The sequence below is a fragment of the Streptomyces sp. NPDC051207 genome (genome assembly GCF_040682395.1).
Taxonomy (GTDB): Bacteria; Actinomycetota; Actinomycetes; order Streptomycetales; family Streptomycetaceae; genus Streptomyces.
Genome location: NZ_JBFBAX010000004.1, coordinates 1 through 56,535, shown reverse-complemented (window position 1 = coordinate 56,535; position 56,535 = coordinate 1). Strand labels below are relative to the sequence as shown.

Annotated in this window: 54 protein-coding genes (1 of these 54 only partly in view); 36 read left to right on the top strand and 18 right to left on the bottom strand. The window is 71.3% G+C overall.

The annotated features are described in order from the left end of the window. The 25 genes from nrtL to AB0M97_RS05345 all read left to right on the top strand — a co-directional run. On the top strand, positions 1–649 hold the 3' portion of the coding sequence (nrtL, locus tag AB0M97_RS05465) for an ArgS-related anticodon-binding protein NrtL (protein ID WP_365959414.1). It extends 500 nt beyond the left edge of the window; only the last 649 of its 1,149 coding nucleotides appear in the window; its start codon lies off the left edge, out of view; its stop codon occupies positions 647–649. A gap of 22 nt (positions 650–671) precedes the next feature. Continuing rightward, complete coding sequence (gene lysA, locus AB0M97_RS05460) at positions 672–2,063, top strand: diaminopimelate decarboxylase (protein WP_365959413.1); 1,392 nt, start codon at positions 672–674, stop codon at positions 2,061–2,063. A gap of 181 nt (positions 2,064–2,244) precedes the next feature. After that, entirely contained in the window at positions 2,245–3,534 is a 1,290-nt protein-coding gene (locus AB0M97_RS05455; protein WP_365959655.1) for a homoserine dehydrogenase, read from the top strand. A 6-nt stretch (positions 3,535–3,540) separates the two neighbouring features. Beyond that, complete coding sequence (thrC, locus tag AB0M97_RS05450) at positions 3,541–4,599, top strand: threonine synthase (RefSeq protein ID WP_365959412.1); 1,059 nt, start codon at positions 3,541–3,543, stop codon at positions 4,597–4,599. A gap of 379 nt (positions 4,600–4,978) precedes the next feature. Then, complete coding sequence (gene thrB, locus AB0M97_RS05445; protein ID WP_365959411.1) at positions 4,979–5,896, top strand: homoserine kinase; 918 nt, start codon at positions 4,979–4,981, stop codon at positions 5,894–5,896. Between the two features lie 402 nt (positions 5,897–6,298). Then, complete coding sequence (rho, locus tag AB0M97_RS05440) at positions 6,299–8,341, top strand: transcription termination factor Rho (RefSeq protein WP_365959410.1); 2,043 nt, start codon at positions 6,299–6,301, stop codon at positions 8,339–8,341. A 147-nt stretch (positions 8,342–8,488) separates the two neighbouring features. Next, on the top strand, positions 8,489–10,285 hold the full coding sequence (locus AB0M97_RS05435) for a trypsin-like serine protease (protein WP_365959654.1): 1,797 nt from the start codon (positions 8,489–8,491) through the stop codon (positions 10,283–10,285). 211 nt (positions 10,286–10,496) lie between these two features. Next, positions 10,497–11,621, top strand: a complete 1,125-nt coding sequence (locus AB0M97_RS05430) for an LCP family protein (protein WP_365959409.1) — start codon at positions 10,497–10,499, stop codon at positions 11,619–11,621. A gap of 198 nt (positions 11,622–11,819) precedes the next feature. Further along, entirely contained in the window at positions 11,820–12,044 is a 225-nt protein-coding gene (gene rpmE / locus AB0M97_RS05425; RefSeq protein WP_189981746.1) for a 50S ribosomal protein L31, read from the top strand. 107 nt (positions 12,045–12,151) lie between these two features. Next, positions 12,152–13,228 (top strand): peptide chain release factor 1, encoded by a 1,077-nt coding sequence (prfA, locus tag AB0M97_RS05420; RefSeq protein WP_365959408.1) that lies wholly within the window; start codon positions 12,152–12,154, stop codon positions 13,226–13,228. A gap of 71 nt (positions 13,229–13,299) precedes the next feature. Beyond that, positions 13,300–14,139: a peptide chain release factor N(5)-glutamine methyltransferase gene (gene prmC, locus AB0M97_RS05415; RefSeq protein WP_365959407.1), complete on the top strand. Its 840-nt coding sequence runs from the start codon at positions 13,300–13,302 to the stop codon at positions 14,137–14,139. A 52-nt stretch (positions 14,140–14,191) separates the two neighbouring features. Next, positions 14,192–14,839 (top strand): L-threonylcarbamoyladenylate synthase, encoded by a 648-nt coding sequence (locus AB0M97_RS05410; RefSeq protein ID WP_365959406.1) that lies wholly within the window; start codon positions 14,192–14,194, stop codon positions 14,837–14,839. Then, positions 14,836–15,504 (top strand): protein-tyrosine-phosphatase, encoded by a 669-nt coding sequence (locus AB0M97_RS05405; protein ID WP_365959405.1) that lies wholly within the window; start codon positions 14,836–14,838, stop codon positions 15,502–15,504. Before AB0M97_RS05410 ends, AB0M97_RS05405 begins: the two co-directional genes overlap by 4 nt. A gap of 82 nt (positions 15,505–15,586) precedes the next feature. Further along, positions 15,587–16,825 carry a serine hydroxymethyltransferase gene (gene glyA, locus AB0M97_RS05400; RefSeq protein WP_365959404.1) on the top strand — a complete coding sequence of 413 codons (1,239 nt, stop codon included), beginning with the start codon at positions 15,587–15,589 and terminating at the stop codon, positions 16,823–16,825. Positions 16,826–16,954: 129 nt separating this feature from the next. Further along, positions 16,955–18,238, top strand: a complete 1,284-nt coding sequence (locus tag AB0M97_RS05395) for an MraY family glycosyltransferase (RefSeq protein WP_365959403.1) — start codon at positions 16,955–16,957, stop codon at positions 18,236–18,238. Positions 18,239–18,535: 297 nt separating this feature from the next. After that, a complete protein-coding gene (locus tag AB0M97_RS05390; RefSeq protein ID WP_365959402.1) occupies positions 18,536–18,973 on the top strand; it encodes a hypothetical protein in 438 nt (145 codons plus the stop codon). A 273-nt stretch (positions 18,974–19,246) separates the two neighbouring features. Then, positions 19,247–20,017 (top strand): F0F1 ATP synthase subunit A, encoded by a 771-nt coding sequence (atpB, locus tag AB0M97_RS05385; RefSeq protein ID WP_365959653.1) that lies wholly within the window; start codon positions 19,247–19,249, stop codon positions 20,015–20,017. Positions 20,018–20,093: 76 nt separating this feature from the next. Beyond that, positions 20,094–20,330, top strand: a complete 237-nt coding sequence (atpE, locus tag AB0M97_RS05380; protein ID WP_093768138.1) for an ATP synthase F0 subunit C — start codon at positions 20,094–20,096, stop codon at positions 20,328–20,330. A 38-nt stretch (positions 20,331–20,368) separates the two neighbouring features. Beyond that, on the top strand, positions 20,369–20,917 hold the full coding sequence (locus tag AB0M97_RS05375; RefSeq protein WP_365959401.1) for a F0F1 ATP synthase subunit B: 549 nt from the start codon (positions 20,369–20,371) through the stop codon (positions 20,915–20,917). Continuing rightward, positions 20,914–21,735: a F0F1 ATP synthase subunit delta gene (locus AB0M97_RS05370; protein WP_365959400.1), complete on the top strand. Its 822-nt coding sequence runs from the start codon at positions 20,914–20,916 to the stop codon at positions 21,733–21,735. Before AB0M97_RS05375 ends, AB0M97_RS05370 begins: the two co-directional genes overlap by 4 nt. A 124-nt stretch (positions 21,736–21,859) precedes the next feature. Next, positions 21,860–23,449 (top strand): F0F1 ATP synthase subunit alpha, encoded by a 1,590-nt coding sequence (atpA, locus tag AB0M97_RS05365; RefSeq protein ID WP_365959399.1) that lies wholly within the window; start codon positions 21,860–21,862, stop codon positions 23,447–23,449. A gap of 21 nt (positions 23,450–23,470) precedes the next feature. Next, complete coding sequence (locus tag AB0M97_RS05360) at positions 23,471–24,391, top strand: F0F1 ATP synthase subunit gamma (protein ID WP_365959398.1); 921 nt, start codon at positions 23,471–23,473, stop codon at positions 24,389–24,391. Continuing rightward, complete coding sequence (gene atpD / locus AB0M97_RS05355; protein WP_365959397.1) at positions 24,391–25,827, top strand: F0F1 ATP synthase subunit beta; 1,437 nt, start codon at positions 24,391–24,393, stop codon at positions 25,825–25,827. Before AB0M97_RS05360 ends, atpD begins: the two co-directional genes overlap by 1 nt. Before the next feature lie 111 nt (positions 25,828–25,938). After that, entirely contained in the window at positions 25,939–26,313 is a 375-nt protein-coding gene (locus AB0M97_RS05350; RefSeq protein ID WP_365959396.1) for a F0F1 ATP synthase subunit epsilon, read from the top strand. Between the two features lie 128 nt (positions 26,314–26,441). Next, a complete protein-coding gene (locus tag AB0M97_RS05345; protein WP_365959395.1) occupies positions 26,442–26,888 on the top strand; it encodes a DUF2550 domain-containing protein in 447 nt (148 codons plus the stop codon). Positions 26,889–26,906: 18 nt separating this feature from the next. Here AB0M97_RS05345 and AB0M97_RS05340 read toward each other — a convergent pair whose 3' ends face one another. The 3 genes from AB0M97_RS05340 to AB0M97_RS05330 all read right to left on the bottom strand — a co-directional run bounded on the left by AB0M97_RS05340 (position 26,907) and on the right by AB0M97_RS05330 (position 30,667). Continuing rightward, entirely contained in the window at positions 26,907–28,736 is a 1,830-nt protein-coding gene (locus AB0M97_RS05340; RefSeq protein ID WP_365959394.1) for a glycoside hydrolase family 18 chitinase, read from the bottom strand. 120 nt (positions 28,737–28,856) lie between these two features. Beyond that, complete coding sequence (locus tag AB0M97_RS05335; protein WP_365959393.1) at positions 28,857–29,498, bottom strand: response regulator transcription factor; 642 nt, start codon at positions 29,496–29,498, stop codon at positions 28,857–28,859. After that, the gene (locus AB0M97_RS05330) at positions 29,495–30,667 is read right to left on the bottom strand and encodes a histidine kinase (RefSeq protein ID WP_365959392.1); all 1,173 of its coding nucleotides are present in this window, start codon (positions 30,665–30,667) and stop codon (positions 29,495–29,497) included. The genes AB0M97_RS05335 and AB0M97_RS05330 overlap by 4 nt, the downstream gene beginning before the upstream one ends. 152 nt (positions 30,668–30,819) lie before the next feature. Between AB0M97_RS05330 and AB0M97_RS05325 the strand changes: the two genes are divergently transcribed. Further along, positions 30,820–31,365: a hypothetical protein gene (locus AB0M97_RS05325; RefSeq protein ID WP_365959391.1), complete on the top strand. Its 546-nt coding sequence runs from the start codon at positions 30,820–30,822 to the stop codon at positions 31,363–31,365. Here the strand turns inward: AB0M97_RS05325 and AB0M97_RS05320 are convergent. Beyond that, complete coding sequence (locus AB0M97_RS05320) at positions 31,362–31,934, bottom strand: cob(I)yrinic acid a,c-diamide adenosyltransferase (protein ID WP_365959390.1); 573 nt, start codon at positions 31,932–31,934, stop codon at positions 31,362–31,364. The two genes, AB0M97_RS05325 and AB0M97_RS05320, sit on opposite strands and share 4 nt — an antisense overlap. A gap of 76 nt (positions 31,935–32,010) precedes the next feature. Next, positions 32,011–32,673, bottom strand: a complete 663-nt coding sequence (locus AB0M97_RS05315) for a 1,4-alpha-glucan branching protein (protein WP_365959389.1) — start codon at positions 32,671–32,673, stop codon at positions 32,011–32,013. Here AB0M97_RS05315 and AB0M97_RS05310 point away from each other — a divergent pair. From AB0M97_RS05310 to AB0M97_RS05295, 4 genes are all read left to right on the top strand, one after another. Further along, positions 32,672–32,893 carry a DUF397 domain-containing protein gene (locus tag AB0M97_RS05310; protein WP_365959387.1) on the top strand — a complete coding sequence of 74 codons (222 nt, stop codon included), beginning with the start codon at positions 32,672–32,674 and terminating at the stop codon, positions 32,891–32,893. The genes AB0M97_RS05315 and AB0M97_RS05310 overlap by 2 nt on opposite strands. Positions 32,894–32,988: 95 nt before the next feature. Next, entirely contained in the window at positions 32,989–33,837 is an 849-nt protein-coding gene (locus tag AB0M97_RS05305) for a 3-hydroxyacyl-CoA dehydrogenase family protein (RefSeq protein ID WP_365959386.1), read from the top strand. Between the two features lie 179 nt (positions 33,838–34,016). After that, positions 34,017–34,340, top strand: coding sequence for an STAS domain-containing protein (locus AB0M97_RS05300; RefSeq protein WP_365959385.1), 324 nt, complete (start codon positions 34,017–34,019; stop codon positions 34,338–34,340). Between the two features lie 261 nt (positions 34,341–34,601). Continuing rightward, positions 34,602–37,172, top strand: coding sequence for an ATP-binding protein (locus AB0M97_RS05295; RefSeq protein ID WP_365959384.1), 2,571 nt, complete (start codon positions 34,602–34,604; stop codon positions 37,170–37,172). 158 nt (positions 37,173–37,330) lie between these two features. Here the strand turns inward: AB0M97_RS05295 and nucS are convergent, their stop codons facing one another. Next, positions 37,331–38,002, bottom strand: a complete 672-nt coding sequence (gene nucS, locus AB0M97_RS05290; RefSeq protein ID WP_365959383.1) for an endonuclease NucS — start codon at positions 38,000–38,002, stop codon at positions 37,331–37,333. A 290-nt stretch (positions 38,003–38,292) separates the two neighbouring features. Here nucS and AB0M97_RS05285 point away from each other — a divergent pair, with 290 nt between their 5' ends. Continuing rightward, the gene (locus AB0M97_RS05285; RefSeq protein ID WP_279548465.1) at positions 38,293–38,685 is read left to right on the top strand and encodes an SCO5389 family protein; all 393 of its coding nucleotides are present in this window, start codon (positions 38,293–38,295) and stop codon (positions 38,683–38,685) included. A gap of 73 nt (positions 38,686–38,758) precedes the next feature. On the opposite strand, the gene AB0M97_RS05280 is transcribed toward AB0M97_RS05285, so the two are convergent. Next, a complete protein-coding gene (locus tag AB0M97_RS05280) occupies positions 38,759–39,787 on the bottom strand; it encodes an LLM class flavin-dependent oxidoreductase (RefSeq protein WP_365959381.1) in 1,029 nt (342 codons plus the stop codon). Positions 39,788–40,046: 259 nt separating this feature from the next. Here AB0M97_RS05280 and AB0M97_RS05275 point away from each other — a divergent pair, with 259 nt between their 5' ends. Then, positions 40,047–40,385, top strand: a complete 339-nt coding sequence (locus tag AB0M97_RS05275; RefSeq protein WP_365959380.1) for an ATP/GTP-binding protein — start codon at positions 40,047–40,049, stop codon at positions 40,383–40,385. Between the two features lie 15 nt (positions 40,386–40,400). Here AB0M97_RS05275 and AB0M97_RS05270 read toward each other — a convergent pair whose 3' ends face one another. The 7 genes from AB0M97_RS05270 to mce form a co-directional block, all read right to left on the bottom strand. Further along, the gene (locus AB0M97_RS05270) at positions 40,401–41,270 is read right to left on the bottom strand and encodes an ABC transporter permease (protein ID WP_365959379.1); all 870 of its coding nucleotides are present in this window, start codon (positions 41,268–41,270) and stop codon (positions 40,401–40,403) included. Further along, a complete protein-coding gene (locus tag AB0M97_RS05265) occupies positions 41,267–42,511 on the bottom strand; it encodes an ABC transporter ATP-binding protein (protein ID WP_365959378.1) in 1,245 nt (414 codons plus the stop codon). Before AB0M97_RS05265 ends, AB0M97_RS05270 begins: the two co-directional genes overlap by 4 nt. Positions 42,512–42,687: 176 nt before the next feature. Next, positions 42,688–43,458 (bottom strand): ABC transporter permease, encoded by a 771-nt coding sequence (locus AB0M97_RS05260; RefSeq protein ID WP_365959377.1) that lies wholly within the window; start codon positions 43,456–43,458, stop codon positions 42,688–42,690. 1 nt (position 43,459) lies between these two features. Then, positions 43,460–44,434, bottom strand: coding sequence for an ATP-binding cassette domain-containing protein (locus AB0M97_RS05255; protein ID WP_365959376.1), 975 nt, complete (start codon positions 44,432–44,434; stop codon positions 43,460–43,462). Between the two features lie 95 nt (positions 44,435–44,529). Beyond that, positions 44,530–45,465: a cellulose-binding protein gene (locus AB0M97_RS05250; protein ID WP_365959375.1), complete on the bottom strand. Its 936-nt coding sequence runs from the start codon at positions 45,463–45,465 to the stop codon at positions 44,530–44,532. A 183-nt stretch (positions 45,466–45,648) separates the two neighbouring features. After that, positions 45,649–49,497: a polarized growth protein Scy gene (scy, locus tag AB0M97_RS05245; protein WP_365959374.1), complete on the bottom strand. Its 3,849-nt coding sequence runs from the start codon at positions 49,495–49,497 to the stop codon at positions 45,649–45,651. Between the two features lie 234 nt (positions 49,498–49,731). After that, complete coding sequence (mce, locus tag AB0M97_RS05240; RefSeq protein ID WP_365959373.1) at positions 49,732–50,172, bottom strand: methylmalonyl-CoA epimerase; 441 nt, start codon at positions 50,170–50,172, stop codon at positions 49,732–49,734. Between the two features lie 148 nt (positions 50,173–50,320). Between mce and AB0M97_RS05235 the strand changes: the two genes are divergently transcribed. Both AB0M97_RS05235 and meaB read left to right on the top strand, forming a co-directional pair. Then, positions 50,321–51,529, top strand: a complete 1,209-nt coding sequence (locus AB0M97_RS05235) for an acetyl-CoA C-acetyltransferase (protein WP_365959372.1) — start codon at positions 50,321–50,323, stop codon at positions 51,527–51,529. Positions 51,530–51,603: 74 nt separating this feature from the next. Continuing rightward, positions 51,604–52,560, top strand: a complete 957-nt coding sequence (gene meaB / locus AB0M97_RS05230; RefSeq protein WP_365959652.1) for a methylmalonyl Co-A mutase-associated GTPase MeaB — start codon at positions 51,604–51,606, stop codon at positions 52,558–52,560. Positions 52,561–52,733: 173 nt separating this feature from the next. On the opposite strand, the gene AB0M97_RS05225 is transcribed toward meaB, so the two are convergent. From AB0M97_RS05225 to AB0M97_RS05210, 4 genes are all read right to left on the bottom strand, one after another. Beyond that, entirely contained in the window at positions 52,734–53,210 is a 477-nt protein-coding gene (locus tag AB0M97_RS05225) for a MarR family transcriptional regulator (RefSeq protein ID WP_365959371.1), read from the bottom strand. Between the two features lie 95 nt (positions 53,211–53,305). Next, positions 53,306–54,097, bottom strand: a complete 792-nt coding sequence (locus tag AB0M97_RS05220) for an AIM24 family protein (RefSeq protein ID WP_365959370.1) — start codon at positions 54,095–54,097, stop codon at positions 53,306–53,308. A 2-nt stretch (positions 54,098–54,099) separates the two neighbouring features. Continuing rightward, positions 54,100–54,750 carry an AIM24 family protein gene (locus tag AB0M97_RS05215; protein WP_365959369.1) on the bottom strand — a complete coding sequence of 217 codons (651 nt, stop codon included), beginning with the start codon at positions 54,748–54,750 and terminating at the stop codon, positions 54,100–54,102. Between the two features lies 1 nt (position 54,751). Next, on the bottom strand, positions 54,752–55,384 hold the full coding sequence (locus tag AB0M97_RS05210) for an AIM24 family protein (protein WP_365959651.1): 633 nt from the start codon (positions 55,382–55,384) through the stop codon (positions 54,752–54,754). 208 nt (positions 55,385–55,592) lie between these two features. On the opposite strand from AB0M97_RS05210, the gene AB0M97_RS05205 reads away from it, so the two are divergent. Together AB0M97_RS05205 and AB0M97_RS05200 are read left to right on the top strand one after the other, a co-directional pair. Further along, positions 55,593–55,943 carry a DUF3817 domain-containing protein gene (locus tag AB0M97_RS05205; protein ID WP_365959650.1) on the top strand — a complete coding sequence of 117 codons (351 nt, stop codon included), beginning with the start codon at positions 55,593–55,595 and terminating at the stop codon, positions 55,941–55,943. After that, the gene (locus AB0M97_RS05200; RefSeq protein ID WP_365959368.1) at positions 55,940–56,236 is read left to right on the top strand and encodes an MTH1187 family thiamine-binding protein; all 297 of its coding nucleotides are present in this window, start codon (positions 55,940–55,942) and stop codon (positions 56,234–56,236) included. The genes AB0M97_RS05205 and AB0M97_RS05200 overlap by 4 nt, the downstream gene beginning before the upstream one ends. Positions 56,237–56,535: the final 299 nt, after the last annotated feature.

The following is a 56,535-nucleotide window of genomic DNA, read 5'->3' as shown; positions in this document are numbered from 1 at the left end:
GCCCGAGTCCCACTGGGTTCGGATCCTCGGTCTCGACGGCCACCAGCGTCATCAAACCGTCCAGGCCCCCCGCAGCACCCTCCGCGCCCACCCCCCGATGCGTATCCAGCCCGCCCCCGCCCCTGCGGACCCCACCCCCCTCGGCCGCGACGCCGCCCGCTGGGCGCTGCTGCACCCCGCGTCCCACGACCGGCCCCGCATCGGCGAGGAGCATCTCGTCCAGCGGGAGAGCAACCCCCTCTTCCGCGTGCGGTACGCCCACGCCCGCACCCGCGCCCTCCTCCGCAACGCCGCCGACCTCGGCTTCACCCCCGAGCCCGGCCCCCTGGCCGGCCCCAGCACCGGCGCTCGAACGGCCGGCCCGGGCAACAGCCCCCGAGAGGCCACCCCCGCCCCCCTCCTCACCACCCTCGCCATCCACCCCCGCATCCTCGCCACCGCCGCCACCGCGCACGCCCCCGATCGTCTTGCCCGGCACCTCGTCGACGTCGCCGATGCCGTGCTGTCCTTCCTGCCCGCCGTACTGCCCGTCGGTGAGGAGAAACCCTCGGCCGCCCACCGTGCCCGGCTCGCGCTTGCCGAAGCGGCCGGGGCGGTGCTGGCCGGCGGCCTGTCCCTGCTCGGCATCGACGCACCCGACCACCTCTGAGACGTAGAGAGTCACCGGATAAATGAGCCGTTCCGCACACCCCGCCGGGCCCCGTCACGCCGACGTCCTCCCCGAGGGGCACTACACCGCCCCGCCCACCGATCTCAACGCCCTCGACCCCAAGGTGTGGGCGCAGACCGTCACGCGCGACGAGGACGGCGTCCTCACCGTCGGCGGCATCGACGTCAAGCGCGTCGCCGAGGAGTTCGGCACCCCCGCCTACGTGCTGGACGAGGCCGATTTCCGGGCCCGTGCCCGCGCCTGGCGCTCCGCCTTCGGGCCCGACGCCGATGTCTTCTACGCCGGCAAGGCGTTCCTCTCGCGTGCCGTCGTGCGGTGGCTGAACGAGGAAGGGCTCAATCTCGACGTCTGCTCCGGGGGCGAGCTGACCACCGCCCTGTCCGCGGGTATGCCCGCCGAGCGGATCGCCTTCCACGGCAACAACAAGAGCGCGGGGGAGATCCGGCGCGCGGTCGAGGCCGGGGTCGGGCGGATCGTGCTCGACTCCTTCCAGGAGATCGTGCGCGTCGCCCACATCGCCCAGGAGCTCGGCACGCGGCAGCGGGTGCAGATTCGCGTGACGGTCGGCGTGGAGGCGCACACCCACGAGTTCATCGCCACCGCGCACGAGGACCAGAAGTTCGGTATCCCGCTCGCCGGGGGGCAGGCCGCCGAGGCCGTGCGGCGGGCGTTGCAGCTCGACGGCCTGGAGCTGATCGGCATCCACTCGCACATCGGGTCGCAGATCTTCGACATGTCCGGGTTCGAGGTCGCCGCCCACCGGGTGGTGGGACTGCTCAGGGACATCCGGGACGAGCACGGGGTCGAGCTGCCCGAGATCGACCTCGGCGGCGGGCTCGGCATCGCCTACACCAGCGACGACGACCCGCGCGAGCCGCACGAGATCGCCAAGGCGCTGAACGAGATCGTCGTCCGCGAGTGCGAGTCCGCCCGGCTGCGCACGCCCCGGATCTCCGTCGAGCCCGGCCGGGCCATCGCCGGGCCCACCGCCTTCACGCTGTACGAGGTCGGCACGGTCAAGCAGCTCGACGGGCTGCGCACGTACGTCTCCGTCGACGGCGGCATGTCGGACAACATCCGTACGGCGCTGTACGACGCCGAGTACACCGTCGTGCTCGCCTCCCGGGTCTCCGACGCGGGGCCGGTGCTGACGAGGGTGGTCGGCAAGCACTGCGAGAGCGGTGACATCGTGGTGCGGGACGCGTTCCTGCCGGCCGACCTGGCACCCGGTGACCTGATCGCGGTGGCGGCGACCGGTGCGTACTGCCGGTCGATGGCCAGCAACTACAACCACGTGCCGCGCCCGCCGGTCGTCGCCGTCCGCGAGGGCGAGGCGCGGGTGATCGTCCGCCGTGAGACGGAGGAGGACCTCCTGCGCCTCGACGTCGGATGACGGGGCCGTGGCCGCCTGACCAAGGCAGACGTGCGGCCGTCGGAAGATCTTCGGTCTCCCCGGCCGCCGAAATGAAATAGACGTCTCACGATCCGGACGAGGCGCAGGAAGTCCCGTCCGGTGAGTGAGACTGGTTCCACCGTATTCGCGTATTCGGTATGTGAGGAAACGAGGTCGGATGATGCGTACGCGTCCGCTGAAGGTGGCGCTGCTGGGCTGTGGAGTGGTCGGCTCAGAGGTGGCGCGCATCATGACGACGCACGCCGACGACCTCGCCGCCAGGATCGGGGCGCCCGTCGAGCTCGCGGGAGTCGCCGTGCGGCGGCCCTCCAAGGCGCGCGAGGGCATCGACCCCTCCCTCATCACCACCGACGCCACCGCCCTGGTCAAACGCGGTGACATCGACGTGGTGGTCGAGGTCATCGGTGGCATCGAGCCCGCCCGCGCGCTCATCACCACCGCCTTCGAGCACGGCGCCTCCGTGGTGTCCGCCAACAAGGCGCTGCTCGCCCAGGACGGCGCCGCCCTGCACGCCGTCGCCGACGAGCACGGCAAGGACCTCTACTACGAGGCCGCCGTCGCCGGCGCGATCCCGCTGATCCGGCCGCTGCGCGAGTCCCTCGCCGGCGACAAGATCAACCGCGTCATGGGCATCGTCAACGGCACGACCAACTTCATCCTCGACAAGATGGACTCCACGGGCGCCGGCTACCAGGAGGCCCTGGACGAGGCCACCGCGCTCGGCTACGCGGAGGCCGACCCGACCGCCGACGTCGAGGGCTTCGACGCCGCCGCCAAGACCGCCATCCTCGCCGGTATCGCCTTCCACACGCGCGTGCGCCTCGACGACGTCTACCGCGAGGGCATGACCGAGGTCACCGCGGCCGACTTCGCCTCCGCCAGGGAGATGGGCTGCACCATCAAGCTGCTCGCCATCTGCGAGCGGGCCGCCGACGGCGCCTCCGTCACCGCACGCGTGCACCCGGCGATGATCCCGCTCAGCCACCCGCTCGCCTCCGTGCGCGGCGCCTACAACGCCGTGTTCGTGGAGTCCGACGCCGCCGGCCAGCTCATGTTCTACGGCCCCGGCGCCGGGGGCTCGCCCACCGCCTCCGCCGTGCTCGGCGACCTGGTCGCCGTGTGCCGCAACCGGCTCAGCGGCTCGACCGGCCCCGGCGAGTCCGCGTACGCCGCGCTGCCCGTGTCGCCCATGGGCGATGTCGTCACGCGCTACCACATCAGTCTGGACGTGGCCGACAAACCGGGTGTCCTCGCCCAGGTGGCCACCGTCTTCGCCGAGCACGGCGTGTCCATCGACACGGTTCGGCAGCAGGGCAAGGACGGGGAGGCCTCCCTCGTCGTCGTCACCCACCGTGCGTCCGACGCCGCCCTCGGCGGAACCGTCGAGGCGTTGCGCAAGCTCGACACCGTGCGCGGTGTCGCCAGCATCATGCGGGTTGAAGGAGAGTAACCAGCAATGACCCACCAGTGGCGCGGCATCATCGAGGAGTACCGGGACAGGCTGCCGGTTTCCGACACCACGCCGGTCGTGACGCTCCGCGAGGGCGGCACGCCCCTCGTGCCCGCGCAGGTGCTCTCCGAGCGCACGGGCTGCGAGGTCCACCTCAAGGTGGAGGGCGCCAACCCGACCGGGTCCTTCAAGGACCGCGGCATGACCATGGCCATCTCCAGGGCGAAGGAGGAGGGGGCCAAGGCCGTCATCTGCGCCTCCACCGGCAACACGTCGGCCTCCGCCGCCGCCTACGCCGTGCGCGCCGGGATGGTCTGCGCCGTCCTCGTGCCGCAGGGCAAGATCGCGCTCGGCAAGATGGGCCAGGCCCTGGTGCACGGCGCGAAGATCCTCCAGGTCGACGGCAACTTCGACGACTGCCTCACCCTCGCGCGCGGGCTCAGCGACAACTACCCCGTGGCGCTGGTGAATTCGGTCAATCCGGTGCGTATCGAGGGCCAGAAGACGGCCGCGTTCGAAATCGTCGACATGCTCGGCGACGCACCCGACCTCCACGTCCTGCCGGTGGGCAACGCGGGCAACATCACCGCCTACTGGAAGGGCTACACGGAGTACGCCGCCGACGGCGTCGCCACGCGCACCCCGCGCATGTGGGGCTTCCAGGCCTCCGGCTCGGCGCCCATCGTGCGCGGAGAGGTGGTCAAGGACCCGTCCACGATCGCCACCGCCATCCGCATCGGCAATCCGGCCTCCTGGCAGTACGCCCTGGCCGCGCGCGACGAGTCCGGCGGCGTCATCGACGAGGTGACCGACCGTGAGATCCTGCGCGCCTACCGGCTGTTGGCCGCGCAGGAGGGCGTCTTCGTGGAGCCCGCGTCCGCCGCGTCCGTCGCCGGCCTGCTGAAGGCCGCCGAGCAGGGCAAGGTCGACCCGGGGCAGAGGATCGTGTGCACCGTCACGGGCAACGGCCTGAAGGACCCGGACTGGGCCGTCGCCGGCGCGCCGCAGCCGGTCACCGTCCCCGTCGACGCCGCCGCCGCGGCCGAGCGCCTCGGTCTGGTCTGAGAGTCAGGACCTCAGGCCTGAGTGTCCGGTCCGAGGGCCGGGTCGGAAGGCCTGATCCGGGAGCCGGTACGCGTCCGACGCACACGCACGCGTGGGACGCGTAAGACGGCGCTTACCTGGGGAAGTCTCCCTACGGGGGGTGCACAGGGGGCTTGCGACACGCATCGTGCGCCTCCTGTGCGCCCTATGTCCTGACGGAACCTTCCTTCGATAGGCTGTACCGAACCCGCCCGCCGCATATGCCGCGGTGCCGCGCCGTCCCCGCGGCCGACGCGGCCGGTTCCCCGGCCGACAGCGCGGCCCCCGGGTTCTCGTACACCATCGGATGCCGATTGCACGTCGTCCGACAGTCACGCAGCTCAAGGAGAGTCAACGAGCGATGGCCGGTCCAGCGTTCCGCGCCGCCGCCGTCCGGGTGCGCGTCCCCGCCACCAGCGCCAACCTCGGCCCGGGCTTCGACGCCCTCGGCCTCGCGCTGGGGCTCTACGACGACGTGGTCGTCCGGGTGGCCGACTCCGGGCTGCACATCGACATCGCGGGCGAGGGCAGCGAGACCCTGCCGCGCGACGAGAACCACCTGCTCGTCCGCTCCCTGCGCACCGCGTTCGACGTCCTCGGCGGTCAGCCGCGCGGGCTGGAGATCGTCTGCGCCAACCGCATTCCGCACGGCCGGGGCCTCGGCTCCTCCTCGGCCGCCATCTGCGCCGGGATCGTCGCCGCCCGCGCGGTGACCATAGGCGGCGAGGCCCGCCTCGACGACGCGGGCCTGCTGGAGCTGGCGACCGAGATCGAGGGCCACCCGGACAACGTGGCGGCCTGTCTGCTCGGCGGTTTCACCCTGTCCTGGATGGAGTCCGGCGCGGCCCGTGCGATCAGGATGGAACCCGCCGATTCCGTCGTTCCAGTGGTTTTCGTCCCCGGGAAGCCGGTGCTCACCGAGACCGCCCGCGGCCTGCTGCCGCGTTCCGTGCCGCATGTCGACGCCGCCGTCAACGCGGGCCGCGCCGCCCTGCTCGTCGAGGCCCTCACCCGGCGCCCCGAGCTGCTGCTGCCCGCCACCGAGGACCGCCTCCACCAGGAGTACCGCGCCCCCGCCATGCCCGAGAGCGCGGCGCTGGTCGAGCGGCTGCGGTCGGTCGGCATCCCCGCGGTCATCTCCGGCGCCGGGCCCACGGTCATGGCGCTGGCCGACGCCGGCACCGCCGACAAGGTCGAAGCGCTGGCGGGCGAGGACTGGGCGGCCAACCGGCTCGGCCTCGATCTGCGGGGAGCGAGCGTGCTGCCGCTTGCCACCTGACACACGGTTGCCGGATTTCGAGAGGGGGAATGTTTGTTGGATCCGGTAGTGTTAATCTCAAGTCTGCACCCGACCCCACCGTGGCGAGGTGCCTTGTGTCCCCGTCCGGGACAGACATTCTTCCGGGAGCCCCCCAAGTCGCACTGTGTTCGGTACCTCGTATGCGGGAAGTACGCGGTACGTGAGCACTGAGCGGCCCGCCGGGCACGCTCCGGAGCAGGTGCGACCACGCCACGTGACACTCGCTGCCACGGCTCGAGGAAGCGCCATCACCAGCAATCTCTTCCGCCGCTTTGGCGGACCACCGCCCCGGCACGGTCATGGAGAACAGGACCGTAGCCGGACAGCACAACCGGTCGCCGAGCCAGACAGGCCGACGTCCGCTCCAGGGAAGGACCCTTCGTGAGCGACACCACCGATCTGATGGGCGCACGTGTCGAGGAGACCGCTGCCGCGCCCGCCACGGACGCCTCCGCGCCTGCCACCGGTGCCGGCTCCCGGCGGCGCCGCGGTACCGGCCTCGAGGGCATGGTGCTGGCCGAGTTGCAGCAGGTCGCATCCGGCCTCGGTATCAGGGGCACCGCGCGGATGCGCAAGAGCCAGCTGATCGAGGTCATCAAGGAGGCGCAGGCGGGAGGCGCGGCCGCCCCGGCCAAGGCCGACGACGCCGCCGAGGCCAAGCCGAAGCGCCGGACCACCTCCCGGGTGCGTACCGGTGACGAGGCCGCCGCCGACAAGGCCGAGAAGAAGGCGCAGAAGCAGGCCGCCGAGGCCCCCGCCGAGCCGGCCCAGCAGCAGATCGACATCCCCGGCCAGCCCGCCAGCAACGACGCCCCGGCCGAGCGCCGCCGGCGCCGCGCCACGGCCGACGCCGGCGCCCCCGCGGGCAGCGCCGAGACGGTCGCCGCCGAGGCGAAGAGCGAGCCGAAGGCCGAGACGCCGGCCCAGCAGTCCCCGCAGTCCCAGCAGGGCGACGGCAAGGGCGACAACCGCGCCGACAACCGGGGCGGCGACGCCGGTGAGGGCGGCGAGGGCCGCCGCAGGGACCGCCGCGAGCGCGGCCGTGACCGCGACCGGGACCGCGGTGAGCGTGACCGCGGCGAGCGTGACCGCCGTGGCAAGGGCGACGACCAGCAGAACCAGCAGCAGGGCCAGCGCCAGCAGGGCAGCGGCGGTGGCGGCCGGCAGCAGCAGGACGACGACGACTTCGAGGGCGGTCGGCGTGGCCGTCGCGGCCGGTACCGAGACCGCCGTGGCCGTCGTGGCCGCGACGAGATCACGTCCGAGCCGCAGATCGCCGAGGACGACGTCCTGATCCCCGTCGCGGGCATCCTGGACATCCTCGACAACTACGCCTTCATCCGGACGTCCGGCTACCTGCCCGGCCCGAACGACGTGTACGTCTCCCTCGCCCAGGTCCGCAAGAACGGCCTGCGCAAGGGCGACCACGTCACCGGCGCCGTGCGCCAGCCCAAGGAGGGCGAGCGCCGCGAGAAGTTCAACGCGCTGGTCCGACTCGACTCCGTCAACGGCATGGCGCCCGAACACGGCAGAGGACGCCCGGAGTTCAACAAGCTGACGCCGCTCTACCCGCAGGACCGCCTCCGCCTGGAGACGGACCCGGGCGTGCTCACCACCCGCATCATCGACCTCGTGTCGCCGATCGGTAAGGGCCAGCGCGGTCTGATCGTGGCTCCGCCGAAGACCGGCAAGACCATGATCATGCAGGCGGTCGCCAACGCGATCACGCACAACAACCCCGAGTGCCACCTGATGGTCGTCCTCGTCGACGAGCGTCCGGAAGAGGTCACCGACATGCAGCGGTCGGTGAAGGGCGAGGTCATCTCCTCGACCTTCGACCGTCCGGCCGAGGACCACACCACGGTCGCCGAGCTGGCCATCGAGCGGGCGAAGCGCCTGGTGGAGCTGGGCCACGACGTCGTCGTGCTGCTCGACTCCATCACGCGTCTGGGCCGTGCCTACAACCTCGCCGCGCCGGCCTCCGGCCGCATCCTGTCCGGTGGTGTCGACTCGACCGCCCTGTACCCGCCGAAGCGCTTCTTCGGTGCGGCCCGCAACATCGAGGACGGCGGTTCGCTGACCATCCTCGCCACCGCGCTGGTGGACACCGGGTCCCGCATGGACGAGGTGATCTTCGAGGAGTTCAAGGGCACCGGCAACATGGAGCTCAAGCTCGACCGGAAGCTCGCCGACAAGCGCATCTTCCCGGCGGTGGACGTCGACGCGTCCGGCACCCGCAAGGAAGAGATCCTGCTCGGCAACGAGGAGCTGGCCGTGGTCTGGAAGCTGCGCCGGGTGCTGCACGCGCTCGACCAGCAGCAGGCGATCGAGCTGCTCCTCGACAAGATGAAGCAGACCAAGTCGAACGTCGAGTTCCTGATGCAGATCCAGAAGACGACGCCGACGCCGGGCAACGGCGACTGACGCTCCCGGGTGCACGCAGTGGCCGTCCTGTTCGCAGGGCGGCCACTGCGCTGTTCTCGGACAGGTGTACGATCACGCTGCTTCGGGCTGTTTTTCGTCGCGTGCCCGAACTTCTGATCCCGAGGGGGGACTTGCGTGGGTACATCCATGTCCGGAGGCGGGCGTCACAGACGCCGGTTGCGTATCGCCCTGCCCGTCGCGGCGGCCGGTGTCGCCGCCGCCGTCGCCGCGGCGCTGCTGACGTCGTCCGCGGGCGCCGCCACCGCGCTGCCGCAGCCGACGGTGAAGCCCGCCACCAGCGCGCCCTCGCTCACCGAGCTGGAGCGGCGCGTCGCGGGTGCCGTCGCCGGTGACGACACCGCGGGCAAGACCGGCAAGGAGTCGTTCAGCGCGAGCGACGACGGCCCCACCGCCGACGCCAAGATCATCGGCGGTACGACGACCAGCATCTCGTCGGCGCCCTGGATGGCGCAGCTCTGGTACTACGACGACCGGGGCACCACGTCCGAGGCGGACGACATCGGCTTCTTCTGCGGCGGCACCGTCGTCGCCCCGACGAAGATCCTCACCGCCGCGCACTGCGTCAAGGGCTACAACTGGCACGCCAACGGCGCCGTCGTCACCGGCACAGCCCAACTGCCGACCACCGACAGCGCGGGCAACACCGACCTGCACGGCGGCACCGTCACCGGCGTGTGGCGGCAGTGGAACCACCCGTCGTACAGCGCTGCCACCATCGACAACGACATCGCGGTCCTGACGCTGCCGAACCCGGTCAGGGCGACGCCGATCCGTATGACGACGTCCGGCGACACCGCCTCGTACGCGGCCGGCACCAGCGCCAAGGTCTACGGCTGGGGCCGGACCAGCTCCACCAGCGACAACGTCTCCGAGACGCTGAAGACGGCCACGCTGCCGATCCAGTCGGACGGCACCTGCGCCGGCTACTACGGCGCCGACTTCGTCAAGGGCCACATGGTCTGCGCGGGCAACCCCGCCACCGGCTCCGACGCCGGCACCACCACGGCCTGCAACGGCGACTCCGGCGGTCCGCTGATCGTGAACAACCGGATCGTCGGCGTCGTGTCGTGGGGCGTGCAGGACTGCGTCGCCAAGGGCGCCTACAGCGTCTTCGCCAAGGCGAGCGCGTACGTCGGCGCGACCTACCCGCGCATCGACGACACCAACATCAACGGTGACCACCGGGCCGACCTGTGGGTGCGCGAGTCCGCCACCCGCACCGGCTTCTCGAAGAACTCCACGGGCAGCTCCTTCGGCGCCCGCGAGTCCTGGGGCGACTGGTCCGGCGTCAACACCGTCCTGCAGACCGACCTCGACCGCGACGGCTACGAGGACCTCGTCTACCGCGCCTCCTCCACCGGCGACGTGTACTGGGCCCACTACGTGCACTCCAGCGGCACCTGGTCGACCAAGCAGATCGCCGACAACTGGAAGACCCGCACCCGCATCATCGTCCCCGGTGACGTCAGCGGCGACTACCTGCCCGACCTGCTCTCCGTCGACTCGGGCGGCTACCTGTGGCTGTACCCGGGCAAGGGCAACGGCACCTTCTCGCCCCGCGTGAAGGTCAGCTCGGGCTGGAACCAGTACAACTCGGTGCGCGGCCAGGGCGACTTCACCGGCGACGGCAAGACCGACCTGATCGCCCGCAGCAAGAGCAACAGCTCCGTGTACCTCTACAAGGGCACCGGCAAGAGCGGCTCGGGCGCCTTCTCCAGCCGGATCAAGGTCCGCACCTGGAGCGGCTACAACGCCTTCGACGCGGTCGGGGACGTCACCGGCGACGGCAAGGCCGACTTCCTGGCCCGCACCTCCGGCGGCACGCTCTACCTCTACAAGGGCACCGGCAAGGCGACCAGCGAGATCTTCGCCGCGAGGATCTCGCTCGGCACCGGTTTCCAGCGGTACGACCTCTGGGGCTGAACCGCCAGGTGAGCCCCGCTCTCCGAGGCTGATCCGCAACACTCCGTGCCCGCCGGGACACCCGGCGGGCACAGCGCGTGGTGCGACCCGGTGTGCCGGTTCCCGCTCCTGCCCGACCAGGGCGACGATGGTGGGACCACCACCGACGGGCCGCCCCGGGCCTGGAACCGGACGCAGGGGGTAACCGAACGGACGAGAGCCGAGGAGCACATTGTCTGCCGAGAGCACGCCGGACCATCCCGGTACAGCGGGAGAGACCGGCACCACGGACCGGCGCCGCCGCGAGACGCGCGGCAGGCGCCGCAGAGGCCTGCTGATCACGGCCTGGGTCGCGGCGGGCATCGTCGTCCTGGGCGGCACCGGCGCCGGCTACCTGTACCTCAAGCTCAACGGCAACATCAACAGCGTCGACATCGACCAGGCCCTCGGCACCGACCGGCCCCAGAAGGCCGACGACGGCTCCCGGAACATCCTCGTCCTCGGCTCCGACACCCGCTCCGGCGGCAACAAGAAGCTCGGCGGCGGCACGGACGACGGCAGCGCCCGCTCCGACACCGCGATGGTCGTGCACCTCTACCAGGGCCACACGAGGGCCGGCGTGGTCTCCATCCCCCGGGACACCCTCATCGACCGCCCCGAGTGCACCGACGGCGACGGCAGGACGCACGAGGCCGCGGACGGCGTGATGTTCAACTCCGCCTACGCCACCGGCGGCGCGGCCTGCGCGGTCAAGACCGTCGAGTCCCTCACCGACCTGCGCATGGACCACTACCTGGAGGTCGACTTCGCCGGCTTCAAGAAGCTGGTCGACGAGCTCGGCGGCGTGGAGGTCACCACCGGCGAGGACATCGACGACCCCGACAGCCACCTGAAGCTGAAGGCGGGCACCCACCGGCTGACCGGCGAGCAGGCCCTCGGCCTGGTCCGCACCCGGCACGGCGTCGGCGACGGCTCCGACCTCGGCCGCATCCAGCTCCAGCAGGCCTTCGTCAAGGCCCTGATCACCCAGGTCAACGAGGTCGGCGTCTTCACCAGCCCCAAGAAGCTGTACGACCTGGCCGACACCGCGACCCGGACGGTCACCACCGACTCCGACCTGGCCTCGGTGAACTCCCTGATGTCCTTCGTCAACGGCCTGGAGGGCATCACCGCCGAAAACCTGGACATGGTCACACTGCCGGTCCGCTACGACCCGGCCGACCCGAACCGGGTCCTCATCCAGGAGAAGAAGGCCCGGCAGGTCTGGCAGGCGCTGAAGGACGACAGACCGATCCCCGAGAAGGCCACCCAGGGCACCGCCGCGGGCGATGCCAAGGGCGTCGTCGACGCCCCCTGAGGGGCGCGGGGCGGGTATCGGTGCGCGGGTTTGCCGCGTGGGCGCGAGCGACCACGGCGCACCCGCGCGGAATAGACCCCACCGACCCCGCGTTTTGGGGGATGGCCCCAGTCCTGGCAGACTGGTACGTCGGCTCCGGTTCACGCTCCCGCATCCCGCGGCGGCGACCCGGCGCCCTCCCGGAACCTAGGAGACACCTTGAAGCGCGACATCCACCCCGAGTACGTCGAGACGCAGGTCAGCTGCACCTGTGGCGCGTCGTTCACCACCCGCAGCACGATCCAGTCCGGCGCCATCCGGGCCGAGGTCTGCTCCGAGTGCCACCCGTTCTACACGGGCAAGCAGAAGATCCTCGACACCGGTGGCCGTGTGGCCCGCTTCGAGGCCCGCTTCGGCAAGGCTGCCGCCGGCTCCAAGAAGTAGCGAGCCCCAACCCGCCGGTCCACGGCCCCGCCCCTCCCAGGGGCGCGCCGGGACCGGCGTTTTTGGTCGCCCGCCCTTCCCCCTCACCGCAGTATCAGGAGCCCAAGATGTTCGAGGCCGTCGAGGAACTCGTCGCCGAGCACGCCGACCTGGAGACGAAGCTCGCCGACCCCTCGGTCCACTCCGACCAGGCCAACGCGCGCAGGCTGAACAAGCGCTACGCCGAGCTCACCCCGATCGTCGCCACGTACCGCTCCTGGAAGCAGACCGGCGACGACATCGAGACCGCGCGCGAACTGGGCGCCGACGACCCGGAGTTCGCGGCCGAGGTCAAGGAGCTGGAGCAGCGGCGCGACGAGCTCACCGAGAAGCTGCGCCTGCTGCTCGTGCCGCGTGACCCCAGCGACGACAAGGACGTCATCCTCGAGATCAAGGCGGGCGCGGGCGGCGACGAGTCCGCCCTGTTCGCCGGCGACCTGCTGCGGATGTACCTGCGCTACGCCGAGCGCGTCGGCTGGAAGACCGAGATCATCGACGCCACCGAGTCCGAGCTGGGCGGCTACAAGGACGTCCAGGTCGCCGTGAAGACCAAGGGCGGCCAGGGCGCCACCGAGCCCGGCCAGGGCGTGTGGGCCCGTCTGAAGTACGAGGGCGGCGTGCACCGCGTGCAGCGCGTGCCGGCCACCGAGTCGCAGGGCCGCATCCACACCTCCGCCGCCGGTGTGCTCGTCACGCCCGAGGCCGAGGAGATCGACGTCGAGATCAACCCGAACGACCTGCGCATCGACGTCTACCGGTCCTCCGGACCCGGCGGCCAGTCCGTCAACACGACCGACTCCGCCGTGCGCATCACGCACATTCCGACCGGAGTCGTCGCCTCCTGCCAGAACGAGAAGAGCCAGCTGCAGAACAAGGAGCAGGCGATGCGTATCCTGCGCTCCAGGCTGCTCGCCGCGGCGCAGGAGGAGGCGGAGAAGGAGGCCGCCGACGCCCGCCGCAGCCAGGTCCGCACCGTCGACCGCTCCGAGAAGATCCGCACGTACAACTTCCCGGAGAACCGCATCTCGGACCACCGTGTCGGCTTCAAGGCGTACAACCTGGACCAGGTCCTGGACGGCGACCTCGACGCGGTGATCCAGGCGTGCGTCGACGCGGACTCGGCCGCCAGGCTCGCAGCCGCGTAACCCACGTACGAGCACTTCGGAGGACTTGCGTGCAGCAACATTTTGGGGGGCGACCCCCAAGCCCCCGCAGCGTGCTGCTCGCGGAGGTCGCCCAGGCCACCCAGCGGCTCGCCGACGCCGGCGTGCCCTCGCCGCGCACCGACGCGGAGGAACTCGCCGCGTTCGTGCACGGCGTCAAGCGCGGCGAGCTGCACACCGTCAAGGACTCCGACTTCGACGCCCGCTACTGGGAGGTCGTCGCCCGCCGCGAGGCCCGCGAACCCCTCCAGCACATCACCGGCCGCGCCTACTTCCGGTACCTGGAACTCCAGGTCGGGCCCGGGGTGTTCGTGCCGCGTCCGGAGACCGAGTCGGTGGCCGGCTGGGCGATAGACGCGGTACGCGCCATGGACGTCGTGGAGCCCTGCATCGTCGACCTGTGCACGGGCTCCGGCGCCATCGCGCTCGCCCTCGCCCAGGAGGTGCCGCGCTCCCGGGTGTACGCCGTCGAGCTGTCCGAGGACGCCCTGCGGTGGACCCGCAAGAACGTCCAGGGCTCCAGGGTCGAGCTGCGCCAGGGCGACGCCCTGACCGCGTTCCCCGACCTCGACGGCCAGGTCGACCTGGTCATCTCCAACCCGCCGTACATCCCGCTCACCGAGTGGGAGTACGTGGCGCCCGAGGCCCGCGACCACGACCCGGAGATGGCCCTGTTCTCCGGCGAGGACGGCCTCGACCTGATCCGCGGCATCGAACGCACCGCGCACCGGCTGCTGCGCCCCGGCGGCGTCGTCGTCGTGGAGCACGCCGACACCCAGGGCGGCCAGGTGCCGTGGATCTTCGCCGAGGACCGCGGCTGGACCGACGCCGCGGACCACCCCGATCTCAACAACCGCCCGCGGTTCGCGACCGCCCGCAAGGCGCTGCCGTGAGCACGCACCGCACTTCACCCCCGCAGTACGTGTACGAGGAGGCCCGCTAGACATGGCACGGCGATACGACACCAACGACGCGACCGACCGCGTGACCGGTCTGCGCGAGGCAGCGTCCGCCGTCCGCCGTGGCGAGCTCGTGGTGCTGCCCACGGACACGGTGTACGGCATCGGCGCCGACGCGTTCTCCGCGGAGGCCGTCGCCGACCTGCTCGACGCCAAGGGCCGCGGGCGGAACATGCCCACGCCCGTCCTCATCGGCTCCCCGAACACGCTGCACGGCCTCGTGACGGACTTCTCCGAGCTGGCCTGGGAACTCGTCGACGCCTTCTGGCCGGGGGCGCTCACGATCGTCGCCAGGCACCAGCCGTCCCTCCAGTGGGACCTCGGCGACACCCGCGGCACGGTCGCCGTCCGCATGCCGCTGCACCCGGTCGCCATCGAGCTGCTCACCGAGGTCGGCCCGATGGCCGTCTCCTCGGCGAACCTCACGGGCCACCCCGCCCCCGAGAACTGCGACGCCGCGCAGGAGATGCTCGGCGACTCCGTCTCCGTCTACCTCGACGGCGGCCCCACCCCCGGCAACGTCCCGTCCTCCATCGTGGACGTCACGCGCGAGGTACCGCTGCTGCTGCGCCAGGGCGCCGTACCGGCCGACGAGCTGCGCAAGGTGGTACCCGACCTCGAGGTGGCGAATTGACAGCCCCTGAGGCGGGGCGCGGCATAGGCAACGGGGACCGCAGCGGGGACTTCGACCATCCCCGCGACACCTTCCGCATCCTCCACGTCAGCACCGGCAACGTGTGCCGCTCACCGATCACCGAGCGGCTGACCCGGCATTTCCTGGCGGACCGGCTCGGCGACCCGGGGGGCGGCGGGCTGATCGTGGAGAGCGCGGGCACCTGGGGCCACGAGGGCGCGCCCATGGAGGCCAACGCGGAGGCCGTGCTGGCCGACTTCGGCGCGGACGCCTCCGGCTTCGTCGGCCGTGAACTCCTGGACGAGCACGTGATCCGCGCCGACCTGGTGCTGACCGCGACCCGCGACCACCGCGCCCAGGTCATCTCCATGGGCCACTCGGCGGGCCTGCGGACCTTCACGCTGAAGGAGTTCACGCGCCTGGTGAAGGCGATCGACCCGGCGACCCTGCCCCCGATCGAGGACGGCGTGGTGGGACGCGCCCGCGCCCTGGTCCGCGCCTCGGCCGCGCTGCGCGGCTGGCTGCTGGCCCCGACGGCCGAGGCGGACGAGGTCTACGACCCGTACGGGGCGCCCCTGACGTTCTTCCGGTCCATCGGGGACGAAATACACCAGGCGCTCGATCCCGTGGTCACCGCTCTCACAGGGGTGCCCGCAAGGGCCTAGGGGGCGTCTGCCACCACGGGCGTGCGCGGACCGCCGGGCCTACATTGGACGTACGTCACCGTCGACGCCCCCGGAGCCCACCATGACGGTCACCCCTGCCATCGAGGCCGATGTCCTGCGCCGCCAGGACCCCGAGCTCGCCGACGTGCTGCTCGGCGAGCGGGACCGGCAGTCGACGACGCTCCAGCTGATCGCCGCCGAGAACTTCACCTCGCCGGCCGTGCTGGCCGCGCTCGGCTCGCCGCTGGCCAACAAGTACGCGGAGGGCTATCCGGGCGCCCGGTACCACGGCGGCTGCGAGATCGCCGACGTCGCCGAGCGCCTCGCCGTGGAGCGGGCCAAGGCCCTGTTCGGCGCCGAGCACGCCAACGTCCAGTCCCACTCGGGCTCGTCGGCGGTGCTCGCCGCGTACGCCGCGCTGCTGCGCCCCGGCGACACCGTGCTGGCGCTCGGCCTTGCGCACGGCGGGCACCTCACGCACGGCTCGCCCGCGAACTTCTCCGGCCGCTGGTTCGACTTCGTCGGCTACGGCGTGGACGCGGAGACCGGCCTGCTGGACCACGACCAGGTGCGCGCCCTGGCCCGCGCGCACCGCCCCAAGGCGATCGTGTGCGGGTCGATCGCCTACCCGCGCCACATCGACTACGCCTTCTTCCGCGAGGTCGCCGACGAGTCCGGCGCCTACCTCGTCGCGGACGCCGCGCACCCCATCGGGCTGGTGGCCGGGAAGGCGGCGCCCAGTCCGGTGCCGTACGCGGACATCGTCTGCGCGACCACGCACAAGGTGCTGCGCGGGCCACGCGGCGGGATGGTGCTGTGCCGCGGCGAACTGGCCGAGCGGGTCGACCGGGCCGTGTCCCCCTTCACGCAGGGCGGTGCGCAGATGCACACCATCGCGGCGAAGGCGGTCGCCTTCGGGGAGGCGGCGACGGAGGACTTCGCCCGGTACGCGCGTCAGGTCGTCGCCAACGCCCGGGCGCTGGCGCTCGCGCTGGCCGCGGAGGGCCTCGCCGTCACCACCGGCGGCACGGACACCCACCTGCTGACCGCCGACCCGGGCCCCCTCGGCGTCGACGGGCGCACCGCGCGGGGCCGGCTGGCGGCGGCCGGAATCGTGCTGGACTGCTGTGTGCTGCCGCACGGCGACACCCGTGGCCTGCGGCTCGGCACGGCCGCGGTGACCACGCAGGGCATGCGGGAGCCGGAGATGGGGCGCGTGGCCGCGCTGGTCGGGGGAGTGCTGCGGGGCGACCTGGAGCCCACGGGAGCGCGTGCCGAGGTGCGGGACCTGACCGCGGGTTTCCCGCCGTATCCGGCGTGACGCGGGGTAGGTGAACCGGCGTGCACCGCCACACGTGCAACCATCGTCGCTACCCGGAAGTCCCTACCGGTATGCGTCGCTCGCTAGGGTGTGGGGCTGGAATGGCCGGCGAGACCTGTGGGGAAGCCCGTGCGTGAATACCTGCTGACGCTCTGCATCACGGCCGCGGTGACGTATCTGCTGACAGGGCCGGTACGGAAGTTCGCGATCGTGGCGGGAGCGATGCCGGAGATCCGGGCACGGGACGTGCACCGGGAACCGACTCCGCGGCTCGGCGGTATCGCCATGTTCTTCGGGCTGTGCGCGGGACTGCTGGTCGCGGACCACCTGACCAATCTCAACGAGGTCTTCGAGAACTCCAACGAGCCGCGCGCGCTGCTGTCGGGTGCCGCCCTGATCTGGCTGATCGGCGTCCTGGACGACAAGTTCGAGATCGACGCCCTGATCAAGCTGGGCGCGCAGATGATCGCCGCGGGCGTGATGGTGGTGCAGGGCCTGACGATCCTGTGGCTGCCGGTGCCGGGCGTCGGCACGGTCGCGCTCACGCAGTGGCAGAGCACGCTGCTGACGGTGGCGCTGGTGGTCATCACGATCAACGCGGTCAACTTCGTGGACGGGCTCGACGGGCTCGCGGCGGGCATGGTGTGCATCGCGGCGGCGGCGTTCTTCATGTACGCGTACCGGATCTGGTACTCGTACGGCATCGAGGCGGCGGCCCCGGCCACGCTGTTCGCGGCGATCCTGATGGGCATGTGCCTGGGCTTCCTGCCGCACAACATGCACCCGGCGCGGATCTTCATGGGCGACTCGGGCTCGATGCTGATCGGGCTGGTGCTGGCGGCGGGCGCGATCTCGGTGACGGGCCAGGTGGACCCGGACCTGATGAACCTGTTCACCGGGTCGGAGCGCAACTCGGTGCACCAGATGGTGCCGGTCTACATCCCGCTGCTGATGCCGTTGACGATCATCGCGATCCCGGCGGCGGACCTGATCCTGGCGATCGTGCGCCGCACCTGGCGGGGCCAGTCGCCGTTCGCGGCGGACCGGGGTCACCTGCACCACCGGCTGCTGGAGATCGGCCACTCGCACAGCCGAGCGGTGCTGATCATGTACTTCTGGTCGGCGCTGATCGCGTGCGGGGCGCTCGCCTACTCCGTCAACTCGGCGTCCATGTGGATCGTCCTCGGCATCGTGTTCCTCAGCACGATCGGCCTGGTGCTCCTGCTGCTGCCCCGCTTCACGCCGCGGGCCCCGCGCTGGGCGTACCGCTTCGTGCCGCCGCGCTACCGGCGCCCCGAGCCCGAGGAGGCGCCCGCGCACCCGGTGGCGGCAGAGGAGGAGCGCCCCAAGGTCGGCGCCGGACTCACCGTCAACGGCGCGACCGCCATCGGGGCCCGGTCGCACCCAAGGTAAGAATCTGACTAGAGCATTGCCAAGTCGTGAGACATCGATGGGGGTGCAAACCGCCCATTACCAGGCAAGCCGCCCGAGATTCTGCACAGACGCGCGCGTTCACTCTCATGTGTGACTGCCAGCACACCCAGTAGGTAAAGACCTCATCAAATAGTTTGTGATACCGTTCACGAGAACCCGGGACAGAGTCGAAGGACCGCAGTGCGACGGTCCATTCGCGTGAGATCTCCACCCTCGGCCCGGGACTACGCTCGTCCATGACGACACCCTGCCCCCTGTGAAAGCGGAGTTGCCGCCATGCCCTCCAACGACGTCCGGAACCTTCTGCAGTGTGCTGTGCCCACAGCCGCTGCCGGTGCGGTTGCCGTCGCCGTCAGTGGTGTGGTGGCCGGCGGCAAGGGTGCGCTCGGTGCGGCGGTCGGGGCGGTGCTGGCCATCCTGTTCATGGGCATCGGCCTGTACGTCCTGCAGTGGACGGCCAAAACGCTTCCGCAGCTGTTCCAGGCCATGGGGCTGATGCTCTACGTCGCCCAGCTCCTGCTGCTTCTGATCTTCGTCGCCCTCTTCAAGGACACCTCGCTCTTCCACGCGAAGGCGTTCGCGCTCGCGCTGGTCGTCGCCACCGTCGTGTGGATGGCCGCGCAGGCCCGGGCGCACATGAAGGCCAAGATCTTCTACATCGATCCCGACTCCGCGAAGAGTGAGAAGCCCGAGAAGACAGGGCCGCCGTCGTGACGAGTAGGGGCGCGATAAAGAGCCTTCGGAAGTCCTGCTATCGTCCGGTGCCAACTGCGGCATCGCGGGCGCGGGCATCCGAGCTGACGCCTGCTCCATCGCGAGGCTCGAAGCCCCTCAGCCGCCCCCACATCCGTAACACCTGTCCGGTGCCGACCCGCGGCTGCGTGCCGCGCCGACACAACGAGGTTGCCGTACCTATGCGTCACGCCGAAGGAGCCCGCGGTGAGTGCTGACCAGACCCAGCTCGCCTTTGACTGGAGCTGTCGGATCATGTCCGACAACGGGTGTGGTTTTCCGGCTCCGGGCCTGCACTCGTTCCTCTTCAAGCCGATCGCCACCGTCGGCGGGTTCGAGTTCAACAAGGTGATGCTGCTCGCGCTCATCACCACCCTCCTCGTCGTCAGCTTCTTCTGGGCGGCCTTCGGCAAGGCCAAGGTGGTGCCGGGCAAGCTGCAGATGATCGGTGAGGCCGGCTACGACTTCGTCCGCCGCGGCATCGTCTACGAGACCCTCGGCAAGAAGGAGGGCGAGAAGTACGTCCCCCTCATGGTCTCGCTGTTCTTCTTCATCTGGATCATGAACATCTGGTCCGTGATCCCGCTGGCCCAGTTCCCGGTGTCGTCGATCATCGCCTACCCGATGGTCCTCGCGCTTGTCGTCTACGTCCTGTGGATGACGCTCACCTTCAAGCGGCACGGCTTCGTCGGCGGCTTCAAGAACCTCACCGGCTACGACAAGTCGCTCGGCGCGGTGCTGCCGCTCGTCGTGATCATCGAGTTCTTCTCGAACACACTGGTCAGGCCGTTCACGCACGCCGTCCGGCTCTTCGCGAACATGTTCGCCGGCCACCTGATGCTGGTCATGTTCACCGTCGCCTCCTGGTACCTGCTCAACAGCTGGATGATCCCGGCGGCCGGCGTCTCCTTCGTCATGACGATGGTCATGATCCTCTTCGAGCTTTTCGTGCAGGCCGTCCAGGCGTACGTGTTCGTGCTCCTCGCCTGCTCGTACATCCAGGGCGCTCTCGCCGAGCACCACTGAGCACCCAACGCCCCAACGCCCCAAGACGTCCGGTGGCCAACCCCCGCCGGTCCATGAAAGAGAAGGAAGATTCAGCATGGCTGCCACTGAGACCCTCGCCGCTGTCTCCGGTTCGCTCGGCTCCATCGGCTACGGCCTCGCCGCCATCGGCCCCGGCATCGGCGTCGGCATCATCTTCGGCAACGGCACCCAGGCCCTGGCCCGTCAGCCCGAGGCCGCCGGCCTGATCCGCGCCAACCAGATCCTGGGCTTCGCGTTCTGTGAGGCGCTCGCCCTCATCGGCATCGTTATGCCGTTCGTGTTCGGTAAGTGATCACTTCTTACTGACACGCATCGACGAAAGGCATTGATGTGATCGCCAACCTGCTACAGCTGGCGGCCGAGGAAGAGCAGAACCCGCTCGTTCCTCCGGGCCCCGAGCTGCTCGTCGGCACCATCGCCTTCGCCATCGTGTTCTTCTTCTTCTGGAAGAAGCTGCTTCCGAACATCAACAAGGTTCTGGAGGAGCGCCGCGCGGCGATCGAAGGCGGTATCGAAGAGGCCGAGGCCATGAAGACCGAGGCCCAGAGCGTGCTGGAGCAGTACAAGGCCCAGCTCGCCGAGGCCCGGCACGAGGCCGCGCGTCTGCGCCAGGAGGCGCAGGAGCAGGGCGCCGCGCTCATCGCCGAGATGCGCGCGGAAGGCCAGCGGCAGCGCGAGGAGATCGTCGCCGCCGGTCACGCCCAGATCGCGGCCGACCGCAAGGCCGCCGCGTCCTCGCTGCGCCAGGACGTCGGCCGGCTCGCCACCACGCTGGCCGGCAAGCTGGTCGGCGAGTCCCTCGAGGACCACGCCCGGCAGAGCCGCGTCATCGACCGCTTCCTCGACGAGCTCGAGGAGAAGGCCGAGGCCGCCCGATGACAGCTCACGGAGCGAGCCGCGAGGCCCTGGCAGCCGCACGGGAGCGTCTCGACGCGCTGACGGACTCCACGTCCGTGGATGCGGCGCAGCTCGCCGACGAGCTGGCCGCCGTCACCGCGCTGCTCGACCGCGAGGTGTCGCTGCGTCGGGTCCTGACCGACCCGGCGCAGGCCGGCGAGGCCAAGGCCGAACTGGCGCAGCGCCTGATCGGCGGCCAGGTCGGCGGCCCGACCGCCGACCTGGTGTCCGGCACCGTGCGCTCCCGCTGGTCGCGCTCCCGCGACCTGGTGGACGCGCTGGAGGAGCTGGCCGACATCGCCGACCTCACCGCCGCGCAGAAGGCCGGCGCGCTCGACGACGTCGAGGACGAGCTGTTCCGGTTCGGCCGGATCGTCTCCTCCAGCACCGAGCTGCGCGCCGCGCTGACCGACCGCAAGGCCACCACCTCGGCCAAGAGCGGGCTGCTGCGCAGCCTGCTGGGCGGGCGGGCCCACGCGACGACCGAGCGTCTGGTCACGCGCCTCGTCACCGCGCCGCGGGGACGTAGCCTGGAAGCGGGACTCGAGTCCCTGTCCAAGCTCGCCGCCGACCGCCGCAACCGCATGGTGGCCGTCGTCACCTCCGCCGTTCCGCTGAGCGACGCGCAGAAGCAGCGCCTGGGCGGTGTCCTGGCCAAGCTCTACGGCCGCCAGATGCACCTCAACCTCGACGTGGACCCCGCGGTCCTCGGCGGGATCCGGGTGCAGGTCGGCGACGAGGTGATCAACGGCTCCCTCGCGGACCGCATCGAGGACGCCGGCCGCCGCATGGCGGGCTGACAGCAACTTCATAAGCAGTACGTGTACTTACGGCCCTGGTTGGGCCGTGCAGAGGATTCCTGGGGGTCGCCCCCAGACCCCCCAAGTGAAACTTCGGGCCCAACAAGGAGAGCAGGGAACCCAGATGGCGGAGCTCACGATCCGGCCGGAGGAGATCCGGGACGCGCTGGAGAACTTCGTCCAGGCGTACAAGCCGGACGCGGCCTCGCGCGAGGAGGTCGGTACGGTCACCCTTGCCGGCGACGGCATCGCGAAGGTCGAGGGTCTCCCCTCGGCCATGGCCAACGAACTGCTGAAGTTCGAGGACGGCACCCTCGGTCTCGCCCTCAACCTCGAGGAGCGCGAGATCGGCTGCGTCGTCCTCGGCGAGTTCAGCGGTATCGAGGAGGGGCAGCCGGTCACCCGTACCGGCGAGGTGCTCTCCGTCGCGGTCGGCGAGGGCTACCTCGGCCGCGTGGTCGACCCGCTCGGCAACCCGATCGACGGCCTCGGCGAGATCGAGACGTCCGGGCGCCGCGCCCTCGAGCTGCAGGCCCCCACGGTCATGCAGCGCAAGTCGGTGCACGAGCCGATGGAGACCGGCTACAAGGCCGTCGACGCCATGACCCCGATCGGCCGCGGCCAGCGTCAGCTGATCATCGGCGACCGCCAGACCGGCAAGACCGCCCTGGCCGTCGACACGATCATCAACCAGCGCGACAACTGGCGCTCGGGCGACCCGAAGAAGCAGGTCCGCTGCATCTACGTCGCCATCGGCCAGAAGGGCTCGACCATCGCGTCGGTCCGCCGCGCCCTGGAGGAGAACGGCGCGCTGGAGTACACGACCATCGTCGCCGCCCCGGCGTCCGACCCGGCCGGCTTCAAGTACCTGGCGCCGTACACCGGCTCGGCCATCGGCCAGCAGTGGATGTACGAGGGCAAGCACGTCCTGATCATCTTCGACGACCTGTCGAAGCAGGCCGACGCCTACCGCGCCGTGTCGCTGCTGCTGCGCCGCCCGCCGGGCCGCGAGGCCTACCCGGGTGACGTCTTCTACCTGCACTCCCGTCTGCTGGAGCGCTGCGCCAAGCTCTCCGACGACATGGGCGCCGGTTCGATGACCGGTCTGCCGATCGTCGAGACCAAGGCCAACGACGTCTCGGCGTTCATCCCGACCAACGTCATCTCCATCACCGACGGCCAGTGCTTCCTGGAGTCCGACCTGTTCAACGCCGGCCAGCGCCCGGCCCTGAACGTCGGTATCTCGGTCTCCCGCGTCGGTGGCTCCGCCCAGCACAAGGCGATGAAGCAGGTCTCCGGCCGTCTGCGCGTGGACCTCGCCCAGTTCCGTGAGCTGGAGGCGTTCGCCGCCTTCGGTTCCGACCTGGACGCCGCGTCGAAGGCGCAGCTGGAGCGCGGTCAGCGCATGGTCGAGCTGCTGAAGCAGGCGCAGTACCAGCCCATGTCGACCGAGGACCAGGTCGTCTCCATCTGGGCCGGCACGACCGGCAAGATGGACGAGGTCCCGGTCAACGACATCCGCCGCTTCGAGCGCGAGCTGCTGGAGTACCTGCACCGCAAGGAGCAGGGCCTCATGACCTCCATCCGGGAGGGCGGCAAGATGTCGGACGACACCCTCACCGCCGTCGCCGACGCGATCGCCGAGTTCAAGAAGCAGTTCGAGACCTCGGACGGCAAGCTGCTCGGCGAGGACGCCCCGTCCGCCGCCAAGTGACGTAAGGAAGGGACCTGACTCATGGGAGCTCAGCTCCGGGTCTACAAGCGTCGCATCCGATCCGTCACCGCGACCAAGAAGATCACCAAGGCGATGGAGATGATCGCCGCCTCGCGCGTCGTCAAGGCGCAGCGCAAGGTGGCGGCCTCCACGCCGTACGCGACCGAGCTGACCCGCGCGGTCACGGCGGTCGGCACGGGGTCGAACACCAAGCACCCGCTGACCACCCAGGCCGAGACGGTCACCCGGTCCGCGGTGCTGCTCCTGACGAGCGACCGCGGTCTGGCCGGTGCCTTCAACTCCAACGCCATCAAGGCCGCGGAGCGGCTGACCGAGCGGCTGGAGCGCGAGGGCAAGGACGTCGACACGTACATCGTCGGCCGGCGCGGTGTCTCCCACTACAACTTCCGTGAGCGCAAGATCTCGGAGTCGTGGACGGGCTTCACCGACGAGCCGACGTACGCGGACGCCAAGAAGGTCGCGGCTCCGCTGATCGAGGCCATCACGAAGGACACGGCCGACGGCGGCGTGGACGAGATCCACATCGTCTTCACCGAGTTCGTCTCGATGATGACGCAGACGGCGATGGACGACCGCCTGCTGCCGCTCAGCCTCGACGAGGCCGCGCAGGAGACGGCGGCGCCGCAGGGCGAGATCCGTCCGCTGTACGACTTCGAGCCCTCGGCGGAGGACGTCCTCGACGCCCTGCTGCCGCGCTACGTGGAGAGCCGGATCTACAACGCGCTGCTCCAGTCGGCCGCTTCGAAGCACGCCGCCACGCGGCGCGCGATGAAGTCGGCCACAGACAACGCCGGAGAGCTCATCGAGACGCTCTCCCGGCTTGCCAACGCGGCCCGCCAGGCCGAAATCACCCAGGAAATCAGCGAGATCGTCGGTGGCGCGAGTGCCCTGGCCGACGCGACCGCGGGGAGTGACAACTAATGACCACCACTGTTGAGACGGCCACGGCGACGGGCCGCGTCGCGCGGGTCATCGGCCCGGTCGTCGACGTGGAGTTCCCCGTCGACGCGATGCCGGAGATCTACAACGCTCTGCACGTCGAGGTCGCCGACCCGGCGAACGCGGGCGAGAAGAAGACGCTGACCCTCGAGGTCGCCCAGCACCTGGGCGACGGCCTGGTCCGCACCATCTCCATGCAGCCCACCGACGGCCTGGTGCGCCAGGCCACGGTCACCGACACCGGCACGGGCATCACCGTCCCGGTCGGCGACTTCACCAAGGGCAAGGTGTTCAACACCCTCGGTGAGGTGCTGAACGTCGACGAGACCTACGAGGGCGAGCGCTGGTCCATCCACCGCAAGGCGCCGAACTTCGACGAGCTCGAGTCGAAGACCGAGATGTTCGAGACCGGCGTCAAGGTCATCGACCTTCTCACCCCGTACGTCAAGGGTGGAAAGATCGGTCTGTTCGGTGGTGCCGGCGTCGGCAAGACGGTGCTCATCCAGGAGATGATCTACCGCGTCGCCAACAACCACGACGGTGTCTCCGTGTTCGCCGGTGTCGGTGAGCGCACCCGTGAGGGCAACGACCTCATCGAGGAGATGTCGGAGTCGGGCGTCATCGACAAGACCGCCCTGGTCTTCGGTCAGATGGACGAGCCCCCGGGCACCCGTCTGCGCGTCGCGCTGGCCGGCCTGACCATGGCCGAGTACTTCCGTGACGTCCAGAAGCAGGACGTGCTGTTCTTCATCGACAACATCTTCCGCTTCACGCAGGCCGGTTCCGAGGTGTCGACCCTGCTCGGCCGCATGCCCTCCGCGGTGGGCTACCAGCCGAACCTGGCCGACGAGATGGGTCTCCTCCAGGAGCGCATCACCTCGACCCGCGGTCACTCGATCACCTCGATGCAGGCGATCTACGTCCCCGCGGACGACCTGACCGACCCGGCCCCGGCCACCACCTTCGCCCACCTCGACGCGACGACGGTGCTGTCCCGTCCGATCTCCGAGAAGGGCATCTACCCGGCCGTGGACCCGCTGGACTCCACGTCCCGCATCCTGGACCCGCGCTACATCGCGCAGGACCACTACGACTGCGCCATGCGCGTCAAGGGGATCCTGCAGAAGTACAAGGACCTCCAGGACATCATCGCGATCCTCGGTATCGACGAGCTCAGCGAGGAGGACAAGCTGGTCGTCCAGCGTGCCCGCCGCGTGGAGCGCTTCCTGTCCCAGAACACCCACGTCGCCAAGCAGTTCACCGGCGTGGACGGCTCGGACGTGCCGCTGGACGAGTCGATCGCCGCGTTCAACGCGATCTGCGACGGTGAGTACGACCACTTCCCCGAGCAGGCGTTCTTCATGTGCGGCGGTCTCGAGGACCTGAAGAAGAACGCGAAGGAGCTGGGCGTCTCCTGAGCCTCGCGCTCTTGGTGAGGGGGCGGGTGCGTCCTGCCCCCTCACTCACGCCCACTAGACTTGTAACCAACACCCGGCAGTCCCGCCGGGTGGTGACCCGAGGAGCCACCCTTGGCTGCTGAGCTGCACGTCGAGCTGGTCGCCGCAGACCGCCAGGTCTGGTCCGGCGAGGCCACCCTGGTCGTCGCGCGCACCACGTCCGGCGACATCGGCGTCATGCCCGGTCACCAGCCGCTGCTCGGTGTGCTGGTGTCGGGCCCGGTGACCATCCGCAAGAGTGATGGTGGAACGGTCGTCGCCGCGGTGCACGGCGGTTTCATCTCGTTCGCGGACGACAAGCTGTCGCTGCTGGCCGAGATCGCCGAGCTGTCGGACGAGATCGACGTCCAGCGCGCGGAGCGGGCGCTCGAGCGCGCCAAGTCGGAGGCCGACGCCTCCGCGGAGCGCCGCGCGGACGTCCGACTGCGGGCGGCGGCCGCGCGCTGAACCAAGCGCTGTGCTGTGATCTCACTCAGCCGCGGCCGGCACCGGAGCGATCCGGAGCCGGCCGCGGCTGAGGCAGATCTGGGTGTTTTTTACGTTCCGTTATCTAGGAGACGAGGAGGTCGGTGCCGATGGTCCTCGCTCTGACTGTGTGCGGAATCGTCGTCGTCCTTGGCGTGCTGCCGCTCTTCCTCCTGGGCCTGCGCCGCAGACTCATCCAGCGGTCCGGGGGCACCTTCGACTGCAGCCTGCGCTGGGACGCGCCCGAGGACGGCGACTCCAGCAGCAAGGGCTGGGCGTACGGGGTGGCCCGGTACAACGGGGACCGCGTGGAGTGGTACCGCGTCTTCTCCTACGCCCCGCGGCCGCGCCGCGTGCTGGAGCGTTCGGCGATCGAGGTGGCCGGCCGCCGTGTTCCGGAGAGCGAGGAGGAGCTGGCGCTGCTGGCCGACCATGTGGTGCTGGCCTGTCTGCACCGGGGGACGCGTCTGGAACTCGCCATGAGCGACGACGCGCTGACCGGTTTTCTCGCGTGGCTTGAGGCAGCCCCGCCCGGTCAGCGCGTCAATGTGGCCTAGTGCCGGCGCTTACGAGTCCTACTTGAGTCCGTTGCTGATGGCGGTGACCAGCTCGCCGTTGCTGGTGTCGCCGCTGAACTCCCAGAAGAAGGCGCCGCCGAGGCCCTGGTTCTTGGCCCAGGTCATCTTGGTGCCGATGGTGGCCGGGGTGTCGTAGGACCACCAGTTGGTGCCGCAGTGGGCGTACGCGGTGCCGGCGATGGTGCCGGTGGCGGGGCAGGCGGTCTTGAGGACCTTGTAGTCCTCGATGCCCGCCTCGTAGGTGCCGGCCGCCGGGCCGGTGGCGGTGCCGCCGGGCGCGGACTGGGTGACGCCGGTCCAGCCGCGGCCGTAGAAGCCGATGCCGAGCAGGAGCTTGGCGGACGGGACGCCCTTCGCCTTGAGCTTGGCGATGGCGGCGGCGGAGTTGAAGCCCTCCTTCGGGATGCCGGTGTACGAGGTGAGCGGCGAGTGCGGGGCGGTGGGGCCGGTCTTGTCCCAGGCGCCGAAGTAGTCGTACGTCATGACGTTGTACCAGTCGAGGTACTGCGCGGCGCCGCCGTAGTCGGCCGCGTCGATCTTGCCGCCGTTGGAGCCGTCCGCGGTGATGGCGGCGGTGACCAGGTAGTTCGGGCCGAACTCGGCGCGCAGGGCCTGGGAGAGGGTCTTGAAGGCCGCGAAGCCGGACGTGTCGCAGGTCAGGCCGCAGGCGTTCGGGTACTCCCAGTCGATGTCGATGCCGTCGAAGACGTCGGCCCAGCGCGGGTCCTCCACGACGGCCTTGCAGGACTTGGCGAAGGCGGCGGCGTTGGCCGCGGCCTGGCCGAAGCCACCGGAGTAGGTCCAGCCGCCGAAGGAGTACAGCACCTTGATGTGCGGGTACTTCGCCTTCAGCTGGCGGAGCTGGTTGAAGTTGCCGCGCAGCGGCTGGTCCCAGGTGTCGGCGGTGCCGCTGACGGACTGGTCGGCGGTGTAGGCCTTCTCGTACGCGGCGAAGGTGTCGTCGACGGTGCACTGACCGTTCTTGACGTTGCCGAACGAGTAGTTGATGTGCGTGATCTTGGCGGCCGAACCGGACGTCACCAGGTTCTTGACGTGGTAGTTGCGGCCGTAGACGCCCCACTCGGTGAAGTAGCCGAGGTTGACCTTGGCGCCGGGCTGCGGGCCGGGGTCGGTGCTGCCGCCGGTGGTGCGGACCTTGACGGAGCCGCTGACGGGGCCGGTCTGGTCGGCGGTGTCACGGGCCTGGACGCTGTAGGAGTAGTCCGTGCCGGCGGTCAGGCCGGTGTCCGTGTACGAGGTCGACGTGACGGTGGCGACCTTGGTGCCGCCGCGCAGCACGTCGTAGTTCTTGACGCCCTTGTCGTCGGTGGCCGCGGCCCAGCTGAGCTTCACCGAGGTGTCGGTGATGCCGGAGGCGGTGGGGGTGCCGGGGGCGGAGGGCGCCGCGTCGCCGGGGACCGTGCCGCCGCCGTCACAGCTGCCGCCGTTGAGCTTGCAGTTGCTGGGGGAGCCGGTGCCGGAGCCGTTGAAGCCGAACGTTATCGAGGCGCCGGGGGCGAGGGAGCCGTTCCAGGCCTTGTTCTTGGCCGTCCAGTGGTTGCCGGACGAGGTGACGTCGGCGTCCCAGGCGGAGGTGACGGAGGTGCCGGTGGGGAAGTCCCACTCGACGGTCCAGGAGCTGATCGTCGTGGTGCCGGTGTTCTTGACCGTCCACTTGCCTTCGAACCCGGTGTTCCAGTCCTGGGTCTTGGCGTAGGTGGCGGTGGCGGAAGTGGCCGCCTGGGCGGGACTGGCGAGTCCCACCAGTCCGGCGAACGGGAGCGCCAGGGTTGCGAGTCCCGCGGCGACTCGGTGTCTGAAGCGCACGATGCGCCTCCTTATGGGGTTGTCGGGGGCATGACTGAGCCATCAGGCCCGCAGTGCCGCGAGAATAGAAAGGTCTGGACCAGAGGTCAATAGGTCTGGACCAGTGTCGTGCTTGTCCTGCTAGATCCCCAACTCCCGCGCAAGCACCGCGGCTTGCACCCGGCTGCGCAGCCCGAGCTTGCCCAGCAGGCGGCTGACGTGCGTCTTCACCGTCGCCTCGGCCATGTCCAGGCGCCCCGCGATGTCCGCGTTGGACAGCCCCTCACCGAGGCAGGACAGAACTTCGCGTTCGCGCCGGGTGAGGTCCTCCAGCACGGTGGGATCGGCCCGCGCCTGCCGCACCGGCTTCGCCGCGAACTCGGCGATGAGCCGCCGGGTGACGGCCGGGGCGACGATGCCCTCGCCGCGGGCGACCGTGCGCACCGCCTCGATCAGGTCGCGCGCCTCGGTGTTCTTCAGCAGGAAACCGGCCGCGCCCGCCCGGAGCGCCCCGAACACGTACGCGTCCAGGTCGAAGGTGGTCAGCACCAGCACGTCGGCCAGCTCCTCCGCGACGATCCGCCGCGTCGCCGACACCCCGTCCAGCCGCGGCATCTGCACGTCCATCAGCACCACGTCCGGCCGCAGTTCCCGGGCCAGCGCCACCGCCTGCTCGCCGTCGGCCGCCTCACCGGTCACCTCGATGCCGGGGGCGCTGCGCAGGATCAGGACGAGGCCGGCGCGTACGGCCGACTGGTCCTCGGCGACGAGGACGCGGATCATGCGGGTTCTCCTTCGGTGAGGGGGAGGGCGGCGCGTACGGTCCACAGCGCGCCGTCCGGCCCCGCGGTGAACGTGCCGCCGAGCAGCGCGGCCCGCTCCCGCATGCCGACCAGCCCGGCACCGGAACCGGGGGCGCGCGGCCCGTCGCTGTCGCCGCGGCGGCTCGTGACGCGGATGTCGAGGGTGCCGCCGGTCTGCCGCAGCAGGACGTGCACGGGACCGGGAGCGGCGTGCTTGAGGGCGTTGGTCAGCGACTCCTGCACGATCCGGTACGCGGCCAGCTCCACCGGCGCCGGCACCGCCTCGCACACGGCGTCCAGGCGCACGTCCAGGCCGTTGGCGCGGGCGCCCGCGACCAGCGCGCCGAGCCCGTCCAGGGTGGGTGTGGCGGCCGGCTCACGGTCGGCGGCGCCGTCGCGCAGGATGCCGATCAGCCGGCGCATCTCGTCCAGTCCGGCGACGCTGTTCTCGCGGATCACGGCGAGCGCCTCCCGGGAGGTGCCGGGGTCGTCGAGGGACGGCGCGGCCGTGGAGTGGATGGCGATGGCCGAGAGGTGGTTGGCGACCATGTCGTGCAGCTCGCGCGCCATGCGGGCGCGTTCCGCGGTCACCGCCTGCACGCGGTCCGTCTCGGCCAGCAGCGCGGTCTGCTCGGCCCGCAGCCGCGCTGCGTCGGCGGCCTCCCGGTGGTTGCGGACGATCAGCCCCGTCGAGGCGGGCGCGAACGCGACGACGCCGACGGCCGCGCCGATCAGCAGCGCCTCCGGATCCCGCCACGCCGCGTACGGCACGACGGTGGCGACGAGGGTGAGCAGCCCGGTGGTGCGCGGGATGCGGCGGGCGGCGGCGGGCGTGCCGTACAGCACGGCGGCGTACATGAGGTCGGTGAACATCACGACCGTGGCCAGGGAGCCCTGCGTCATCAGGTCCCCGGTGATCGCGGCCGTGCCCACCAGCAGCGCGGTGCGCGGGGCGGTGCGGCGCAGCAGCTCGCAGGCGGCCGTGACCGCGAGCGGCAGCAGGATCGGCCAGCGGCCCGGCCACAGCACGGTCGCCTCGCCGGCCGGGCGCATGGCCAGCCCGAGGCCCCACAGTGCGAGCCCGCCGAGCAGGCCGGCCAGCGCGGCCCACACGTCGAGGCGGTGCGGGCGGGGGAGTCGTACGGCCATGGCACCATCCAACACGCGCCGGGCGCCGCGCGCCTGATCCTCGCGGACGGTCCGCGACTACATCGAAGGATGCAGCCGGGATTCGTCACCGCCGACGACGATCCCGCCGTGTCCCGACGGGAGCCTGGAAGGGTGACCGAAGGGAGCGAGTCGTGATCGTCGCGTTGATCGTCGCCTGCGAGGTGGCCTTCTGGGTGCTGCTGGCGGCCGGGCTGGCCTTCCGCTACGCGCTGCGCATGCCGCGTACCGGGCTGGCGCTGCTGCTGTGCGAGCCACTGCTGGAGGTCGTGCTGTTCACGGTGACGGCGATCGACCTGAAGAACGGCGCCGAGCCCGACTGGAAGCACGGCCTGGCCGCCGTCTACATCGGCTTCACGGTCGGGCTCGGGCACGCCACGATCAAGTGGGCGGACGCCCGGGTCGCGCACCGCTTCGCGGACGGCCCGCCGCCGGTGAGGCCGCCGAAGTACGGCATGGCCCGCGCCGCCCACGAGTGGCGCACGGCGGGCCGCTGGATCGTCGCGGCCGTCGTCGCCATCGCGCTGCTCCAGGCAGCGGTGTGGTACGTCGGCGACGACGGCGAGACCGGCTCACTGCGGGCGTGGCAGAGCAGGATGGTGTGGCTGATCGTCATCAACCTGATCATCGCGGGCAGTTACACCCTGTTCCCGAAGCGGGAGCCGGCGAAGCCGCGCTAGCGTTCCCCGCCCGGCACCCACAGCACGTCGCCCTGCTCCTTGTTGGCCGTGCGGGCCAGGATGAACAGCAGGTCCGAGAGGCGGTTGAGGTAGGTGGCGGTGAGCGGGTTCATCGTCTCGCCGTGCACCTCCAGGGCCGCCCAGGTGGACCGCTCGGCGCGCCGGACGACCGTGCAGGCCTGGTGCAGCAGCGCCGCGCCCGCCGTGCCGCCCGGCAGGATGAAGGACCGCAGCTTCTCCAGCTGCTCGTTGAACCGGTCGCAGTCCGCCTCCAGCCGGTCGATGTAGAACTGCTCGACCCGCAGCGGCGGGTACTCCGGGTTCTCCACGACCGGCGTCGACAGGTCCGCGCCCACGTCGAACAGGTCGTTCTGGACGCGGACGAGGACCTTGACGACCTCCTCCGCCAGCCCGCCCAGCGCGATCGCCGTGCCGATCACCGCGTTCGCCTCATTGGCGTCGGCGTACGCGGCGATCCGCAGGTCGGTCTTGGCGACCCGGCTCATGTCCCCGAGGGCGGTGGTGCCCTGGTCGCCGGTCCTGGTGTAGATGCGCGTCAGATTGACCATGGGGCCAGCGTAGTTTCACCCGGGCGGCCGGGGGCGGCTGTGTGCGGACCGTCACGGACAGGGAACGGCCGCCGGGCTACTCCCCCGGGGTGGTGCGCAGCACGAAGAACAGGCCCCGGGCGCGTGTGCCGTCCGGCAGGTCCCACGCGCCCGCGACATGGCCCGCCGCCCCCGGCTCGGCGAGCGGCGTGCCGTCCGGAGCGGGCCGCGGGGTGCGCAGCACGCGCAGCGTCGTGCCGTCCGGCGTGGACAGCTCGGTGTCCTCCTCCGTGTCGCCGACCGCGGTGAACTCCGACGGGACCGGGTCCTCACCGGCGTACGCGCGCGTGACCTCCCGGTCGGGCGCGTCGGTGACGTCCTGCGCCCGCGCCTCGGCCCGCCCCTCGATCAGCGCCGCCAACTCCCGCACCAGCACCGGGTCGTGGCAGCCGTCGTACACCCACCGCCTGCCCAGCACCCCGTGCTCGGCGGTGCCCACGAGCGCGTGCTCGGCGCCGTCCAGCGGAGCGCCCCGGTAGGTGAGCGGCACCAGATAGGCGGCCGGCTCGGGCCCCGCGGCGTCGGTGACCACCAGGAACTCCAGGCCGACCTCCCCCTCCGGGTCGTCGAGCCGGAAACCCCCGGCCTTGGTCAGCTCCGGTTCCCCCGCGCCCCCGTGGTACCAGGGGCGCGTCGGCAGCCAGGCGGTCAGCAGTTCCAGCTTGGTCGGCTCAAGGGTGGTGCGGTGGATCACGGCCATGCCGAGAGGTTCCCTCCGGTGGACGGGTGAGCGAAGAGATGACGCGGTTCGCCTTCTGTTGGCCATCATGGTGCCGCGAGGGCCCAAACACCCCCCGATCACCCGCTTCTTGGTCTGCGCCGTCCACCTCCGCGACTCCGGAACCCCCGCCGCCCCCCACCTCGTTGTGGGCCACGCCACCTGGGCCGTGTTCCTCGGTGGTGTGATGTCCGTCATGTGAGACGTGACGCGCGTTACTAAGCCGTCACAGCGGCGCTCACTGACGCTAATGTCCGGCCGAGAGGCAGTAGCACAGCGCGTATCAGGGGAGTCGCAGTGGCAGGGAAGCTCGCCGTCATCGGGGCCGGTCTCATGGGTTCCGGCATCGCCCAGGTCTCCGCGCAGGCGGGCTGGGACGTCGTTCTGCGCGACGTCACCGACGAGGCACTGACGCGCGGGACGGACGGCATCAAGGCGTCGTACGACAAGTTCGTCAGCAAGGGCACGATGGAGGCGCACGACGCCGGCGCCGCCCTCGGGCGCATCACCACCACGACCGACCTGGACGCCGTCGCGGACGCCGACGTCGTCGTGGAGGCCGTCTTCGAGAAGCTGGACGTCAAGCACGACATCTTCCGGGCGCTCGACAAGCTCACCCGCGAGGACGCCGTGCTGGCCTCCAACACCTCCGCCATCCCCATCACCAAGATCGCGGCGGTGACGGAGCGCCCGGAGCGCGTCGTCGGCACGCACTTCTTCTCGCCGGTCCCGATGATGCGGCTCTGCGAGCTGGTCCGCGGGTACAAGACGAGCGACGAAACCCTCGCCACCGCGCGGGAGTTCGCCGAGTCGGTCGGCAAGACCTGCATCGTCGTCAACCGCGACGTCGCCGGCTTCGTGACCACCCGGCTCATCAGCGCCCTCGTGGTCGAGGCCGCGAAGCTGTACGAGTCGGGCGTCGCCAGCGCCGAGGACATCGACACCGCCTGCAAGCTCGGCTTCGGCCACGCGATGGGCCCGCTCGCCACGGCGGACCTGACCGGCGTCGACATCCTGCTGCACGCCACCAGCAACATCTACACCGAGTCCCAGGACGAGAAGTTCGCTCCGCCGGAGCTGATGCGCCGGATGGTTGACGCCGGTGACATCGGCCGCAAGAGCGGGCAGGGCTTCTACAAGCACTGAGGTCCGTCAAGCGTCCGAAGCCGTGGAAACCCTCCGAGGGTCACACCCGAGGGTGAATTCGGTATCGGTTCGCTTACAGACGGCAACCTCCGGCCGCTTGGCGCCGTCAGAGGTTGCATCACCGGCACCACACTGGAACCCACATCCGCGGAGCACGAGACGCACGCACGGGAGCGCATATGCACATCAGGGGCGACCACGCCGAGCTGGTCGTCGGGGGCCGCCTCGACGTCCGCAGCGCGGCGGACGCCCGAACGGCCCTGCACGCGGCCGTCGACGACGGAGTCGGCGACCTCGTGCTGGACCTGTCCGAGCTGGACTCCTGGGACGCCACCGGACTCGGTGTGATCATGGGGGCCCACCGGCGGGCCGGCCGGTGCGGCAGACGGCTCGTGCTGCGCGGCGTACCGCCGCAGATGCAGCGCCTGCTGGTCGCCACCCGCCTGCACCGCATCCTGGCGATCGAGGGCGGCCTCGCCGTGGAGTCCCTGCCCCGGGTGTGACACCCCGAGGGGTGTGAAGCGGGCCACCGGGGAGACCCGGACGAGCACCGGCGAAACGACGCGGGGTCAATCCTCACGAGACTGTGACGTCTCGGGCGGCGCGGGACCCCGGGCTGTCGGAGACACTGGGCGAAGGTTTAAGGTTCGGCTGCCCGCTGCCCTGCACCCTACGAGCGGGCCCGGACCAGAAGCGACAGCGCGGTGTGCGGCAAGGCCGGGAAGGGCAACACAGCACACGACGCTTTTGGGGGGCTTGAACCCATGGACCCGAACAACCGGGGACCCGAGGACCACGGTCACGTTCACGGCCACGGTCATGGCCACGACGGCGACGGTCACGCGTCCCGCCAGCGTCCGCCCAGGGAATCCGTCACGCCGGCCGCCCAGCACGCACCCGCGCTCGCCCGCACGGTGCAGCTCGTCACGGGCGAGCACCTGCTCACCGTCAACCCCGTCGACGGCAGCGAGATAGAGATCTGCCCGCCCGGGGAACGACCAGGGCCACCCCGCAAGTACACCGCCGCCGAACGCGCGCAGCGCGACCGCGCCGCCAGGCCGCCCGTGCCACCGGGCCCCCCGCGGCCCGCCCTGCCGCTCCTCCAGCGCCAGGAGGAACGCGAACACCTCGTCCGGCTCCTCGCCCGCGGCCGTTCCGTACGCCTCACCGGTCCCGCCGGTTCCGGCCGCACCAGCCTCCTCGACGTCGTCGCCGACGACTGCGCGGACCTCGCCCCCGACGGCGTCATACGCCTCAGCGGCTTCCACCGCACCGCCGACGAACTCCTCCACGACCTCTTCCACGCCGTCCACCACGCGCCCCTGCACCGCCCGGAACGAGACGAACTGGTGGCCCTCGTCCGGGAGATCGGCGCCGTCGTCGTCATCGACGACATCGAGTTCGGCGGCGCCGGGCTCGACGAGCTGCTGGACGCCACCCCCGAGTGCGCCATCCTGATGTCGGCCACCCCGGACGTGCCCGCCCCGTCCGCCGAGTCCGGCATCGAGGAGGTCGCCCTCGCCGGTCTGGAACGGGCCGCCGGGCTCGACCTGCTGGAGCGCGCCCTCGGGCGCCCCCTCACCGAGGACGAGTCCAACTGGGCCGGCGACCTGTGGTTCGAGTCCGAGGGCCTGCCGCTGCGCTTCGTGCAGGCCGGCGCCCTGCTGCGGCAGCGGGACCGGCTGCGCGCCGACAGCCGTGCCGCGGACGAGCACGGCGTCTTCGGGGACGCCCGGTCCGACGACCTGCCGACCTGGGACGCCCGGTCCGACGACCTGCCCGTCTGGCCCGGCGGGGCCGACGAGATCTACCTGCCCTCGCTCGGCGAGGCCGCCGCGCCCGCGCCGCTGCTCGCCGCCCGGCTGAGCGGCTCCGCGCGCGCCACCCTGCGCTTCGCCGTCGCCCTCGGCGGCGAGGTGCCCCACCCGTCGCATCTGCCCGCCCTCGTGGGCGACACCCACGCCGACGCCGCACTCGGCGAGCTGGCCGCCTGCGGGCTGGTCTCCCCGGTGGGCTCCCGCTACCGGCTCGCCGCCGGGGTGCCGGCGCAGCTGGAGGCCGCCGGATACGCCGACGACGCCGAGGAACGGGCCCGCGCGGTCGCCCACCACTACGCCTGGTGGGCCGGGCACCCCTCGGTCACGCCCGAGCGGGTGTGCGTGGAGGCCGACGTGCTGCTCGCCGCGCTCGGTGTTCTCGCGCCGCTCACCACCGCGCCCACCTCGCCGTCCGGTACGGCTGCCGGCGGCGGCGAGGGGACCATCGCCGTGCAGCTGGCCCGTACGGCGGCGCCCGCGTTCGCGGCGGGACTGCACTGGGGGGCCTGGGAGCGGGCCCTGCGGTCCGGCGCCGAGGCCGCCCGGCTCGCCGGTGACGTCGCCGAACAGGCCTACTTCCACCACGAACTCGGCGTCCTCGCGCTGTGCGGCGGGCAGTACGACCGGGCCCGCGCCGAACTGGAGGCGTCCATCGGGCTGCGCGGCGCGCTCTCCGACAAGCGCGGCACTGTCGCCGGGCGGCGTGCCCTGGCGCTGGTCTCCGACCGGTCCGGCATCGCGCCCGGTTTCGCGCTCGCGATGGGCGGGCTGGGCGGGATGGCCGGGACCACCGGGGAGGATGCGGCGGACACGGAGTCGCCGTCGCGTGGCACGCCGGTGGCCTTCCCGTCGCTTCAGCCGCCCGCCGATGTCGTGCCGGGGGGCGTCAGGCACCGGGCCCCGAAGGGCTTCGCGGCGTCCCGGAAGCCGCAGGGCGGCATCCGGGGCTTCGCCCGGCGCAACCTCGTCACGGGCGGGGCGGGAGCATTGCTCGTCGCCGTGCTCGGGACCGTGGTGACGCTGGGGGCCACGTCCGGGAACGACCCGGAGGACCCGTCCGACGACGTGGGGGTCAATCCTTCCGCCAGCCAGGGCATCGACGACGGGAGCCTGGGCGCGGACACGCCGGAGAACGCCGGGGACACCGGGGAGGCGACCAGTCGGCCCACCGCGCCGGGGCCCGACGGGACCGTGGGGACGGCCGACGATCCCACGCCGTCGGCGTCCTCGTCGCGGGAACCGTCGGGGACGCCGAGCGGGTCGCGGAGGCCCAGTGGGCCGGCGTCGTCCACGAAGCCGCCGGCGACGACCAAGCCCCCGGCCAGCAGCAGGCCGCCTACGAGCACCAAGCCGCCGACGACGCCGAAGCCGCCGTCGCACACGCCCAGCGGGACTCCGTCGGAGACGCCCAGCTCCTCTCCGACGACGACGACTGAACCTTCTACGTCCGACTCGGCCAGCGCGCCGGCCGGCAGCGCCAGCGCGAGCGAGTCGAGCAGTTCACCGCCGATGATCTGACCGTCGCGGGGTTGGCGCGGCTCGGCGCCACCAGGTGCCGCTGCGCCCACCCGTGCCGCCCCAGCGGCACGACTGCCCGCGGCTGCGGCTGCTCGGCCCGGCGTTGGCGGGGTACTGCCCGCAGCTGCGGCGGCGCGCGTGCCCGCAGTCGAGGTCGGCTAGAACAGCTTCAGTTTGTCGTCCTCGATGCCCCTGAGCGCGTCGTAGTCCAGGACCGTGCAGGCGATGCCGCGGTCCGTGGCCAGGACCCGGGCCTGGGGCTTGATCTCCTGGGCCGCGAAGATGCCGCGGACCGGGGCCAGGTGGGGGTCGCGGTTCAACAGGTCGAGGTAGCGGGTCAGTTGCTCGACGCCGTCGATCTCGCCCCGGCGCTTGATCTCCACCGCCACGGTCTGCCCGTCGGCGTCGCGGCACAGGATGTCGACCGGGCCGATGGCCGTCGGGTACTCGCGGCGGATGAGCGTGTAGCCCTCGCCGAGCGTTTCGATGCGGTCGGCGAGCAGCTCCTGGAGGTGTGCTTCCACGCCGTCCTTGATCAGGCCCGGGTCCACGCCCAGTTCGTGCGAGGAGTCGTGGAGGATTTCCTCCATCGTGATGATGAGCTTCTCGCCCGCCTTGTTGACGACGGTCCAGACTCCCTCGTCGTCACCGCCGCCCTCCTTCAGCGTGCACGGCGGCGACATCCAGTTGAGGGGCTTGTAAGCCCTGTCATCTGCGTGGATGGAGACGCTGCCGTCCGCTTTCACCAGGATCAGGCGAGGGGCCGACGGGAGGTGGGCGGTGAGCCGCCCGGCGTAGTCCACGGAGCAGCGGGCAATGACGAGACGCATGGTCGGCAACGCTACTCGACCCGTGCCGGTGCACGCGATCCGCCCACCCCGGCGCGGTACGGGAGGGCCTCGTGGGGCGCCCCTATTTTCCCGGTACCCACCTGTTCGATTGTGGCTGATTGTGTGCCCAACGGGACGTCCCCATCTACCCATTCTCCTGGTGTGGCCACGATCGGTTGCCTACCGTAGTGAACGGGAGGTCGCGAAGCGGGTACGCAGCGTGTTCGAACACCGTGAGCTCCCTTACTGTCCGGCAACCCCTGCTGTTCGGGGGTGCGAGAGGAGAACCCATGTCGCTCGACGTCTCACCGGCCCTACTCGAGAAGGCCGAGCGAGGCGAGGTCGACGAAGCTGAATTCGTCGACTGCGTCCGGACCTCCCTGCCCTATGCGTGGGAGATGATCAGCTCCCTGGTGGCCCAGCTGAAGGTGGACGGCGGAGACTTCGCCGACAACCAGACGCCCCCGCCGGACGAGCAGGCGCGCGGCCAGCTGCTGCGTGCGCTCGCGAGCGACGCGATACGCGGCGCGCTGCAGCGGCACTTCGGTGTGCGCCTGGCCTTCCAGAACTGCCACCGGGTGGCGGTGTTCCCGCTCGACACCACCGTCGACGAGAAGCTCGCCCGCTTCACCTCGGTCCGCAGCCAGCTGCTCAACCAGTCGCCGGAGTTCCGGGACTGCTGAGTCAGGAGTGTTCGTCTTGCCGCTCCGTACACGGGAGGTGCGGTTGTACCGGAGCGGCAAGCTCTCCGTCCGTTCAGTGCAGTTGGGGGAGTACCTCCGTGCCCAGCCGGCGGATGTTCTCCTCCGTGGCCGCCAGGTCCCCGGAACCCTCCACGAGGAGGGCGAAGCGGGAGATGCCGGTCCGCTCGCTCGTCGCCGCCAGCCGGTCGGCGCACAGCCGCGGGGTGCCCACCGGGTGCAGCCCGCAGAGCAGTTCGGTGTAGGCCAGCGGGTCGCGCATCCGGCGGACCCGCCCGTCGACGGTGACATGCGCCTCCAGCCCCTGCTTCAGCCAGCCCGGCATCGCCTTCAGCAGCGTCTCCGCCGCGTCCGTGCGCCGGTCGGCGATCTGGCAGACACCGGCCGACACGTGGGCGGCGCCCCGGATGTCCTCCTCGGGGCGGCCGGCGGAGCGCGCGTGCCGCTCCCACAGGGCGACCATCTCGGCCTTCTCCTCGTCGCCGACGTGCATGCCCAGCAGCATCGGCAGGCCCCGCTCGGCCGCCAGCCGGACACTCGCCGGTGAGGTGCAGGCGAGCACGACCTCCGGCCCCTCGGCCTCCGACAGGGACTCCGACGGCCTGGGCACGACGGCGACTTCGCGGAACCGGAACCGCTCGCCGTCGGCCGCCACGCGCGGCTCGCGCAGCCACCGCAGGAGCAGCTCCAGCGACTCGGGGAAGCCGCTCTCGTACGCCTCCAGGCCCGAGCCGAACACCTCCAGGTCCACCCACGGGCCGCCGCGGCCCACGCCCAGCGAGAAACGGCCGCCGCTCGTCACGTGCAGCAGGGCGGCCTGCTCGCCGAGCGCCACCGGGTGGACGGTGGGCAGCACGCTCACCGCCGTGCCGACCCTCAGGCGGCGGGTGCGGCCGAGCAGGAGGGCCGCGAGGGTGATCGCCGACGGGCAGGTGCCGTACGGCACGAAGTGGTGCTCGGCCAGCCAGACGGCGTCGAGCCCCGCCTCCTCGGCGACCTCGGCCGAGCGGACCGCGCGGTGCAGCGCCTCCCCCTGGCCCTGGCCCGGGAACTGGGCCGCCAAAACGAAACTTCCTACACGCATGCTCTTCCTGCCTCCTGGCTCCGACACGGAGCTTGCCCACAGGGCATAACCGTCTGACACGTGCCGAGGACACGGGTGGGCGAGGGGATTTCCGGATTGTCTGCAGAATGCGGCCCGGACGTGCGTGACTGCGGTGCTCCGGCGGTGCCCTGCACGGCTCCGGCGGGGACTTGCGGTGAATCGCGCCCTACGCGTACCCCCCCTGGGGACGCGTAGGCTGGACACCGCCAAAATCCTGTACAGCCCCGAGAGGTGTCCCGTGTCCCCGCGTCGCAACCGGCCCAAGGGCCTCCATGGTGCTGTGCCAGGCCGGAGAGCGGAGGACGACCGCCCCGGCCGCTACGGCGGCTGGCAGTCCACGGAGGACTGGCAGGGCGAGGAGTGGAGCGTGCGGCACGTGGCCGGGTCGAGCGCCCGGGGCAAGGCGTACCGCTGCCCCGGCTGCGACCAGTTGATCCCGGACGGGGTGCCGCACGTCGTGGCGTGGCCCGCGCACTCGGGCGTGGACGAGCGCCGGCACTGGCACAAGTCCTGCTGGAACGCGAAGGACCGCCGCACCACACGGGTGCAGCGGTCCCGCAACGCACCGCGCTTCTGAGCGACGGCGGCCAGGTCAGACGTCCCGCTTCTCCAGCAGCGCGTAGGCCCCGGCGAACGCGACGGCCGTCACCACCAGGATGATCCACAGCGGGTCCCAGCCCGACGGGCCGGACTCCGTGAGGGAGTTGGCGTAGAACACGCCGAGCTGGTTCGGAATGGAGTACTCGAACAGGGCGTCGCGCACGTCCTCCAGGGACGACGCGAACATGAACAGCGCCAGCACCAGCGGGGCGAGCACCGCGCCGATCATGACCGTGATCGCGCCCGCCGAGTGCCGTACGACCGAACCGACGACGAGTGACAGCAGGCCGAGCAGCGCGAGGTAGAGCGAGACGCCGACCGTGCCCTTCAGCCATTCCGCGCCGGACGGCTCGCGGGCCCCGGTCAACATGGCCACCTGCGCGAAGGCGACGAGCGAGACGGACACCAGCGACACGACGAACGCGACCGCGAAGAACACCAGCGCCTTCGCCGTGAGGACCCGCCCGCGGGACGGGCAGGCGACCATCGTCGTGCGGATCATGCCGGTGCCGTACTCCGAGGCCGTGGTCAGCACGCCCAGCGTGATCACGCACATGCTGCCCAGCAGCAGGCCGAAGAAGCCCAGCGACAGCGGGTTCTCGCCGGACAGGTCGCCCTCGGAGGACGAGCTCGCGACGACCCCGCCGGCCAGCAGGCCGATGCCGACCACGAGCAGCACGAACACGCCGAGCGTCCACATCGTCGACCGCACCGACCGGATCTTCGTCCACTCCGAGGCGATCGCGTGCCCGAGGTGCGTGCGCACGACCGGGATCGGCGAGGTGTAGGTCGGGTACGGAGAGCCGGACGCCGCCTGCCAGTGCGGCGCGGCCTGCGGCATCGGGTGCTGGGGCGTACTCATCGGGCGTCCTCGGGCTTGGTCAGGTCGGTCGCTGCGGCGGGAGCCGGGGAGGGAGCGGGCGCGGAGTCCTGGGCGGGCGCCGGTGGCGCCTGCGGGATCTGCGGCGCCGACGGCGCGTCCTGCGCGTACGGGTTCGGGCCCGCCGCTCCCGGCGCGGCGCCGGGCGGGGTGCCGTACGGGCCCGCCTGGCCCTGGCCCTGGAACGGCCCGCCGCCCTGCTGCGGGGGCGGTGGGGCGTACCAGCCCGGCTGGTCCTGGCCCGGCACCGGCATCGAGGGCTGGACGCCCGGCGGCAGCGGCTGCTGGAGGCCCTCGCGCTGGTCGATGGTCGACCGGTAGTCCACGGCGCCCTGCGTCATCCGCATGTACGCCTCCTCCAGCGAGGCCCGGTGCGGCGACAGCTCCCACAGCCGTACGTCCGACTCGTGCGCGATGTCGCTGATGCGCGGCAGCGGCAGTCCCGTCACGCGCAGCGCGCCGTCCGGCTCGGACAGCACGCCCGCGCCCGCCTCGGCCAGCGCCGACGCCAGCTTCTCGCGCAGCTGCGGCTCGGTGTCCGGGGTCCGTACCCGCGCGAAGTCGGCGGAGTTCGCGGAGATGAAGTCGGTCACGCTCATGTCGGCGAGCAGCTGGCCGCGCCCGATGACGATGAGGTGGTCGGCGGTCAGCGCCATCTCGCTCATCAGGTGGGAGGAGACGAACACCGTGCGGCCCTCGGCGGCGAGCGCCTTCATCAGGTTCCGCACCCAGAGGATGCCCTCGGGGTCGAGGCCGTTGACCGGCTCGTCGAACAGCAGCACCTTCGGGTCGCCGAGCAGCGCGGCGGCGATGCCGAGACGCTGCCCCATGCCCAGCGAGAAGCCCTTGGAGCGCTTCTTCGCCACGTCCTGGAGGCCGACCACGCCGAGCACCTCGTCCACGCGGCGGGCCGGAATGCCGGACAGCTGCGCGAGGCAGAGCAGGTGGTTGCGGGCGGACCGGCCGCCGTGCACGGCCTTGGCGTCGAGCAGCGCGCCGACCTGGCGGGGGGCGTTGGGCAGCCTGCGGTACGGGTAGCCGCCGATCGTCACATGTCCCGCGGTCGGGTTGTCCAGGCCGAGGATCATGCGCATCGTGGTCGACTTGCCGGAGCCGTTCGGCCCGAGGAAGCCGGTGACGGCGCCGGGCCGCACCTGGAAGGACAGGTTGTACACAGCGGTCTTGTCGCCGTAGCGCTTGGTCAGGCCGACTGCTTCGATCATGCTCCGCACCCATCGAAAGGTTCAGGACAGCAGGGCACACGCCCCCGTAAGGGTTAGGAGGATATCCGGGCGCTGACGGTTCCCTTCAAGACGGAGCAGAACCCGAGCAGAACACCGGCCGAAACCGGTCGCTTTCCGGTCGCCGCCCGCTGGTCCTGCGCGGTGATCCGCCACCCCTACGCGTCGCGCTTCTTCAGCACCAGGTAACCGCCGATCAACGCCGCCAGCACCCACAGCACCATGATCCCGAGCCCGCCCCACGGCCCGTACGGGGTGTCGTCGTCCACCGGCACCACCACCTGCATGACCTTGCTGCCGGCCTGGTCGGGCAGGAACCGGCCGATCTTCTTCGTCGCGGAGACGTTGCCGAGGATGCTGGAGATCAGGAAGAAGAACGGCATCAGGATGCCCAGCGACAGCATCGGCGAGCGCAGCATCGCGGCCACCCCCATCGAGAACAGCGCGATCAGCGTCATGTAGAGCCCGCCGCCGATCACCGCGCGCAGCACGCCCTCGTCCCCGATGGAGGCCCGGTGCTCGCCGAGCATCGCCTGCCCCAGGAAGAACGCCACGAAGCTCGTGACGAGGCCGACGACCAGCGCGAGACCCGTGGCCACCACGAGCTTGCCCGCCAGGAACAGGCCGCGCTGCGGCACGGCCGCCAGCGAGCTGCGGATCATGCCGCTGCTGTACTCGTTCGACACCACGAGCACCCCGAACACGATCATGGCGAGCTGCCCGAGGCTCATGCCGGCGAAGCTGATGAACGTCGGGTCGAAGGACAGCTTGTCCCGGGCGCTCATGTCGTCGAACTCGTTCTTCGACAGCGCCGCGATCAGCATGCCGAGGGCGACGGTCACGACGACCGCGACGGACAGCGTCCACACCGTCGACGCCACCGACCGGATCTTGGTCCACTCCGAGCGCAGGACCTGGGTCACCGCCATGTCAGCCCCGCCTCCGGTCGTCGCCCCACTGCCCCTGTCCCGGCGGCACCTGCCCGGCCCCCACGGCCGGCGCGGTCTGCGCGTGGTACTCCACCGACTCCGCCGTCAGCCGCATGAACGCCTCCTCCAGCGAGGCCTGCTGCGGGCTCAGCTCGTGCAGCACGATCTGGTGCCGCGCCGCCAGCTCCCCGATCTGCTCGGCCGTCGAACCGTCCGCCTCCAGCGCCCCGCTGCCCGCCTCCGCGACCGTGACGCCCGCGCCGTGCAGCACGTCGAGCAGCCGCTCACGCTGCGGGGTGCGGACCCTGACGTAGGAGCGCGAGTTGCGCGCGATGAAGTCCGCCATGGACGTGTCCGCGAGCAGCCTGCCCTGGCCGATGACCACCAGATGGTCCGCCGTCAGCGCCATCTCGCTCATCAGGTGCGAGGAGACGAAGACCGTACGGCCCTCGGCGGCCAGTGCCTTCATCAGCGTGCGGATCCAGTGGATGCCCTCCGGGTCGAGGCCGTTCACCGGCTCGTCGAACATCAGGATCCGCGGATCGCCCAGCAGCGCGGCGGCGATGCCCAGCCGCTGGCTCATGCCGAGCGAGAAACCCTTCGCCTTCTTCCCGGCGACCGCCGACAGGCCCACCGTGTCCAGCACCTCACGCACCCGCCGGGTGGGGATGCCGTTGCTCTGCGCCATCCACAGCAGGTGGTGGTAGGCGCTGCGCCCGCCGTGCACGCTCTTGGCCTCCAGCAGCGCCCCGATGTACGTCAGCGGGTCCTTCAGACGGTCGTAGTGCCTGCCGTCGATCCGGACGTCACCGGCGGTCGGCCGGTCCAAGCCGAGGATCATGCGCATCGTGGTCGACTTGCCCGCGCCGTTCGGGCCGAGGAACCCCGTGACGACACCCGGTCTCACGGCGAACGTGAGGTTGTTGACCGCCACCTTCTCGCCGTACCGCTTCGTCAGCCCCTCGAGCTCGATCATGCGGGCCACGCTAGAACGCGGCGGAGCCCTCTGCCACCCCGGTGGCAGAGGGCTCCGCACTATTCAGCACTATTCAGCCGTCGTGCGTCCGGACGTCACCGGGACTGCTGCGCCGGGACCCCGCGGGAGGCCGGCTCCTCGTCGCTCGGCGTGCCCGCCGCCGCGACCGCGGCACCGGTGAGCGTGGCGAGCATCTCGCGCACGTTCGTCAGCTGGGCGTTGATGGAGTCGCGGCGGTTGGTGAGCGCCGCCAGCTCGCGCTCGGATTCCGAGCGGATCCGGTCCGCCTTGGCGTTGGCGTCGGCCACGATGTCCTCGGCCTGGCGCTGCGCCGTCTCCACGGTCTGACGGGCGCGGCGCTCGGCGTCGGTGCGCAGCTTCTCCGCCTCCAGGCGCAGCTGCTCCGCCCGGTGCTCGATCTCGGCGAGCCGCTTCTCGGCCTTGGCCTGACGGGACGCCAGGTCGCGCTCGGACTGCTCGCGGCGCTTGGCGAGGTTCGTCTCGAAGTCGGCGGCGGCCTGGGCGGCCTTCGCGCGGGTCTCCTCGAAGAGGGCTTCCGCCTCCTCACGCTTGGACTGCGCGTCCTTCTGCGCGTCCGAACGGAGCTGGGCGGCCTCGCCCTGGGCCTTCTCGACGATCCGGACGCCCTCGTCCTCGGCCTTCGACTTGCGCTCGGCGGCGTAGGCCTCGGCGTCGTTGCGCACCTGCTGGGCCGCCGACTCGGCGAGCTCACGGTGCTGCTCGGCCGCGCGCCGGGCCTCTTCGCGCAGGTCCTTCGCCTCCTCCTCGGCGAGGCGGAGGATCTTCTCGACACGCGCACCGAGACCCGCGTACGACGGCTCCGCGTCGCTGACCTGGGCCTGGGCGTTCTGCGTCTCGAGGTGGAGCTCCTCGATGCGCTTCTCCAGAGCGGTGATGCGGGCGAGAGCGCTGTCACGGTCGGAGACGAGCTTGGAGATACGTTCGTCCACCTGAGCGCGGTCGTACCCACGCCGCACAAGCTCGAAGCCGTAGGGGGAAGTGTCGCTCATGGGGTTCCTGTCGAATGAGACCGGTGAGGTGATAGGGGGAATCCTAGGGGTCCGAACGGCGTGTCATCGAGCAGAAGCCCGATTGATCTGGAGAATGACACCCCATTTGGGTGGCTAACCGCCGGACGGCTTGCCAAAGAGTAGGTCAAAGGTCTCAGAACACAACACAAACGCTCTCCTTCGCTAGCTCTCTGACGACTTGCCACCCGATCGTGTCGAGCCCGCCGCCGCGCCGGCCTTGACCGCGCTGTCCTTGCCGGCGGCCGGCGCCTCGAACGACTCCAGCGCCTCCAGGACGTCCTGGACCCGGGAGATCTCGGCGTTGATGTCCTCGCGCCGCCGCACCAGGGTGTCCAGCTCGCGCTTGCCCTCCTCGACCGTGCGGCGCGCCTCGCGGACCGCCTCGGCCTTGAGCTCCTCGGCCTCCCTGACCAGCGCGGCCTTCTTCTGCTCGGCCTCCTTGAGCAGCCCCTCGGCCTTCTTCACGGCGGCGATACGGACCTTGCCCGCCTCCGTGTTGGCCTCCGAGACGATCTCCTTCGCCTTCGCCTGCGCCTTGGCCAGCTGCTCCTCGGCCGCCTTGATGAGCGCGTCGCAGCGGTCGCCCGTCGACTTCATCGTCTCCGCGGCCTCACGGCGGGCCCGCTCGTGCAGCTCCTCGATCTCCGACGTGATGCGGTCGCGCAGCTCCTCGGCCCGCTCCCGGATCTGCGTCGCGTCCCGGCGGGCACCCACCAGCAGCTCGTCCGCGTCCGTACGGGCCTTCTCCACGCGGGAGTTGCCCTCGACCGTCGCCTCGGCGACGAGCCGCTCGGCCTCCTTGCGGGCCGCGCCCACCATCGTGTCGGCCTGCGCCTCCGCGTCCGCGGTCGTCTTCAGCGCCTGCTGCTGCGCCTCGCCCAGCAGCTTGTCGGCCTCCGCCGCGGTCTCCGTGATGAGCTTGTCGACCTGCTCGGCCGCCTCCGAACGCCGCTTGTTGGACTCCCGGCGGGCCTCGTCCAGCGTTCGCTCGGCCTCCTGCCGCGCCGACGACACCAGCCGCTCCGCCTCCGCCTCCGCGTCGGCCTTGACCCGCTCGGCCTCGCCGCGCAGCCGCTCGGCGTGCTGCTGGGCCGAACCGACCGCCTCCGCGGCCTCGGCCCGCATGCGCTCGGCGTCCCCGGAGGCGTCCGCGATCAGCTTCTCGGCCTGCGCCACCGACTCGGCCCGCACCCGCTCCGCCTCGGCGGCCGTCTCCGTCGTCAGGCGCTCCGCCTCGCTGCGCGCCTCCGTGATCAGCGTGTCCGCCTGCGTCGCCGCGTCCGACCGGATCCGGTTCGCGTCCTCCCGGGCGTCCGCCCGGGTGCGCGCCGCGTCCTGGTCGGCCTGCGCGATGGTGTCCGACGCCTCCGTACGCGCCCGCTGGGCGTGCTCCGACGCGTCCGAACGCAGCCGCTCGGCCTCTACCATCGCCTCCGACATGGTGCGCTCGGCCAGCGCCTTGGCGGCCTCCGCCTCGTCCTGCGCCGCACGCCGGACCCGGTTGGCGTCCTCGGTGGCCCGCTCCCGCTCCGCGTAGGCGTCGGCGCGGACCCGGTCCGCCTCCTCCTCGGCCTCCCGCCGGGTGCGCTGCGCCGCGTGCTCGGCGGCGCTGCGCAGGCCTGCGATCTCCTCCTGCGCCTGCTCGTGCAGGCCCGCGACGGAGTCCCGCACCTGCTGCGCGTGCTGCTCGGCCGCCGCCACCATCTCCGTGGCGCGCCGGTCGGCCTCCTCGACCAGGCGCACCGCCTCGGCCTGCGCCTCCTCCACGCGGGTGCGCGCGGACGCCAGCAGTTCCTCGCTCTGCTCGCGGGCCCGGCGCCGCTCCTGGTCCGCCTCCTCGCGGGCGGAACCGAGCAGCTCCTCGGCCTCGCGGCGGCGCCTGGCCGCCTCCTCCTGCGCCGCGGACAGCGTCTCGGACGCCTCCGCCGCGAGCCGCTCGGCCGCCGCCTGCGCCTCGGCACGCATCCGGTCCGCGCTGTCCTGCGCCTCCGACTTCAGCCGCTCCGCCTCCGCCGCGGCCTCCGACCGCAGCCGTACGGCGACGGCCTCGCCCTCGGCACGCGACGCGGACGCGTCCGACGCGGCCTCGGTGCGCAGCCGCTCCGCCTCCGCCTCGGCCTGCTGCTGCAGCGTCCGGATGCGCTCGGCGGCCTCGGTGCGCAGCCGATCGGTCTCCTCGACGGCCTCGCGGCGGACCCGGGCGGCCTCCTCGCGGGCGTCGCTCAGCGCCTGCTCGGCCGACGCGAGCCGCTCCTCGGCCTCCGTCTGCAGCCGCAGCAGTTCCTCGGCGGCCTCCAGGCGCCGGGCCTCCACGGCCCGCTCGGCGTCCTCCCGCAGCTCCCGCGCGGCCCGCTCCGCCTCCGCCCGCAGCGCCTCCGCCTGCTCGACGACCTCCTCGCGGTGCCGCTCGGCCTCCTGACGGGTGCGCTGGAGCGTCTCCTCGGCCTGCCGGCGCAGCGTCGTCGCGCGCTCGATGGCCTCCGTGCGGACCTTCTCGCTGTCCGACTGCGCCGTCGTCCGCAGCTCGTCCGCGTCGGCCTTCGCCTTGGCCAGCAGCTCCTCGGCGGTCCTCGCCGCCTCCTCGATCTGCGCCACGGCCTCCTTGCGGGCCCCGGCACGGATCTTCTCGCCCTCCTCGACGGCGTCGGCGCGCAGCTGCTCGGCCTCGCCGCGCAGCCGGCGGGCCTCCTCCTGCAACTCGACCGTCTTGGCGCGGTACTCCTTGGTGTCGTCCTTCGCCGCGCCCTTGAGCTGCTCGGCGATGTCGTGCGCCTCGGCGCGCAGCCGGTCCGCCTCGGCCTCGGCCTCCGAGCGGATCCGCTCGGCCTCCTCGGCGGCGGCCCTCGTGGTCTTCTTGGCGTCCTGGGCCGCCTTGTTCAGCACGTCCTCGGCGGTCTTCGCCGCCTTGGACAGCTGCGTCGCCGTCTCCTCGGCGGCGATCGTGCGGGCCTTCTCGGCGGCCTCGGTGACGATCTTCTCGGCCTCCGCGCGGGCGTCCGCGACGAGCTGCTCGGCCTCCGCCCTGGTGGACTCCGCCTCCTTGGTCGCCTCGCTGACCAGCCGGGCGACCTGCTCCTTGGCGGTGCGCGTGCGCGTCTCGTTCGCCGACTCGGCGCTCGCCAGCGCCTTCGCCGCGGCCTCCTTGGCCTCGGTGACCAGCTTCTCCGCCTCGGCCCGCGCCTCGCGCAGCGCCGCGTCGGCCTCCGCGATGCGCTGCTCGGCGGCCCGGCTCAGCTCCATGGCCTGACGGCGCGCGGTCTCCGTCTCCGAGGCCGTCGACGTGCGCAGCTGCTCGGCGTGGTCGGTGGCCTCCTGCGCCTGCGTGGACGCGGCGTTCAGCAGCCGCTCGGCGTCCGCGCGGGCCCGGCGCAGCAACTGCTCGGCCTCCGCGCGGGCGGACTCGGCCTCGGCCTGCAGCCGCTGCCGGGCCTCGGCGGTCAGCCGCTCGGCCTCGGCGCGGGCGGCGGCCATCGCCTGCTCGGCCTCGGCGCGGGACTCCTCCAGCAGGCGGCGGGCCTGCTGCTCGGTGCGGGCGCGCAGCTGCTCCGCCCACGCCACGTTCTCGTTGACGTGCGACTCGACGGTCTGCCGGCGCTCGGCGAGCTCCTGGTCCAGCTGCTGGCGGCGGGTGACCGCCTCCTGGTGCAGCTCGGCCTGGAGACGGGCCGCCTGCTCGGCGTGCTCCTGGAGGATCCGCTGGGTCTGCGCCCGGGCCTGGCTCAGCTCGCGCTCGGCGTCGGCGCGGATCTGGTCGGCCTGCATCTGCGCGTTGCGCAGCAGCTGTTCGGCCTGGTAGCCGATGTCGGCGCTGTCGTAGGCCGGCCGGGACATGATGGTGCGCCGTGCCTCGTGCAGCTTGGCCCGCAGCACCTCGACCTGGTAGCCGAGGTCCTCGGCGTGCTGGATCGCCTTTTCCCGCTCGGTCTTCAGCCGCTTCATCTCGGCCTCGAACCGAGAGAGGTGGTCGACGTCAGCCGCCGGCTCTCGCTCCTGGCTCTCGTAGCCCCGCACTGCGCGGTCCCATCCGTCCCCTGGTCGCAAGTCTCTCCAAACGAGCTCCGTCCATCCGCCGAACGGGGCCCCCGGGGAATGGTGTCAGATCAACGGCGGAGCACGGGCTGCTGCCCCGACGCTCGTCCCCCGAAACCCGGACCCCGGACTGGTTCCGCCGCCGAGGCGGCGGAACGCGGTCGCCCCGGTTGGGCGGCGACCGCACCCAACCCTACCGGCCCCTATGTACGAGGGTCAGTGCTCAGGGGACTCAACAGGCGCGGAAGTGACCAGTTCTGTCAGAACGCCGTGGCAATCCTTGGGGTGCAGAAAAGTGATCCGTGACCCCATGGAGCCGCGCCGGGGCTCCTCGTACAGCACGCGCACGCCCTTGTCCTTGATGCCGGCCGCCTCCGCGTCGACGTCCGCCGTGCCGAAGGCGATGTGGTGGACGCCCTCGCCGTTCTTCGCGAGCCACTTCGCCACCGTGGAGTCCTCGCGGGTGGGTTCCAGGAGCTGCAGGTACGAGGCCCCGCCGTCGGACGTGTCGTTGATCTTCAGCATGGCCTCGCGCACGCCCTGCTCCTCGTTGACCTCGGTGTGGAACACCTCGAAGCCGTACGTGGCACGGTAGAAGTCGACAGTCCTGTCCAGGTCGAAGCAGGCGATTCCGATGTGGTCGATTCGCGTCAGCATGGATTCAGTGCACCGCTCCGGGGGTGGTTACGCAACGTGCGCGCGATCACACCGACAGCCCGATGACGGGCGGCATACCGCTCAGTACATTCGAGTAAACCCTCGTTCACTCCTCGGCTGTGCAAGCCGGTAAGGGGATCGCAAGCTCATGTCATCAGGAACTTCCGGTACGACCGGCTCGGTGATCGTCGCGGGCGCGCGTACGCCCATGGGACGGCTGCTGGGCTCGCTGAAGTCCTTCTCCGGGGCCGACCTCGGCGGCTTCGCGATCAAGGCCGCCCTCGACCGTGCGGGCATCGGCGGCGACCAGGTGCAGTACGTGATCATGGGGCAGGTGCTCCAGGCCGGGGCAGGGCAGATCCCGGCACGTCAGGCCGCCGTCAAGGCCGGCATCCCCATGAACGTCCCGGCGCTCACCATCAACAAGGTGTGCCTCTCCGGCCTCGACGCCATCGCGCTGGCCGACCAGCTGATCCGCGCCGGCGAGTTCGACATCGTCGTCGCCGGCGGCCAGGAGTCCATGAGCAACGCCCCGCACCTGCTGCCGAAGTCCCGCGAGGGCTTCAAGTACGGCGCGGTCGAGATGCTCGACGCCATGGCCCACGACGGTCTGACCGACCCGTGGGAGAACATCCCGATGGGCCAGTCCACCGAGAAGCACAACACGCGCCTGGGCATCGGCCGCGCCGAGCAGGACGAGATCGCCGCCCTGTCCCACCAGCGCGCCGCCGCCGCCCAGAAGAACGGCGTCTTCGAGGCCGAGATCACCCCGGTGGAGATCCCGCAGCGCAAGGGCGAGCCGGTCCTGGTCAGCAAGGACGAGGGCATCCGCGCCGACACCACCGCCGAGTCGCTGGCCAAGCTCCGCCCGGCCTTCGACAAGGACGGCACGATCACCGCCGGTTCCTCCTCGCAGATCTCGGACGGTGCGGCGGCCGTGGTCGTGATGAGCAAGGCCAAGGCGCAGGAGCTGGGCCTGGAGTGGATCGCGGAGATCGGCGCCCACGGCAACGTGGCCGGTCCCGACAACTCCCTGCAGTCCCAGCCGTCCAACGCGATCGCGCACGCCCTGAAGAAGGAGGGCCTGGACGTCGCCGACCTCGACCTGATCGAGATCAACGAGGCCTTCGCCGCCGTCGCGGTGCAGTCAATGAAGGACCTCGGGGTGTCAACGGAAAAGGTGAACGTGAACGGCGGCGCCATCGCCCTCGGCCACCCCATCGGCATGTCCGGCGCCCGTCTGGTGCTGCACCTGGCGCTGGAGCTGAAGCGGCGCGGCGGCGGCGTCGGCGCGGCGGCGCTGTGCGGCGGCGGCGGTCAGGGTGACGCGCTGATCGTCCGGGTACCCAAGGGCTGAGGCCGGCCGGCACCCGGCGCCAGGGCCGACACCGGCCGCACTGTTTTCCCGTACGGACCATGAACGGAGCTGTGATGCAGGACGTCCCCACACTGGTGGCCCAGGCCAGGGAAGGCAGACCGCGGGCCGTGGCCAGGCTGATCTCCCTGGTGGAGGGGGCGTCCCCGCAACTGCGCGAGGTCATGGCCGCCCTGGCGCCGCTCACGGGCAACGCGTACGTCGTCGGCCTCACCGGCTCGCCCGGTGTCGGGAAGTCGACGTCCACCTCGGCGCTCGTGACGGCGTACCGCAAGCAGGGCAGGCGGGTCGGCGTCCTGGCCGTCGACCCGTCGTCGCCGTTCTCCGGGGGCGCCCTGCTCGGCGACCGCGTCCGCATGTCGGAGCACGCCTCCGACCCGGGTGTCTACATCCGGTCGATGGCCACCCGCGGCCACCTCGGCGGCCTCGCCTGGGCCGCCCCGCAGGCCATCCGCGTCCTCGACGCGGCGGGCTGCGACGTGATCCTGGTGGAGACCGTCGGCGTCGGCCAGTCCGAGGTGGAGATCGCCTCCCAGGCCGACACGTCGGTGGTGCTGCTCGCCCCCGGCATGGGGGACGGCATCCAGGCGGCCAAGGCGGGCATCCTGGAGATCGGCGACGTCTACGTCGTCAACAAGGCCGACCGTGACGGCGCCGACGCCACCGCCCGCGAACTGAACCACATGCTCGGTCTCGGCGAGTCCCGGGGCCCCGGCGACTGGCGCCCCCCGATCGTCAAGACGGTCGCCGCGCGCGCCGAGGGCGTGGACGAGGTGGTCGAAACCCTGGAGAAGCACCGCGCCTGGATGGAGGAACGGGGCGTCCTGGCGGAACGCCGGCTGTCCCGCGCGTCCCGCGAGGTCGAGACGATCGCGGTGACGGCCCTGCGGGAACGCATCGGCGACCTGCACGGGGACCGCCGCCTGAGCGCCCTCGCGGAGCGCATCGTGGCGGGTGACCTGGACCCGTACCGGGCGGCGGACGAACTGGTGGCGGGGCTGACGGAGGGCTGAGTCCGGCCCGTCGTGGTGCCCGCGGCCCGTCGTGAGGGCCGCGGCAGTGGTGGTCTCGCCGCCGTCGCGGGCGCGCGCTCACGGTCGGTGAGGCGCCGGCAGGCGGAGTCCGGTGGGAACTCCGCCCGCCCCGCGCACAGGGCCCGCCTCGTGGGCGGCCGGCGGCGGGGCCGTCAGTTGCGGCCGCGCTGTCCGCGCAGGTGTTCCGCGATGGGCTTGAGGCCCTTGTCGAGCTCGGCCAGGGCCTCGGGGGACAGCAGGTCGATGAAGTGCCTGCGCACGGACGCCACGTGGTGCGGCGCGACCTTCTTCATCGTCTCCATGCCGTGCTCCGTGAGCACCGCGTACAGCCCGCGGCGGTCGGACTCGCAGTTCTCGCGCCGGACCAGGTTCGCGTTCTCCATCCGCGTGATCTGGTGCGAGAGGCGGCTCTTGGACTGGAGGGTGGCGGACGCGAGGTCGCTCATCCGCATCCGCAGATCCTCCGACTCGGACAGATTGACCAGGATCTCGTAGTCGTTCAGTGTCAGGCCGAACGGCTGCAGGTCCTTCTCCAGCTGGTACGTCAACAGCCTGTTGACCTCCAGGTGGGTGCGCCATGCGCACTGCTCGGCATCGGTCAGCCAGCGGATGGCCGTCTCGGTCTCCATGTATGAAGTCTACCTAAAAGGTTGAAAGGCGTACTAGTGAGGGGTTCCGGGTGACGGTGGGCACGCGTTCGATGTCACACTCCGCAGATTACCGCTCACAGCCCGAAGCGACGCTGGAGGTCCCCGAGCTGTCCGGGAAGGCGCGGTGCCCCGGACTGCTGCCCCCGCGGGCCGGTCGCGCCGCCGCCGGGCACGCCCGCCCCGTGCAGAACCGCCCCCGTCGCCTGCTCGGCCATCAGGGTCTCGCTCGACTGCAGCAACACCGTCCCCGCCCCCACGAACTCGAACTGGTGCTCCTCCCCGGAGGCCCCGCCGACGCCCGTCAGCGCACGTAGGCCGCCCATGAGCCCCGTCATGTACCCGTGGTCGTAGTGGTGGCAGGGCGACGGGCAGTCGGCCCACCCCACGAGCGCCTGAGGGTCCACCCGGATCGGAGGTTCCATGAACACCACCGGACCGTTTGACGCCGCCACGAACGTGCCGGTTCCGATCAGGGTCAGAAAGCCCGGGACGATCGACTGCTTGAGGGCGAGACTTGGCTGAAAAGCGAGCAGGTTGCCCGAGCGAATGGTCAGGTTGCCGTCCTCGAGGTCGTAGGAATTGACGTCGAAGGCCCGGTCGGCGAGGAGCATCTTGCCCGAGCCCTCGGCCACCACCCAGTCGCTCGCGTGCAAAGGCGAATGGAACGACGTGCGCACCAGGCGCTCCAGGCGGCCGTGCCCGATCCCGTTGAAGTCGATGGTCCCGTAGTAGGCGATCATCTTGCCCTTCTGCAGGAACCACTGGCTCCCCGTGAGCTCCACGCAGAAGGTGTAGTGGTCGACGTTGCCGTCGCTGGGCAGCGTCGCCGGGTCGAACACGGTCGGGCCGCCCGCGGCCCCGTACATGCTCACAGCTTCTCCTCCGAGGCCTGGACGAACACCGCACCGCTGCCGCTGAGCTCCAGCTGGAACGCCTCGCCGGAGCCGCGGCCCACCATGTCCCGCCAGCCCAGCGCGGTCGACAGCTTGTTGCGCACGTCGCCGTGGTGGGCCACGTAGGCCTGCGGGTCGACGTGCACCGGGCGCTGCGGGGTGATGGGGATCTCGATGACACCGCCGTGCGCCATCACGGCCACCGAGCCGTGCCCGCGCAGCGACGTCGTGAACAGCCCCTGCCCGCTGACCTGGCCGCGCACCATGCCCATCACGCCGCCCTGCGACCCCAGGAACACCGTGCCCTGCTCCAGGGTGCCCTCGAAGGCGAGGAGGCGGTCGGCCTCGACGTACAGGGTGTCGCCGGCGAGGTTGATCACGTGGACGTGGTGGCCGCCGTGCCCGAACAGCACGGTGCCGTGGCCCTCGACGGTCATCAGCGGGGTGTCCTCGTCGGCCACGCGGCGGCCGATCATCGACATGACGCCGCCCCGGCCGCCGGTCAGGTTGGGCGTGAACGACACCTCGCCCTGGTACGCGAGTATCGCCCCGCGCTGGCTGAACACCCGGGCGCCGGGCCGTACGGTCACCTCGACCATCTTCGGGTTGATCTCCCGGAAGGCCATGTCAGACCTCCCCCGCGATCGTGGCCCGCTCGCTCGGCTGCACGTACACCAGGCCGTCTCCCTCGAACCGGATCTGGAAGGCCTCACCGCCACCCTCTCCGAGGAACGTGCGGAACGTCACACCGGACTGGAAGGTCTGCCGGAGGTCCCCCTGGTGCGCCACGTACGCGCCGGGGTCCACCGTGAGCGGGTACTGCGGGCTGACGCGCAGCACGACCGCCGTCCCCATCGACGTGATCGCCGCCTGCCCGTGGCCCTCGACGGTCGTGGTGAACAGCCCGTTGCCCTGCGAGGCGCCGCGCAGCCCGGTGAACGTCGTCCCGGTGCGCAGCCCGGCGTCCGTCGCCAGCAGGTTGCCCGCCTCCACGTACAGCTTGTCGCCCCGGAGGCCGACGAGGTTGATCTCGGCGGCACTGTCGGCGAACCAGCAGGTCCCCTGCCCCTTCACCTCCATCACCGTCATCTGCTCGCCGGTGAGCCGCCGGGCCACCATCCCCCGTACGCCCTCGCCGCCGCCGCTCAGCTTCTTGAAGGCCATCTGCCCGTCGTACGCGACCATCGAGCCGTTCTTCGCCCTCACGGCGTCCCCGGTCATGTCGACGGCGAGCACCTTGCTGCTCTGAAGTCGGAACATCGCCACGTCGGTGACGGTAGCCCGACGGGTTCCCCCGGGGACAGATGCGGCAGAAGGAAACGCACCCCTAGGGGGCCGCCGGTCCGGCCCAGGGCTGGACCCCCTCCCGAACCACCCGCGGCGGTTTGCCACAATGGAGCGGACGCTTGTGCGTTCATTCACAAACCGTCCGACGTCTCTCCCACCGAAGGTGAACCGACCCGTGGACATCAAGACGGACCTCAAGACCGCCACCGCCCTGCGCCGCCTGCGCCTGGTGTCGACGCCCGAGGCGATCTCGTTCCTGCTGCTGCTCGTCTGCTCCGTGCTGAAGCGGACCACCGACTTCAACGCGGTGCCGGTCATGGGCGCGATCCACGGCGTCCTCTTCATCCTGTACGTGATCTTCTGGGCGGACGCGTGGAACCGGGCCAAGTGGGCGCTGTCGGACGCCGCGCTGTACTTCGCCCTGGCGGTGCTCCCGACCGGCGGGTTCTTCGCCGACCGGCGGCTGCGGCGGGAGGCCGAGGACGCGGTGATCGCCTCCCGGGCGCGCACGGAAGGTGTGGTCGGCGCATGATCGTCGCGTTTTCCGTGACGCCGCTGGGGGTCGGTGAGGACGTGGGGGAGTACGTCGCCGACGCGGTGCGGGTCGTGCGGGAGTCCGGGCTGCCGAACCGTACGGATGCGATGTTCACGTCCGTGGAGGGGGAGTGGGACGAGGTGATGGACGTCGTGAAGCGGGCCGTCGAGGCGGTCGAGCGGCGGGCGCCGCGGGTGTCTCTCGTCCTGAAGGCGGATGTCCGGCCCGGGGTGGTGGACGGGCTGACGTCGAAGGTGGAGACGGTGGAGCGGCATCTGACGGCGGAATGACCCGCGGCGCGGTCGTGGGGCGCGGTGGTTGTCCCTGCGGGCCGAGGGCGTGGCCGCCCGTCGCCCGCCTTCCCGCGCGAGGCGCGCGCCCGCGAACGTGACCGCAAGCCGCCGCCCCGCGCGCATGGGCGGCACGGGCCGCAGCCGCCCACGCGCGGAAGGGGTCACCGGGCCGCAGCCGCTCGCGTACGGAAGCGCGTATGTGCGGAGGGGGCCACCGGGCCGCAGTCGCCGATGGCGAGGAGGGGCCGTGTCGGGGGGTGTCCGCCCGCAGCGGTTGGCGCGTCCGCGCCGGTCAC

Bases quoted from the DNA above. Each gene is read 5' to 3' on its own strand.
- AB0M97_RS05225 (WP_365959371.1), bottom strand. From the start codon at position 53,210: ATGGAGACCGAGACGGCCATCCGCTGGCTGACCGATGCCGAGCAGTGC.
- AB0M97_RS05250 (WP_365959375.1), bottom strand. From the start codon at position 45,465: ATGAGCGACACTTCCCCCTACGGCTTCGAGCTTGTGCGGCGTGGGTAC.
- AB0M97_RS05435 (WP_365959654.1), top strand. From the start codon at position 8,489: ATGTCCGGAGGCGGGCGTCACAGACGCCGGTTGCGTATCGCCCTGCCC.
- atpA (WP_365959399.1), top strand. From the start codon at position 21,860: ATGGCGGAGCTCACGATCCGGCCGGAGGAGATCCGGGACGCGCTGGAG.
- AB0M97_RS05410 (WP_365959406.1), top strand. From the start codon at position 14,192: ATGGCACGGCGATACGACACCAACGACGCGACCGACCGCGTGACCGGT.
- AB0M97_RS05330 (WP_365959392.1), bottom strand. From the start codon at position 30,667: ATGGCCGTACGACTCCCCCGCCCGCACCGCCTCGACGTGTGGGCCGCG.
- AB0M97_RS05320 (WP_365959390.1), bottom strand. From the start codon at position 31,934: ATGGTCAATCTGACGCGCATCTACACCAGGACCGGCGACCAGGGCACC.
- AB0M97_RS05210 (WP_365959651.1), bottom strand. From the start codon at position 55,384: ATGTTCCGACTTCAGAGCAGCAAGGTGCTCGCCGTCGACATGACCGGG.
- AB0M97_RS05310 (WP_365959387.1), top strand. From the start codon at position 32,672: ATGCCGAGAGGTTCCCTCCGGTGGACGGGTGAGCGAAGAGATGACGCG.
- AB0M97_RS05270 (WP_365959379.1), bottom strand. From the start codon at position 41,270: ATGAGTACGCCCCAGCACCCGATGCCGCAGGCCGCGCCGCACTGGCAG.
- nucS (WP_365959383.1), bottom strand. From the start codon at position 38,002: ATGCGTCTCGTCATTGCCCGCTGCTCCGTGGACTACGCCGGGCGGCTC.
- AB0M97_RS05215 (WP_365959369.1), bottom strand. From the start codon at position 54,750: ATGGCCTTCCGGGAGATCAACCCGAAGATGGTCGAGGTGACCGTACGG.
- prfA (WP_365959408.1), top strand. From the start codon at position 12,152: ATGTTCGAGGCCGTCGAGGAACTCGTCGCCGAGCACGCCGACCTGGAG.
- AB0M97_RS05285 (WP_279548465.1), top strand. From the start codon at position 38,293: ATGTCGCTCGACGTCTCACCGGCCCTACTCGAGAAGGCCGAGCGAGGC.
- AB0M97_RS05265 (WP_365959378.1), bottom strand. From the start codon at position 42,511: ATGATCGAAGCAGTCGGCCTGACCAAGCGCTACGGCGACAAGACCGCT.
- thrC (WP_365959412.1), top strand. From the start codon at position 3,541: ATGACCCACCAGTGGCGCGGCATCATCGAGGAGTACCGGGACAGGCTG.
- AB0M97_RS05235 (WP_365959372.1), top strand. From the start codon at position 50,321: ATGTCATCAGGAACTTCCGGTACGACCGGCTCGGTGATCGTCGCGGGC.
- AB0M97_RS05295 (WP_365959384.1), top strand. From the start codon at position 34,602: ATGGACCCGAACAACCGGGGACCCGAGGACCACGGTCACGTTCACGGC.
- AB0M97_RS05260 (WP_365959377.1), bottom strand. From the start codon at position 43,458: ATGGCGGTGACCCAGGTCCTGCGCTCGGAGTGGACCAAGATCCGGTCG.
- AB0M97_RS05455 (WP_365959655.1), top strand. From the start codon at position 2,245: ATGCGTACGCGTCCGCTGAAGGTGGCGCTGCTGGGCTGTGGAGTGGTC.
- glyA (WP_365959404.1), top strand. From the start codon at position 15,587: ATGACGGTCACCCCTGCCATCGAGGCCGATGTCCTGCGCCGCCAGGAC.
- lysA (WP_365959413.1), top strand. From the start codon at position 672: ATGAGCCGTTCCGCACACCCCGCCGGGCCCCGTCACGCCGACGTCCTC.
- AB0M97_RS05200 (WP_365959368.1), top strand. From the start codon at position 55,940: ATGATCGTCGCGTTTTCCGTGACGCCGCTGGGGGTCGGTGAGGACGTG.
- AB0M97_RS05255 (WP_365959376.1), bottom strand. From the start codon at position 44,434: ATGATCGAGCTCGAGGGGCTGACGAAGCGGTACGGCGAGAAGGTGGCG.
- AB0M97_RS05345 (WP_365959395.1), top strand. From the start codon at position 26,442: ATGGTCCTCGCTCTGACTGTGTGCGGAATCGTCGTCGTCCTTGGCGTG.
- atpD (WP_365959397.1), top strand. From the start codon at position 24,391: ATGACCACCACTGTTGAGACGGCCACGGCGACGGGCCGCGTCGCGCGG.
- AB0M97_RS05300 (WP_365959385.1), top strand. From the start codon at position 34,017: ATGCACATCAGGGGCGACCACGCCGAGCTGGTCGTCGGGGGCCGCCTC.
- meaB (WP_365959652.1), top strand. From the start codon at position 51,604: ATGCAGGACGTCCCCACACTGGTGGCCCAGGCCAGGGAAGGCAGACCG.
- AB0M97_RS05280 (WP_365959381.1), bottom strand. From the start codon at position 39,787: ATGCGTGTAGGAAGTTTCGTTTTGGCGGCCCAGTTCCCGGGCCAGGGC.
- AB0M97_RS05315 (WP_365959389.1), bottom strand. From the start codon at position 32,673: ATGGCCGTGATCCACCGCACCACCCTTGAGCCGACCAAGCTGGAACTG.
- atpE (WP_093768138.1), top strand. From the start codon at position 20,094: ATGGCTGCCACTGAGACCCTCGCCGCTGTCTCCGGTTCGCTCGGCTCC.
- atpB (WP_365959653.1), top strand. From the start codon at position 19,247: ATGTCCGACAACGGGTGTGGTTTTCCGGCTCCGGGCCTGCACTCGTTC.
- AB0M97_RS05220 (WP_365959370.1), bottom strand. From the start codon at position 54,097: ATGTACGGGGCCGCGGGCGGCCCGACCGTGTTCGACCCGGCGACGCTG.
- AB0M97_RS05360 (WP_365959398.1), top strand. From the start codon at position 23,471: ATGGGAGCTCAGCTCCGGGTCTACAAGCGTCGCATCCGATCCGTCACC.
- thrB (WP_365959411.1), top strand. From the start codon at position 4,979: ATGGCCGGTCCAGCGTTCCGCGCCGCCGCCGTCCGGGTGCGCGTCCCC.
- AB0M97_RS05335 (WP_365959393.1), bottom strand. From the start codon at position 29,498: ATGATCCGCGTCCTCGTCGCCGAGGACCAGTCGGCCGTACGCGCCGGC.
- AB0M97_RS05370 (WP_365959400.1), top strand. From the start codon at position 20,914: ATGACAGCTCACGGAGCGAGCCGCGAGGCCCTGGCAGCCGCACGGGAG.
- AB0M97_RS05390 (WP_365959402.1), top strand. From the start codon at position 18,536: ATGCCCTCCAACGACGTCCGGAACCTTCTGCAGTGTGCTGTGCCCACA.
- mce (WP_365959373.1), bottom strand. From the start codon at position 50,172: ATGCTGACGCGAATCGACCACATCGGAATCGCCTGCTTCGACCTGGAC.